Source organism: Companilactobacillus mishanensis (assembly GCF_003946505.1).
GTDB classification, from domain to species: Bacteria; Bacillota; Bacilli; order Lactobacillales; family Lactobacillaceae; genus Companilactobacillus; species Companilactobacillus mishanensis.
In genome coordinates this window covers 1-57,671 of sequence record NZ_RHON01000002.1, presented here as the reverse complement: position 1 = coordinate 57,671, position 57,671 = coordinate 1, and the positions used below count along the sequence as shown (strand labels likewise).

The 57,671-nt window shown below is 37.4% G+C and carries 55 protein-coding genes, 3 tRNA genes and 1 riboswitch (1 of these 59 running past the window's edge); of the genes, 20 read left to right on the top strand and 38 right to left on the bottom strand.

Annotated features, from left to right (window positions below; translation table 11 throughout):
* On the top strand, nucleotides 1–591 hold the 3' portion of the coding sequence (locus EKM63_RS02925; protein WP_125703563.1) for a WecB/TagA/CpsF family glycosyltransferase. It extends 135 nt beyond the left edge of the window; the window shows 591 of its 726 coding nt (coding positions 136–726); its start codon lies off the left edge, out of view; its stop codon occupies nucleotides 589–591.
* 309 nt (nucleotides 592–900) lie between these two features.
* On the opposite strand, the gene EKM63_RS02920 is transcribed toward EKM63_RS02925, so the two are convergent.
* The 13 genes from EKM63_RS02920 to EKM63_RS02860 form a co-directional block, all read right to left on the bottom strand.
* A complete protein-coding gene (locus tag EKM63_RS02920; RefSeq protein ID WP_125703561.1) occupies nucleotides 901–2,292 on the bottom strand; it encodes an O-antigen ligase family protein in 1,392 nt (463 codons plus the stop codon).
* Between the two features lie 81 nt (nucleotides 2,293–2,373).
* Nucleotides 2,374–3,075 carry a GntR family transcriptional regulator gene (locus EKM63_RS02915; protein WP_125703559.1) on the bottom strand — a complete coding sequence of 234 codons (702 nt, stop codon included), beginning with the start codon at nucleotides 3,073–3,075 and terminating at the stop codon, nucleotides 2,374–2,376.
* 108 nt (nucleotides 3,076–3,183) lie between these two features.
* Nucleotides 3,184–3,255 (bottom strand) — tRNA-Gln (locus EKM63_RS02910).
* 5 nt (nucleotides 3,256–3,260) lie between these two features.
* Nucleotides 3,261–3,343, bottom strand: a tRNA-Tyr gene (locus tag EKM63_RS02905).
* Between the two features lie 115 nt (nucleotides 3,344–3,458).
* Complete coding sequence (locus tag EKM63_RS02900; protein WP_125703557.1) at nucleotides 3,459–4,934, bottom strand: peptide MFS transporter; 1,476 nt, start codon at nucleotides 4,932–4,934, stop codon at nucleotides 3,459–3,461.
* A gap of 147 nt (nucleotides 4,935–5,081) precedes the next feature.
* Nucleotides 5,082–6,584 carry a glycerol kinase GlpK gene (gene glpK / locus EKM63_RS02895; protein WP_125703556.1) on the bottom strand — a complete coding sequence of 501 codons (1,503 nt, stop codon included), beginning with the start codon at nucleotides 6,582–6,584 and terminating at the stop codon, nucleotides 5,082–5,084.
* 65 nt (nucleotides 6,585–6,649) lie between these two features.
* On the bottom strand, nucleotides 6,650–7,369 hold the full coding sequence (locus EKM63_RS02890; RefSeq protein WP_125703554.1) for an MIP/aquaporin family protein: 720 nt from the start codon (nucleotides 7,367–7,369) through the stop codon (nucleotides 6,650–6,652).
* 15 nt (nucleotides 7,370–7,384) lie between these two features.
* Nucleotides 7,385–8,893 (bottom strand): glycerol kinase GlpK, encoded by a 1,509-nt coding sequence (glpK, locus tag EKM63_RS02885; RefSeq protein WP_125703552.1) that lies wholly within the window; start codon nucleotides 8,891–8,893, stop codon nucleotides 7,385–7,387.
* Between the two features lie 162 nt (nucleotides 8,894–9,055).
* Nucleotides 9,056–11,632: a YfhO family protein gene (locus tag EKM63_RS02880; RefSeq protein WP_125703550.1), complete on the bottom strand. Its 2,577-nt coding sequence runs from the start codon at nucleotides 11,630–11,632 to the stop codon at nucleotides 9,056–9,058.
* A gap of 433 nt (nucleotides 11,633–12,065) precedes the next feature.
* Nucleotides 12,066–13,427, bottom strand: coding sequence for an FAD-dependent oxidoreductase (locus tag EKM63_RS02875; RefSeq protein ID WP_125703547.1), 1,362 nt, complete (start codon nucleotides 13,425–13,427; stop codon nucleotides 12,066–12,068).
* Nucleotides 13,428–14,399: 972 nt separating this feature from the next.
* Nucleotides 14,400–14,472: transfer RNA gene (locus EKM63_RS02870), tRNA-Thr, on the bottom strand.
* Between the two features lie 59 nt (nucleotides 14,473–14,531).
* Nucleotides 14,532–15,821: a serine--tRNA ligase gene (gene serS, locus EKM63_RS02865; protein ID WP_125703545.1), complete on the bottom strand. Its 1,290-nt coding sequence runs from the start codon at nucleotides 15,819–15,821 to the stop codon at nucleotides 14,532–14,534.
* A 461-nt stretch (nucleotides 15,822–16,282) separates the two neighbouring features.
* The gene (locus EKM63_RS02860) at nucleotides 16,283–17,728 is read right to left on the bottom strand and encodes an amino acid permease (RefSeq protein WP_125703543.1); all 1,446 of its coding nucleotides are present in this window, start codon (nucleotides 17,726–17,728) and stop codon (nucleotides 16,283–16,285) included.
* An 84-nt stretch (nucleotides 17,729–17,812) separates the two neighbouring features.
* Nucleotides 17,813–17,986: riboswitch (Lysine riboswitch) on the bottom strand.
* A gap of 102 nt (nucleotides 17,987–18,088) precedes the next feature.
* Here EKM63_RS02860 and EKM63_RS02855 point away from each other — a divergent pair.
* On the top strand, nucleotides 18,089–18,997 hold the full coding sequence (locus EKM63_RS02855; RefSeq protein WP_125703541.1) for a helix-turn-helix domain-containing protein: 909 nt from the start codon (nucleotides 18,089–18,091) through the stop codon (nucleotides 18,995–18,997).
* A 42-nt stretch (nucleotides 18,998–19,039) separates the two neighbouring features.
* Nucleotides 19,040–19,600, top strand: a complete 561-nt coding sequence (locus tag EKM63_RS02850; RefSeq protein WP_125703539.1) for a hypothetical protein — start codon at nucleotides 19,040–19,042, stop codon at nucleotides 19,598–19,600.
* Here EKM63_RS02850 and EKM63_RS02845 read toward each other — a convergent pair.
* From EKM63_RS02845 to EKM63_RS02820, 6 genes are all read right to left on the bottom strand, one after another.
* Entirely contained in the window at nucleotides 19,592–20,626 is a 1,035-nt protein-coding gene (locus tag EKM63_RS02845; protein WP_125703537.1) for a DUF916 domain-containing protein, read from the bottom strand. The genes EKM63_RS02850 and EKM63_RS02845 overlap by 9 nt on opposite strands.
* A gap of 1 nt (nucleotide 20,627) precedes the next feature.
* Nucleotides 20,628–21,608 (bottom strand): WxL protein host-binding domain-containing protein, encoded by a 981-nt coding sequence (locus tag EKM63_RS02840; RefSeq protein ID WP_125703535.1) that lies wholly within the window; start codon nucleotides 21,606–21,608, stop codon nucleotides 20,628–20,630.
* A 1-nt stretch (nucleotide 21,609) separates the two neighbouring features.
* Complete coding sequence (locus tag EKM63_RS02835; protein WP_125703533.1) at nucleotides 21,610–22,701, bottom strand: DUF3324 domain-containing protein; 1,092 nt, start codon at nucleotides 22,699–22,701, stop codon at nucleotides 21,610–21,612.
* 119 nt (nucleotides 22,702–22,820) lie between these two features.
* Nucleotides 22,821–23,597: a WxL domain-containing protein gene (locus tag EKM63_RS02830; protein ID WP_125703531.1), complete on the bottom strand. Its 777-nt coding sequence runs from the start codon at nucleotides 23,595–23,597 to the stop codon at nucleotides 22,821–22,823.
* A gap of 115 nt (nucleotides 23,598–23,712) precedes the next feature.
* On the bottom strand, nucleotides 23,713–24,246 hold the full coding sequence (locus EKM63_RS02825) for an LPXTG cell wall anchor domain-containing protein (RefSeq protein WP_125703529.1): 534 nt from the start codon (nucleotides 24,244–24,246) through the stop codon (nucleotides 23,713–23,715).
* A gap of 73 nt (nucleotides 24,247–24,319) precedes the next feature.
* Nucleotides 24,320–24,853 carry a GNAT family N-acetyltransferase gene (locus tag EKM63_RS02820; protein ID WP_125703527.1) on the bottom strand — a complete coding sequence of 178 codons (534 nt, stop codon included), beginning with the start codon at nucleotides 24,851–24,853 and terminating at the stop codon, nucleotides 24,320–24,322.
* Nucleotides 24,854–24,977: 124 nt separating this feature from the next.
* Between EKM63_RS02820 and EKM63_RS02815 the strand changes: the two genes are divergently transcribed.
* Both EKM63_RS02815 and EKM63_RS02810 read left to right on the top strand, forming a co-directional pair.
* Nucleotides 24,978–25,301 carry a toxin-antitoxin system HicB family antitoxin gene (locus EKM63_RS02815; protein ID WP_125703525.1) on the top strand — a complete coding sequence of 108 codons (324 nt, stop codon included), beginning with the start codon at nucleotides 24,978–24,980 and terminating at the stop codon, nucleotides 25,299–25,301.
* A gap of 10 nt (nucleotides 25,302–25,311) precedes the next feature.
* Nucleotides 25,312–26,124, top strand: a complete 813-nt coding sequence (locus EKM63_RS02810) for an SPFH domain-containing protein (RefSeq protein ID WP_125703523.1) — start codon at nucleotides 25,312–25,314, stop codon at nucleotides 26,122–26,124.
* A gap of 14 nt (nucleotides 26,125–26,138) precedes the next feature.
* On the opposite strand, the gene EKM63_RS02805 is transcribed toward EKM63_RS02810, so the two are convergent.
* Complete coding sequence (locus EKM63_RS02805; protein ID WP_164504894.1) at nucleotides 26,139–26,795, bottom strand: nitroreductase; 657 nt, start codon at nucleotides 26,793–26,795, stop codon at nucleotides 26,139–26,141.
* 144 nt (nucleotides 26,796–26,939) lie between these two features.
* Between EKM63_RS02805 and EKM63_RS02800 the strand changes: the two genes are divergently transcribed.
* On the top strand, nucleotides 26,940–27,773 hold the full coding sequence (locus EKM63_RS02800; protein ID WP_125703519.1) for an aldo/keto reductase: 834 nt from the start codon (nucleotides 26,940–26,942) through the stop codon (nucleotides 27,771–27,773).
* 78 nt (nucleotides 27,774–27,851) lie between these two features.
* Nucleotides 27,852–28,346, top strand: a complete 495-nt coding sequence (gene tpx, locus EKM63_RS02795; protein WP_125703517.1) for a thiol peroxidase — start codon at nucleotides 27,852–27,854, stop codon at nucleotides 28,344–28,346.
* 49 nt (nucleotides 28,347–28,395) lie between these two features.
* On the opposite strand, the gene EKM63_RS02790 is transcribed toward tpx, so the two are convergent.
* The gene (locus EKM63_RS02790; protein ID WP_125703515.1) at nucleotides 28,396–29,391 is read right to left on the bottom strand and encodes a tRNA dihydrouridine synthase; all 996 of its coding nucleotides are present in this window, start codon (nucleotides 29,389–29,391) and stop codon (nucleotides 28,396–28,398) included.
* Nucleotides 29,392–29,621: 230 nt separating this feature from the next.
* On the opposite strand from EKM63_RS02790, the gene EKM63_RS02785 reads away from it, so the two are divergent.
* The gene (locus EKM63_RS02785) at nucleotides 29,622–30,923 is read left to right on the top strand and encodes a dicarboxylate/amino acid:cation symporter (protein ID WP_225418248.1); all 1,302 of its coding nucleotides are present in this window, start codon (nucleotides 29,622–29,624) and stop codon (nucleotides 30,921–30,923) included.
* Between the two features lie 105 nt (nucleotides 30,924–31,028).
* On the opposite strand, the gene EKM63_RS02780 is transcribed toward EKM63_RS02785, so the two are convergent.
* Complete coding sequence (locus EKM63_RS02780) at nucleotides 31,029–31,793, bottom strand: flavodoxin family protein (RefSeq protein WP_125703512.1); 765 nt, start codon at nucleotides 31,791–31,793, stop codon at nucleotides 31,029–31,031.
* Nucleotides 31,794–31,885: 92 nt separating this feature from the next.
* Here EKM63_RS02780 and EKM63_RS02775 point away from each other — a divergent pair, with 92 nt between their 5' ends.
* Nucleotides 31,886–32,527: an SDR family oxidoreductase gene (locus EKM63_RS02775; protein WP_125703510.1), complete on the top strand. Its 642-nt coding sequence runs from the start codon at nucleotides 31,886–31,888 to the stop codon at nucleotides 32,525–32,527.
* Nucleotides 32,528–32,829: 302 nt separating this feature from the next.
* Here EKM63_RS02775 and EKM63_RS02770 read toward each other — a convergent pair whose 3' ends face one another.
* Complete coding sequence (locus EKM63_RS02770; protein ID WP_225418256.1) at nucleotides 32,830–33,675, bottom strand: YitT family protein; 846 nt, start codon at nucleotides 33,673–33,675, stop codon at nucleotides 32,830–32,832.
* A gap of 214 nt (nucleotides 33,676–33,889) precedes the next feature.
* On the opposite strand from EKM63_RS02770, the gene EKM63_RS02765 reads away from it, so the two are divergent.
* The 3 genes from EKM63_RS02765 to EKM63_RS02755 all read left to right on the top strand — a co-directional run bounded on the left by EKM63_RS02765 (nucleotide 33,890) and on the right by EKM63_RS02755 (nucleotide 36,177).
* Nucleotides 33,890–34,756, top strand: coding sequence for an NAD(P)-dependent oxidoreductase (locus EKM63_RS02765; RefSeq protein WP_125703506.1), 867 nt, complete (start codon nucleotides 33,890–33,892; stop codon nucleotides 34,754–34,756).
* A gap of 45 nt (nucleotides 34,757–34,801) precedes the next feature.
* On the top strand, nucleotides 34,802–35,080 hold the full coding sequence (locus EKM63_RS02760; protein WP_125703505.1) for a type II toxin-antitoxin system HicB family antitoxin: 279 nt from the start codon (nucleotides 34,802–34,804) through the stop codon (nucleotides 35,078–35,080).
* A 101-nt stretch (nucleotides 35,081–35,181) separates the two neighbouring features.
* The gene (locus tag EKM63_RS02755) at nucleotides 35,182–36,177 is read left to right on the top strand and encodes an aldo/keto reductase (RefSeq protein ID WP_125703503.1); all 996 of its coding nucleotides are present in this window, start codon (nucleotides 35,182–35,184) and stop codon (nucleotides 36,175–36,177) included.
* Nucleotides 36,178–36,306: 129 nt separating this feature from the next.
* Here EKM63_RS02755 and EKM63_RS02750 read toward each other — a convergent pair whose 3' ends face one another.
* Together EKM63_RS02750 and EKM63_RS02745 are read right to left on the bottom strand one after the other, a co-directional pair.
* Nucleotides 36,307–36,732, bottom strand: a complete 426-nt coding sequence (locus tag EKM63_RS02750) for a DUF805 domain-containing protein (protein ID WP_125703501.1) — start codon at nucleotides 36,730–36,732, stop codon at nucleotides 36,307–36,309.
* Between the two features lie 9 nt (nucleotides 36,733–36,741).
* Nucleotides 36,742–37,083: a fluoride efflux transporter FluC gene (locus EKM63_RS02745; protein WP_125703499.1), complete on the bottom strand. Its 342-nt coding sequence runs from the start codon at nucleotides 37,081–37,083 to the stop codon at nucleotides 36,742–36,744.
* A gap of 134 nt (nucleotides 37,084–37,217) precedes the next feature.
* Between EKM63_RS02745 and EKM63_RS02740 the strand changes: the two genes are divergently transcribed.
* Together EKM63_RS02740 and EKM63_RS02735 are read left to right on the top strand one after the other, a co-directional pair.
* On the top strand, nucleotides 37,218–38,402 hold the full coding sequence (locus EKM63_RS02740) for an MFS transporter (protein ID WP_125703497.1): 1,185 nt from the start codon (nucleotides 37,218–37,220) through the stop codon (nucleotides 38,400–38,402).
* Between the two features lie 70 nt (nucleotides 38,403–38,472).
* Entirely contained in the window at nucleotides 38,473–38,859 is a 387-nt protein-coding gene (locus EKM63_RS02735; RefSeq protein WP_125703495.1) for a winged helix-turn-helix transcriptional regulator, read from the top strand.
* A gap of 15 nt (nucleotides 38,860–38,874) precedes the next feature.
* Here EKM63_RS02735 and EKM63_RS02730 read toward each other — a convergent pair whose 3' ends face one another.
* The 4 genes from EKM63_RS02730 to gnd form a co-directional block, all read right to left on the bottom strand.
* The gene (locus EKM63_RS02730) at nucleotides 38,875–39,288 is read right to left on the bottom strand and encodes a fluoride efflux transporter FluC (RefSeq protein WP_125703493.1); all 414 of its coding nucleotides are present in this window, start codon (nucleotides 39,286–39,288) and stop codon (nucleotides 38,875–38,877) included.
* 73 nt (nucleotides 39,289–39,361) lie between these two features.
* Nucleotides 39,362–40,714, bottom strand: a complete 1,353-nt coding sequence (locus tag EKM63_RS02725) for a gluconate:H+ symporter (protein WP_125703491.1) — start codon at nucleotides 40,712–40,714, stop codon at nucleotides 39,362–39,364.
* A gap of 69 nt (nucleotides 40,715–40,783) precedes the next feature.
* Nucleotides 40,784–42,334, bottom strand: coding sequence for a gluconokinase (gntK, locus tag EKM63_RS02720; protein WP_125703489.1), 1,551 nt, complete (start codon nucleotides 42,332–42,334; stop codon nucleotides 40,784–40,786).
* 12 nt (nucleotides 42,335–42,346) lie between these two features.
* Entirely contained in the window at nucleotides 42,347–43,246 is a 900-nt protein-coding gene (gene gnd, locus EKM63_RS02715; RefSeq protein WP_125703487.1) for a phosphogluconate dehydrogenase (NAD(+)-dependent, decarboxylating), read from the bottom strand.
* Between the two features lie 133 nt (nucleotides 43,247–43,379).
* Between gnd and EKM63_RS02710 the strand changes: the two genes are divergently transcribed.
* Nucleotides 43,380–44,252: a MurR/RpiR family transcriptional regulator gene (locus EKM63_RS02710; RefSeq protein WP_125703485.1), complete on the top strand. Its 873-nt coding sequence runs from the start codon at nucleotides 43,380–43,382 to the stop codon at nucleotides 44,250–44,252.
* Between the two features lie 13 nt (nucleotides 44,253–44,265).
* On the opposite strand, the gene EKM63_RS02705 is transcribed toward EKM63_RS02710, so the two are convergent.
* On the bottom strand, nucleotides 44,266–44,928 hold the full coding sequence (locus tag EKM63_RS02705) for a MerR family transcriptional regulator (RefSeq protein ID WP_125703483.1): 663 nt from the start codon (nucleotides 44,926–44,928) through the stop codon (nucleotides 44,266–44,268).
* Nucleotides 44,929–45,107: 179 nt separating this feature from the next.
* Between EKM63_RS02705 and EKM63_RS02700 the strand changes: the two genes are divergently transcribed.
* Together EKM63_RS02700 and EKM63_RS02695 are read left to right on the top strand one after the other, a co-directional pair.
* Complete coding sequence (locus EKM63_RS02700; protein WP_125703481.1) at nucleotides 45,108–46,283, top strand: CAP domain-containing protein; 1,176 nt, start codon at nucleotides 45,108–45,110, stop codon at nucleotides 46,281–46,283.
* A 69-nt stretch (nucleotides 46,284–46,352) separates the two neighbouring features.
* The gene (locus tag EKM63_RS02695) at nucleotides 46,353–47,753 is read left to right on the top strand and encodes a hemolysin family protein (RefSeq protein ID WP_125703479.1); all 1,401 of its coding nucleotides are present in this window, start codon (nucleotides 46,353–46,355) and stop codon (nucleotides 47,751–47,753) included.
* A gap of 318 nt (nucleotides 47,754–48,071) precedes the next feature.
* Here the strand turns inward: EKM63_RS02695 and EKM63_RS02690 are convergent, their stop codons facing one another.
* Nucleotides 48,072–48,593, bottom strand: coding sequence for a hypothetical protein (locus EKM63_RS02690; protein WP_125703477.1), 522 nt, complete (start codon nucleotides 48,591–48,593; stop codon nucleotides 48,072–48,074).
* A gap of 144 nt (nucleotides 48,594–48,737) precedes the next feature.
* On the opposite strand from EKM63_RS02690, the gene EKM63_RS02685 reads away from it, so the two are divergent.
* Nucleotides 48,738–49,367, top strand: a complete 630-nt coding sequence (locus tag EKM63_RS02685; RefSeq protein WP_125703475.1) for a hypothetical protein — start codon at nucleotides 48,738–48,740, stop codon at nucleotides 49,365–49,367.
* Nucleotides 49,368–49,717: 350 nt separating this feature from the next.
* Here EKM63_RS02685 and EKM63_RS02680 read toward each other — a convergent pair whose 3' ends face one another.
* The 3 genes from EKM63_RS02680 to EKM63_RS02670 are packed head-to-tail and all read right to left on the bottom strand — an operon-like array spanning nucleotide 49,718 to nucleotide 51,571.
* Nucleotides 49,718–50,071 (bottom strand): iron-sulfur cluster biosynthesis family protein, encoded by a 354-nt coding sequence (locus EKM63_RS02680; protein ID WP_125703473.1) that lies wholly within the window; start codon nucleotides 50,069–50,071, stop codon nucleotides 49,718–49,720.
* An 18-nt stretch (nucleotides 50,072–50,089) separates the two neighbouring features.
* A complete protein-coding gene (locus EKM63_RS02675; RefSeq protein WP_125703471.1) occupies nucleotides 50,090–50,905 on the bottom strand; it encodes a hypothetical protein in 816 nt (271 codons plus the stop codon).
* 3 nt (nucleotides 50,906–50,908) lie between these two features.
* Nucleotides 50,909–51,571, bottom strand: coding sequence for an HAD hydrolase-like protein (locus tag EKM63_RS02670; protein WP_125703469.1), 663 nt, complete (start codon nucleotides 51,569–51,571; stop codon nucleotides 50,909–50,911).
* Nucleotides 51,572–51,666: 95 nt separating this feature from the next.
* On the opposite strand from EKM63_RS02670, the gene EKM63_RS02665 reads away from it, so the two are divergent.
* A complete protein-coding gene (locus tag EKM63_RS02665) occupies nucleotides 51,667–54,006 on the top strand; it encodes an HAD-IC family P-type ATPase (RefSeq protein WP_125703467.1) in 2,340 nt (779 codons plus the stop codon).
* 330 nt (nucleotides 54,007–54,336) lie between these two features.
* Here EKM63_RS02665 and EKM63_RS02660 read toward each other — a convergent pair whose 3' ends face one another.
* From EKM63_RS02660 to EKM63_RS02645, 4 genes are all read right to left on the bottom strand, one after another.
* On the bottom strand, nucleotides 54,337–55,287 hold the full coding sequence (locus EKM63_RS02660) for a 3-hydroxyacyl-CoA dehydrogenase family protein (RefSeq protein WP_125703465.1): 951 nt from the start codon (nucleotides 55,285–55,287) through the stop codon (nucleotides 54,337–54,339).
* Between the two features lie 92 nt (nucleotides 55,288–55,379).
* Nucleotides 55,380–55,604, bottom strand: a complete 225-nt coding sequence (locus EKM63_RS02655) for a hypothetical protein (RefSeq protein ID WP_125703463.1) — start codon at nucleotides 55,602–55,604, stop codon at nucleotides 55,380–55,382.
* A 161-nt stretch (nucleotides 55,605–55,765) separates the two neighbouring features.
* Complete coding sequence (locus EKM63_RS02650; RefSeq protein WP_125703461.1) at nucleotides 55,766–56,746, bottom strand: ribose-phosphate diphosphokinase; 981 nt, start codon at nucleotides 56,744–56,746, stop codon at nucleotides 55,766–55,768.
* A gap of 17 nt (nucleotides 56,747–56,763) precedes the next feature.
* Nucleotides 56,764–57,144 carry a YueI family protein gene (locus EKM63_RS02645; protein ID WP_125703459.1) on the bottom strand — a complete coding sequence of 127 codons (381 nt, stop codon included), beginning with the start codon at nucleotides 57,142–57,144 and terminating at the stop codon, nucleotides 56,764–56,766.
* 115 nt (nucleotides 57,145–57,259) lie between these two features.
* Here EKM63_RS02645 and EKM63_RS02640 point away from each other — a divergent pair, with 115 nt between their 5' ends.
* Nucleotides 57,260–57,505: a hypothetical protein gene (locus EKM63_RS02640; RefSeq protein ID WP_125703457.1), complete on the top strand. Its 246-nt coding sequence runs from the start codon at nucleotides 57,260–57,262 to the stop codon at nucleotides 57,503–57,505.
* Nucleotides 57,506–57,671 lie beyond the last annotated feature (166 nt).

Sequence of the window (57,671 nt, the reverse complement as noted above, 5' to 3'; positions counted from 1 at the left end):
CTATCTGCACGGAAAAATACTCGTTTTTCCAATATTGTTAATAATGCTGACTACGTCATTCCTGACGGAATTGGAATTATTAAGGGTGCCAACAACTTGGGAACCCCTATGCATGGACGTATCACGGGTTTCGACACATTAATGTATCTTGTTAAAACCGCAAATGATAAAAAATTAAAAGTGTACCTACTTGGTGCAAAGCCTGAAGTTATTAAAGCTAGTGCTGACCGCATCAAACGTGAATTCACTGGAATTGATTTGGTCGGATATCACGATGGGTATTTCGACGACGATAAGAAAATCGCTGAAGATATCGCGGCTAAAAAGCCCAATATCGTTCTCGTTGCCTTGGGTTCACCGAAGCAAGAATACTTTATCAACCAATTCCGAGACTTGAATCCAGCTATTTGGATCGGTGTCGGCGGAAGTTTTGATGTTTTTTCAGGGACTAAGAAGCGTGCTCCGAAGATCGTTCAGAAACTTAGTCTTGAGTGGCTATATCGGTTATTGAAAGAGCCAACTCGTATTGGTCGGATGGCAGCAATTCCGCGTTATATGACTTTGATTCGAAAAGAAAAGAAGAACCGTTAGGCTGCCGATTCCGGGATGAAATCGATTTTTTGGGCCGTGACGTTGTGGCCATCACTTTGAACTAATTGCAAAAACACAATCATTTCAAAGCTGAGGCTTTCCCTAAGTGTACTTCGTACACTAATGGAAATTTCACAACTTGGCCAAAAATCGATTTCATCCCTGCATCTAGATAGTGTTTCTTCCTGCACTCGTTGGTGAGGGGTACTGTTTTTATGCAGCATACGTTTAGACACTTCTCTTCAAAATATATTTTTGATATTAAAAAAGCAGGTTTGAAAACTTTTGTTTTCTTACCTGCTTATTTTTTTACCCTACGTCTATTTCTTCTGGGTCTTTTTTATTTTTATGGAATAATACTGCGTTATACATTGCGAATGCTAATGATGTTACGAAGTAAATACTTACTGATGGGGCTTCTATTACGTGACCAGTTAATAATGCCATTCCGAAGCCTAGTAGCACGCTGGCTACTAACATTGCCCATTTGTAGGACCACATTGAGCCGAAGTGTTTGAAAAAGGTTATTAATAAGAAAATGAAACTTATTATTAGTGGCAACATGTAGATAATTCCGCCTAAGTAGCCGAATTGGAAAATTATATCTACGTAATCCATTTCTACTAGCTTAGCCTTTTTAACTTTCTTGAAGCTTGTTGCGTATCCCATTCCAAATACTTTTTGTGCTGGTGTTGCTTTGTGGAAATTATGTTGTGCATTTTCGAAGTAGATTGTACGTCCACTGAATAAGTATGAAACGTACTTATTTGTTTTGACGTATTTTTCTTGATCTTTGTTTAGACCTTTTTTAGTCTTGGCACGATGTTTTTTATCTTGGATCATTTCTTCATGAAGTTGACTTGTTTTGGCTACGGCCATGGTTGGATATGCCACGCCAATTCCTACTAAAGTCAAAATCATTAACAAAATCATACCGTTTAGTCGTTTGATGCTTCCATTACGTTGAACTCGTTGAATGATTGCTGCAATTAAGCCCATCAATGTACCAAAGATGATGGCAATGAATGCCCCTTTTGTACCGATCAATAGTGCTGAATAGATTGCTAGTACTACGGTCAACCAGTAATACCACCTCTTCCAACCTTGAAGTTTATCGACTGCAAACCAAATCAAAATTGGGAATGAGATTGAGACAATGGCACTTAACTCGTTAGCTGCGAAGAACCAGCCACTTTCACCCAACTTATAATACGAATATGAGCTGAATGATGTGTTAGTAAAGTGTGCAACGATCATCACGATACTGATGATATTAACTGCGTAGAAAACAACTTTCGGGAAGTACTTGTTGAGTAATCCGTCCCGATGTAATTCTTCAAAAGCATAATAGTACGAGAATAGCATGATTGGGTAATACAAGCTTTTTGCCAAAGCTGTAAATTCTAATCCTGGAACAAATAATATCTTTTGTTTGTAGTTAATATACATACTTATGGCTGACATCAAAGCCAGCAGGACAAAATATCCTATTACGGTGAAACCTTTTTTTGTGTTTCGGTTCATCATCAAATACAGAAGAATAAATACTGCAGAAATGGCCATTACTAATAAACGAATGAATACCCCAAAAGTAACACTCATGTGTGCCTTTTCCATTGTTCCTGTAATTGCATCCAAAACCGGTTGAAACACAATATACAGCATCAGAAAAATGCTGTATTTTTTAATAAAACTTTGCATATAATACTCCCAGCTAAATATTTGGAAAATAATAGTTAATAATATAGTAACCTAATTAGAACTCGAAAAAAATAACAATAACTATCTTTCTAAGTAAAATTCAAATCTGTCTCCCACATACTGTGAACGGACATATTCGAATGGTAACCCGTCATCCAACATGGTTACCTGACGCAACCTCAATATAGCGGAGCCACGCTTAACATTCAACAAATTAGCAATCTTTTCAGATGCTAACATGGCTGAGACAGTCTGCTCGGCCCTACCGAGTTTGAGACCAGCCTTTTCTTCCAGCGCATTGTAGAGTGATGAAGTGATATCTTGACGATCAAGATTTTTAACAATATCAATTGGAATTGTTGCCACTTCAAAACAGATGGGCTGATTATCCGCAAAACGAATACGCTCCATTCTAAGCACTTGGGCACCATCTTGCAAATGCAATTTCTCCATTTCACTCAAAGAAGGATCAGCCAAGTGATAAGAAACTGTTCTGCTTGAGGGCTTTTTACCTTGTCCCTCAGTGATTTCAGTAAAACTAGTTGTTCCAGACATTTTTTCTTGGACTTTACTACTTGCTACATAAGTCCCCGAACCCACTTGTCGTTGTAATATTCCTTCGTCAACAAGTGTTTGAATTGCTTGTCGAAGTGTCATTCGGCTCACACTAAAATCATCCGCCAGTTTACGTTCTGAAGGGATTCTCTCCCCTACAGTCCACTTACCGTCTTCAATTTCTTTTTTGATTCGATTATGTATTTGAATGTAAACTGGTACTTTCATCTTATTTCTCCCTCTCAGATTTAAGAGATGAACTCCAATTAATTATACAGTAAATATCCTTATTAGAAAAAAAAAGAACCGATATACATCGATTCTTTTTTATAAGTATTGGGTTAGCTGGATTCGAACCAGCGCATGACAGGATCAAAACCTGTTGCCTTACCGCTTGGCTATAACCCAATAAATGGAGGGGAGTGGATTCGAACCACCGAACCCGAAGGAGCGGATTTACAGTCCGCCGCGTTTAGCCAGACTTCGCTACCCCTCCAAAATCATCATCTTTCGACTTAAAATATATTACCGAAACTTGCGGGAAATTTCAAGTCTATTTATGATGAAAATTTTAAATTGGCTAAACTTTTGTTAAAAATTATATTTAATTGTTAGTTAACACCTTTCATCAAAGGCTTGATCTTAGGTACGAATAAAGCAAGAATGATACCAATTATAAGAACTACTATGGCAGTTATTCCGAAAAATGCCATTTCATTACTTGGAACTCCTGGTTTAAATAGTTTAACAAGTTGAGCGTTTATTGACTGTCCAGCTGAATCAGCCAAGAACCACATACTCATCATTTGAGAAGAGAAGGCCTTTGGGGCCAATTTAGTTGTTGCTGAAAGTCCAACTGGTGAAATTAACATTTCACCGACCTCAATTAATGCCCATTGTCCAACTAACCACCATGGACTGATCTTATCGCCAACTGAAATACTCATCAATGGAAGTACTAGTAAGAAATATGATGCAGCTGTAAAGACCAAACCTAACCAAAACTTACTTGGTGATGAAGGTTGTCTCTTACCTAGCTTAATCCACAACCAAGCGAAGAATGGTGTATAAATGATGATGAAGAATGGATTCAACATCTGGAAGGTACCAGCTTGTAGATTCCAACCACCAATATGTAATTGAGTTTGCTCAGCTACCAACAAAGCCATGATAACTGAACCTTGTTCCTCAATTGCCCAGAAAACAACGGCAGCAATGAACAACGGAATATAAGCTAAAACTCTTGATCTTTCAATCTTTGTAACCTTTTTACTTCTAAGCATTACTACAAAGTATATAATAGGCAAAATTATACCCAATGCACTAATTATATTAATGGCATTATCAACTGTTAGAGTATGTGTAAAGAACATAACAGCAACGATTACTGCCACAGCAATCAAACCATAAACTAAACGAGAAATGGCTTTTGAACGTTCATCAATGTTAATTGGATCTGGAGCATGTAATCCACTTTCAGGAAGATACTTTCTTCCGTCAAGCCAATAAACAACTAAACCAATAAACATACCAATTGCAGCAAACGAGAATCCAACGTGGAAATTCCATTGATTTGCTGCCCATGGGACCAAAATAGGAGCTATCAAAGATCCCAAATTAATACCCATGACATAAATACTAAATCCAGAATCACGTCTTGGATCCTTCTCAGTGTACAAACTACCAACCATATCAGATACATTTGGTTTCAACAAACCGGTACCAATCGTGATTAATATGATGGATCCAAATAATCCACCCTCAGCAATTGGTAGAGATAAAACGATGTGTCCGAACATGATAAGAACTCCACCCCAGAATACAGTTCTTCTAGGTCCCAGAATTCTATCACTGATCCAACCACCAACAACACCTGTCATATAAACCATGGCACCATAGATGGCCATGATTGAGGCGGCGGTAGTTTGGTCCATGCCCAATCCACCTTTTTCTATAGCATAATACATATAGAAAAGTAAGATGGCACGCATGCCGTAGTAACTGAATCTTTCCCAAAATTCAGTTAGAAATAACGTTCTTAAACCTGCAGGTTGCCCTAAGAAACCTCGGTCTTTTTTCGCATCCATTTAAAATTCTCCTAACTTATCACAACGATGAATTAATATTAAACTGTATCATTCTTTCTGTCAAAGAATTTTTAATAATATCGTTAAAAATCCATATATAACAAGGAATAAAAATAAGAGCCCTTTAATAAGGACTCTTAATATTAATTATTTTGTATGCTTAAATGCCATCGTTGCTGAAACGGCTTCTTTCCAGCCTGAATACAGATTATCACGGACTTCTTTATCCATTTTTGGAGTAAAGGCATTACCTGTCTGATAATTTGTCTTGATATCGTCGATATCTTTCCAATAACCAGAACCTAATCCGGCTAAGAAGGCTGTACCTAATGATGTTGTTTCAAGTTCTTTTGAACGTTCCAATGGAATATCCAAAATATCTGCTTGGAATTGCATCAAATAATCGTTGGCGGAAGCTCCACCATCGACTTTTAGAACATCAATCGGAATATCTGAGTCTGAACTCATTGTTTCGATAACATCTTTTGTTTGATAGGCAATTGATTGAAGTGTGGCCTTAATGAAGTCATCTTGTGTAGTTCCTCGAGTCAACCCGAAAACAGTACCACGGGCCTCGTCATCCCAATATGGAGCACCTAATCCTGAGAAGGCTGGAACAACATAAACTTCATCATGATCAGTTGATTTATTTGCGGCGGCTTCTGAGTCAGGGGTTTCCTTGACCATACGCATGCCATCACGTAACCATTGCAAAGCTGCTCCGGCAACGAAAATACTACCTTCTAGAGCGTAATTGATTTTACCATCTAGTCCATAGGCAATTGTCGTCAACAAATTATTATCTGAAAGTGCAGGTTCTTCACCAGTATTCATAACCGCGAAGGCACCTGTACCATAAGTATTTTTAACTTCACCTTTGTTGAAAGCCATTTGGCCAAACAATGAGGCTTGTTGAGAACCAGTCATCCCTGTGATCTTAACTTTTGATCCATAGAAGTGATAGTTCTTAGTTGTACCAAAGTCTCCAGCGTTTGAAGTAACTTCTGGCAACATCTTTCTTGGGATATTCAATTCTTTAAGTAAATCGTCATCCCAATCAAGTGTGTTGATATTGAAAATCATGGTACGACTAGCATTAGCATAGTCAGTCATGAAACTTTCGCCACCTGTTAGCTTCCAAAGTAACCAAGTATTGATAGTTCCGAATAACAGATCACCATTTTCAGCACGTTCTTGTGATCCCGGAACGTGATCCAAAATCCAACGAATCTTTGTAGCTGAGAAATATGGACTGATAATCAATCCTGTTTTCTTATGGATATCCTCTTTAAGACCTTTTTGAATCAATTCGTTAGCTAATTCGGCAGTTTGACGTGATTGCCAAACGATTGCGTTGTAAATTGGTAGTCCAGTTTTCTTATCCCAGATAACTGACGTTTCACGCTGATTATCGATACCGATAGCTTCGATTTGTTCTGGTTTAACACCAGATTCAATAAACGCTGTGGCAATCGTTGATTGAACGGCGTTCCAAATTTCGTTGGCATCATGCTCGACCCAGCCTGGGTTTGGTAATATTTGTCGGATCGGATGACGTGCAGTAACAATCTTTCTACCACTGTGATCAAAGATGATAGCTCTTGCAGAAGTAGTACCCTCATCGATTGCTAGAATATATTTCTTCTCCATTATTTAACACTCCTGAAATAAAAAGAAAGGCGTTCCCGCCCTTCAATTTTAAAAAATTACGTAGTTTATGGAATCAAAGTGTAAAGCCATGCGCCCAAAGCTCCACCGATCATAGGTCCTGCAATAGGAACCCAGCTATAAGCCCAGTCTGATTTTCCTTTATTTGGAACTGGCATAAGTTGATGTGCCAATCTTGGTCCCAAATCTCTGGCAGGGTTGATAGCGTAACCTGTAGTACCACCAAGTGAGAATCCGATTGATGTGATAAGAATACCAACAGCGATAGGATTCAATCCTTCTGTGAAGTTACCTCTTGTAAATGCAAGAAGAGCAAACATAAGAACAGTAGTACCGATAAATTCTGACAAGAAGTTCATCTTGTAATTACGAATTGCAGGTTCTGTTGAGAATACACTCAAAATTGCGAATTGGTCTTTTGTTTCTTTAAAGTGATCGTAGTAATGTGCAAATACTATAATACCACCAAGTAATCCACCAAGGATCTGAGCGATACTATAAGGAATTACGTAAGCCCATGGAAACTTACCTGCAACAGCCATACCTAGTGATACGGCAGGGTTCAAGTGAGCTGGACTTAAGAAAGCGGAACAGTATACAGCTAAGGTGATGGCAAGACCCCAGCCAAGGGCTATAGCAACCCAGCCGGCACCTTCACCTTTTGATTTTTTCAAACTAACTGTGGCAACGACACCGTCACCAAGGATTATAAGAATACAAGTACCGATGAATTCCCCTAGTAATTGTAGAGTTAAACTGTCATGCATAATTTAATACCCCCGTTATTTGATTGCCTTGTGTTTGAATTGTCTTGTAGCACTAACTGCTTCTGTCCAGCCTTCGTATAGATAGTCTGAACGTTTCTTATCCATCTTAGGTTTGATGATCTCACCTTCAGAATAATCTTTCTTGATTTCATCGACATCTTTCCAATAACCAACAGCTAATCCAGCTAAGAAGGCAGCACCTAAAGCAGTTGTTTCCAAATCTTTAGCAGGCTGTACTGGTGTATCTAGGATATCTGCTTGGAATTGTAGCAAGAATTTGTTCTTAGCAGCACCACCATCGACTTTAAGTGTTGGAATATCAATACCAGTATCTTTCTTCATAGTATCGATAACATCACGTGATTGATAAGCCAATGATTGTAGAGTTGCTTTGATGAAATCTTCACGAGTTGTACCACGTGTTAATCCAAATACGGCACCACGGGCATCTGAATCCCAGTATGGAGCACCTAATCCTGTGAAGGCTGGTACGACATAAACTTCATCATCGTTTGTTGAAGCAAGAGCAGCTGCTTCTGAGTCAGGAGCTGAATCGACCAACTTCATAGCATCACGTAACCATTGGATAGCTGAACCAGCAACGAAGATACTACCTTCAAGAGCATAGTAAACTTTGCCGTTGATACCATATCCAATAGTTGTTAACAAATTATTTTCTGATAACTGAGGCTTTTCACCAGTATTCATAACGATGAAGGCACCAGTACCATAAGTATTCTTGACCATTCCTGGTTCGAAGGCCATCTGTCCGAATAAGGCAGCTTGTTGATCACCGACCATACCTGAGATAGGAACTTCTGAGCCGTAGAAATGATAGTCCTTAGTCTTACCATAAACTTCAGAATTTGGACGAACTTCTGGAAGCATTGATTCTGGAATATTCAAAATCTTGAGGATATCTTTATCCCATTTAAGATCATGAATGTTGAACAACATTGTACGACTAGCATTTGAGTAGTCAGTTACATGTGTGTCACCACCAGTTAACTTCCATAATAACCATGTATCAATTGTTCCGAAAAGTAGTTCCCCATTTTCGGCACGTTTTTGTGCGCCATCAACATGATCAAGGATCCAACGAATCTTAGTAGCTGAAAAATATGAATCAATCAAAAGTCCAGTTTTTTCATGAATCATGTCATTATAGCCATCTGATCTTAACTTATCAGCGATGTCACTAGTTTGACGTGATTGCCAAACAATAGCGTTATAAATTGGTAGACCAGTTACTTTATCCCAAACAACTGTAGTTTCACGTTGGTTAGTAATACCAATACCAAGGATTTGATCTGGTTTGATACCTGACTCGATGAAAACATTCGCAATTGTTGATTGTACGGCGTTCCAAATTTCGTTGGCATCATGTTCTACCCAACCTGGCTCTGGAAAATGTTGAGTAAACTCACGTTGTGCGTCAGCAATTTTATGTCCTTTCTTGTCAAAAATGATTGCACGAGTGGAAGTTGTTCCCTCATCAATCGACATAATATAATTTTCTGTCATTACATACACCCCCAGTTCGTTTAATGTAAGCGCTTTTTCAAATATAAGATTACAGCATTGAGGCGATTTTGTAAACAGCTTGCCCAATTGTTTTCACAAAATGATTTTTACAATTATTTCTGAAAGTACTATAAATACACGGTATATAAGCATAATTATAAGTTATAGGCTTTGCTTGTGAATTTTTGAGCGCTTTTTCGTACTGGTTTTTTCAAAGAATTTTACATAAATCTGGAATAATCCGAAGAGTACAAGTGAAACTAACGTTACGATCCAACCTGTTTTCAGACCAGGAACCTCATATTTGAAGACAATATGATGATGTCCTTTATCTAAATCGACTGCCATAAGGTTACCAACTACCTTGTTGATTTTAACTTTTTTTCCGTTATCGTAGGCTTTCCAACCCTTATCATAAGGAACACTAACAAATAGTGGTGAGGCCTTCTTGGCATTGATCGAGCCCTTAATAGTATCGTGTTTCAAATCGGATGTAATTTTCAGAGAATTTGCTTTGAAAACTTTTTTGGAAGCCAAAAATGGTTCAACATCTAAGGTCTTAAAGTAACCAGGACTCACGTCCATCGGTTGTTTAGTGACAACTTGAACATTAACGGCTTGACCATCTTCAAATTTACCAAGCTCCATTACAGCCTGATTTTCAATCAAAACTTGAGATGGATCGATTCTTTTGCCATTTACATAAATTTTAGAACTATTGTAATTGATTGGTGAAACATAGAAATATAGCACTCCATTAGCAGTTGTCGTTAATTGGTAATTGTAACGAGTCTTCTTATTGATGCGTTGCTGTTTCATACTGTCAACTTGGGCGTTACGCATAAATTGAGTATTGGTCCCTGTCAGTGCTTGCCACAACCTGTTTTGATTGTCCAAGGCGCGCATTGGCATCATTTGAAAATCATAAACAGCTGGATCGACCATGAATGCCATTGTTGGAGCATCATAATTGTCGATAATTTTATATTTCTTATTATCCTGACGAATATTGTAATTTATCCCAAATAAAGCATTTGTTAATTCAGTACCGCCGGAGCTACTGATACGTCTGACATTTTTACTGAAGTAGCCCAAATTATTGAGTGTCATCATAGTCTCTTGGTTCAAAGTGGAACTGTACAAGCTCAAACCATTGATATCAAATAGCATTGGGTCATTGTAATTGTTGTACTGTTCAGGGAATGCCTTATTGATACCAGACTTCGAAACGATTATTCGATGACCTGGTTTACTATCATGCTTGGCATCAGACAATGCTTCCGACTCTAATTTGTACTGGCGACTATAAATATGTTGACTACCAAAATCAGCAGTAGCAATAACAGAATCAAAGTTGGCTACCACTTCGAAAATCACTAGCAGTAAGACCAAAAATTGATACTTTTTATCCTTACTAAATAGATACAACGCAAAGCCCGAGGCAACGATACAAATAATCGATACCCAGAAATAATAGCCATTTGTCGTATTATCAGGAGTCTCAAAATTCATTTTCTCGATTAGTTTAGGAATCAACCACAACGTCGTGTAACCAATACAAATCAAAATACCCGCGGTTGAAGTCGATTTAATTAACGCATTCTTATCCTTAAAGGCTCCATCATCAAAGGCTTTGTATGCAATGAAAATACAGATAAATGTGAATATGAAACTATTTCTGAATGGGAATCCCGCCGGATTCTGGAACATATGCCAGATAGTATTGAATGTCGTGATCAGCATACTGACGACTAAAATACCCATGAAAACAGCAGAATTTATTTTCTCTTTTCTGCTGACACGATCACTGAAGAAGTAACTTAGCAGCAAAATCAAAACTGTTGAAGTCATGAACACTGAAGGTCCATGATGTAATCTTTGAATAAAAGTATTTCCACCAATTCCAAGCTGAGTAAAAGCTTCAAATCCAAATCTGAACGATGGCAAATAATTAGTTAAATCAAAATTGCTTTTACCAGTATTGAGCATCCCTGCGAACGTCGGTAGTAAAACGACTGCAGAACTCAATCCCGCTAAAACAGACGTGATTATATAATTTCGAATAATCTGAACTCGATTATCCATCTTTAAAATATCTCGTTCCATAATCAGATAAATGAAGAAAGCTACCGAGAAGAAGCAAAGCATATAGCCGAGGTAATAGTTAAAGATTATTGCAAATAGTAACGCAAAATAATAACCAGCTAGTTTATTACTTTCAACGATTCTCATAATTCCAATAGCGACAAGCGGCAACATGATCAGAGCATCCAACCACATCAGGTCATAGAAATAAGAAGCTACGAAGCCACAGAAACTGTATGCAATCGTAAAAATATAATTGTAGCTGCCAATTTTTTTGAAATACTTACTCAAAAATAATGCCATGGTTACGCCCATGGTCGAAATTTTCAGCATGATCAAAATATCTGCGGCAACAGGTATTTGATAGTTTTTGAATAAAACTAATAATAAATTGAATGGCGATAATAAATAATAACTTACTATAGGAAAGAAGTTATCACCAAGTGACTGGCTGAAGAGATACAAATGAAGATTATTATTGACAAGCTGGCGGCGTAATTCCGTCAAAAAATCAATATACTGTGTACCTAGATCACTACTCAAAAAGTTATTATCTCCGAATGGAACTAACCCCACGCTCCAAAAGATAATCGATATAATAGCTAAATTGATGAAGAAAGCACCTAAATAATACAAACTCTTGTGTTTGCGCATGCGTACAGATCCTCCGATAAGACAATGTAATATTATTGTAAACTAAAACATGTAAAAAGGCCCAGACCATTTTTGGTCTGAGCCTTTTGTTGCTGTCTTGGAGAAATTTGGTTGTGGGTTGGATGTTGGAACACCGAACCTTTTTATCCGTTTAAAGCTTAAAAGCTCTAAAGTAAAAAGCTTCTTTTGCTTATGGTCTAAACGGCAACTCAACTGCAAAGCCCTCCGCTTAGCTACGGTAGTGAAATTGCCGACTTCGTCGTCGATTCCTCTACCTAGGCTATGCTCAGGCTTTTAACGCAGTTGTTTATGCCTCTGCTTTATAAACGGCAACTCAAGCACAAAGCCCTCCGCTTAACCTGATTAGCTGGCTCGCCAACTTCGTTGTCAATCCTGCTAATCCTGTTAATGCTCAGGCTTTTAACGTGCTTGCTTATGCCTCTGCTTTTTCGGCAGAATCGGCTTTCTCCACGGCTGCCCCTGCTAAGGCACTTACATAATTTACTGGTTTATCGAAGTTTGGTTGGAACAAGAAATCTACCATTGATAATTCGTCTATTGTCATTTTCTTTTGGATTGCTACTGACAAAAGATTGGCTGATTGTGCTATATCATATTTGCTTGTTAATGCTCCACCTAATACTTCTCTTGTTTCTGGATCCCATACTAAGTTCATTAGTACTGGTGTTGTTGTCAACATGAACTCTGGACGGTAGTTATCTTCTAATGTTACTGAATCTACTTTTTTACCTAATACTTTGGCATGTCCAGCTGTCAATCCACTTGCTGCATATGATCTGCCAAATAGTTCTACGGCAGAACTTGATTGTGTTCCCATATATTCCATTGTATCTTTTTCAATATTTTTTGCTACTAAAATTCCTTGTCTTACGGCATTTGTTGCTAATGGAATGTATTGGTTATCTTGAGTTGGATTGTAGAATACTGATGCTGCATCTCCGGCTGAGAATACATCTTTCATACTTGTGTGCATATATTTGTCGACGATCAATGCGCCATTTGGTAATGTTTCAAACTTATCTTTGTACAAGTCTGTGTTAGGACGGAATCCGATACATGCAACGGCGATGTCTGCTGTGTATGAGTTCTTGTCAGTATTAACTGTAACTGTTCCATCAGCATTGTCTTCAAATGATTGAACTGTTTCGCCCATTCCAAGTGTTACACCATTATCGAGGTAATCCTTTTCGGCAACTTTTGACATATTTTCGTCAAAATTCTTTGAGAGTACATCTGGTAACGCATCGATCAATGTAGTCTTTTTGCCAAGATGTGCATATCCTTCGGCTAATTCTGCACCGATATATCCGGCACCGATAACGATGGCACTCTTGATACCGTCAGAGTTTTGTCTTAATTCATTAGCATTTGTCCAGTTTTTGCACAATGCAACTTTACTTGAGTGAATTCCGGGAATGTTAGGTACGATAGGTGCTGAGCCGGTAGTTAGAACTAGTTTGTCATAACTTTGTGAAAAACTTTCGCCAGATTCTAGATTCTTTGCTGTGATTTCTTTGTTATCAAAATCAATGTTTGTGACATCGTGTTTCATGTACATGTGTGCGCCCAATTTTGCTAAATCATCGGGACTTGAGTAAAACATTTTATTTGGATCTGATACTCTATCACTTACCCAGAGTGCGATTCCGCATGATAGGAATGACAAATTATCATTACGTTCAAAGACAGATACTTCCCAATCAGGATGTGCCTGTAAAATGTTCATTGCCGCGAATGTTCCTGCGTGTGTACAACCAATAATAGCTACTTTCATATGTAAGCCTTCCAATCTTTGTGATTAATTTAACTAATTTATGAATATATAATATACCAAATGTAAACGTTTTACAATATATTAATGGTATATTTTTTAATATATTATATGTATATAAAAATTCTTATCAAAATTGAACAAAAAATTGAGTATTCCGGTCATATACTGTAATCGTGATAAAGATAAACGGAATGAATTTTGAAGACTCCCCCCATTATTTAACCTATAAAATTTACGTGGTATCCATCCTCTTTGCCACTAATATGAGTAATGTCCCCCCTCAAACACTAACTGACGTTGCCAGTCTCATTCCTAAAAATCCTAATATCTTGTTCGACACCATTGGGTCCCTCAAACAAGATCTAAAAAAATAAAATCCCTCTTTTTGACAAGCTATGGCTCTTCAAAATCCGTTATCTTATCACAAACTGGTTCTAAAATTAGTGTATGACATTATTCTCAGTAAAAATGAGTTTGCTTTCCTCGGGCAAGCTTATTTTTTTGCGCAAAATTTCGAATATATCTTGCATAATGTTGTTTATGGACAAATATAGCATATATGGTAATTATCCTCGATTAACATGTCATAAATATATTAAAATCGTCATATTTGATAGCGTTTTCACAATATATATATTATTATGAATGTATAGATAACTAGAGGTGAATACTATGAAGAAAAATACTAACTTACACAAAATAGGATTGATCTTTAACATTGCTGGATTCTTTTTACAATTAGTAATCTTGGGCAAACTTGTTAAACGCGAGCACATGCATCATAAGCATCACTGCCAACATGGTTGTGGCAAAAAATGTTGCTGTCACCATGGTTTACATCAACACGAGGAAGCATAAGAATATTTAATTATAGAATGAGTCTAAATAGCATTGCGCTGTATGGGCTCATTTTTGCTATACATAATTTTCAGGCGAACAAAAAAAGACCACATCTCTGTGATCTTCATTTAGTGCCAGTTGCAGGATTTGAACCTGTGACCGCCGGTTTACGATACCGATGCTCTACCAACTGAGCTAAACTGGCATATTAATAGTCCCAAGCGGAACTATTAAATTTTATCAATGTAATGGTGTTAATTCAAGTTAGATGGCATTCTCTTTAGTAATCTTTGTAACACCGCCCATGTATGGTACCAAAACATCAGGAATTGTAACTGAACCATCTTCATTTTGATAGTTTTCAAGGATGGCAGCAACGATTCTACCACAAGCCAAACCTGAACCGTTCAATGTATGAGCAAGTTGTGTCTTACCGTTTTCGTCACGGTAACGAATGTGCGCACGACGAGCTTGGAAGTCAAGACAGTTTGAACAACTTGAAACTTCACGATATTTTTCTTGTCCTGGAAGCCAAACTTCAAGGTCATAAGTCTTAGTTGATGAGAAACTTGCATCCCCACTTGATAGAACGATAACGTGATAAGCCAAGTTTAACTTCTTCAAAATGTTTTCAGCGTTTGCTGTTAACTTTTCCAATTCATCAAATGAATTTTCTGGCTTTGTAACTTTGACCATTTCGACTTTGTTGAATTGGTGCATACGAATCAATCCACGAGTATCACGACCAGCACTACCTGCTTCAGAACGGAAACATGGTGTCAAAGCAGTAACGTACTTAGGTAGATCTTTTTCGTCAAGAATTTTTCCAGCAAAGTAGTTTGTTAAAGGAACTTCGGCAGTTGGGATCAATGTTAAGGGGTTTTCATCGACCATAACTGTATAAACATCCTCAGTAAACTTAGGAAATTGGCTAGTTCCGAACATAGCTTCGTTGTTCACCAAGTATGGAGGAATAACTTCTGTATAGCCATCTTTTTGATGTTCATCAAGCATGAAGTTATAAACGGCACGTTCAAGACGGGCACCCATACCTAAGTAATAAACGAAACGACTACCGGCAACTTTAGTAGCTTGGTCAAAATCAAGGATTCCTAATTCTTCACCGATATCCCAGTGATGCTTTGGTTTGAAGCCTTCAGTAGGAATATCTCCCCACTTACGGATTTCTTTATTTGTATTTTCGTCAGGACCAACAGGAACTGAATCGTCTGGCCAGTTTGGTAAACGAACTAAGATATAGTTCATCTTTTCGTCAGTATCAGCAAGTTTAGTATCAAGATCTTTGATGTCCGTACCAACTTTTTTCATGTCAGCAATTTCTTGATCAGCATTTTCTTTGTTACGTTTCTTAGTAGAAATCTCTTGGGAAACCTTGTTTCTCTTTTCCTTAAGAGTTTCAGTTTGAACTAACAACTCACGACGAGTCTTATCATAATCTAATAATTCGTCGATTTGTTCAGCTTTAATTCCTCTGGCAGCTAATTTTGTCTTAGCCCAGTCAGGATCTTTTCTGATCAATTTGATATCTAACATATTTTTTCTCCCTTTTTTAATTGGCAACTCAGGTGCGATGACGCACTTATTCTGCCTCTGATTTAAACGGCAACTCAAGAGCAATGTCCTCCGCTTAACAGGATTAACTAGCTCGCCAACTTCGTTGTCAATCCAGTTAATCCTGTTAATGCTCAGACATTACCGCTCTTGTTTATGCCTCTAATAAAAATTCCAATAAAAAAGACCGAATCATCCCTATAAAGGGACGAATCAGTCATTCGCGGTACCACCCAGTTTCAATGCACAGTCATAGACTTATACATTGCACTTTAAGAATTTATCGGATCAACCCGAACGGAATTACCCGTTAGCCAAGATACTGGAATAGGAATTATAACGATTCACACCAGCCATCGTCTCTCTGATCAATTCACAGTAGGTACCTTATCAGCTTTTTATGTATATTTACATTTTAATTTATTCTATCAAATAATTCAATCTTAATACTTATGTTTCTTAGCAGCTTCGATATCGATTTCATCAAGCTTCAAGAACTTAGTCTTATGTCTCAACTTGTAATAGATCCAGCAAGCAAATAGTAAAATCAATCCACTATAACTGAATAGTAATCTTCCGATATTAAAGTTGACCAATGAACGGATATCTTGACCAATGATAATGATGATACCCAAGACGATTGCCAAAAGCGGACCAAATGGGAACCATTTTGCTTGATACTTCAAGTCATCGAGACTATAACCGTTAAACAAGTATGCTTTTCTGAAACGATAATGTGAGAAAGCTATACCTAACCAAGCAATAAATCCGGTCAATCCACTGGCAGCAACAAGCAATTCATAGAATGAATCACCGTACAAACTAGTGAACAATGCGATACCACCGACTACAGCAGTCAATGTAAGTGAGAACAATGGAACACCACGGTTATTGGTACGTTCGAATGCCTTAGGTGCCATACCTTGTTTACTCATTGACCAAAGCATACGACTAGCAGCATATAAACCAGAGTTGGCAGCTGAGATAACTGATGTCAAAATAACTGCATTCATGATACCTGCAGCTAACGGGATACCAACTTTTTGAAAGACGATCGTGAAAGGACTGATAGCAATGTCACTTGCACCGGATCCCAATAAATTAGGACTTGTATAAGGGATCAAGGCACCAATAACAGCAATCGACAAGATATAGAATAATAGAATTCTCCAAAATACTTGTTTGATTGCCTTAGGAATACTCTTTTCAGGAGTGGCTGATTCACCGGCGGTAATACCGATAAGCTCAGTCCCCTGGAACGAGAATCCTGCAACAACGAATACACTCAGAATTGCCGGTACCCCACCAACAAAGGGAGCCTTCTTATATGTGAAGTTTGTCAAACCAACAAAGTGTTGATTTCCCAAAACTCCTAAGATACTACAGATACCGACGATCAAGAAGACGATAACGGCAGTAACTTTAATTGAAGCAAGCCAGTATTCAGTTTCGCCGAAGGAACCGACTGAGATAAGATTGATGATAAACAGTACTAATAGGAAAGTTAAACTAATTTTCCATGAGTCCCAACCTGGGAACCAGTACTTGATAACTAACGCAATGGTGGATAAATCGACCGCCAGTGTGATAGCCCAGTTGAACCAATAGTTCCAACCGAGCGCAAAACCGAATGCAGGATCAATAAATTTTGTTGCGTAAGTAGCGAATGATCCTGACACTGGCATATATGTTGCCATTTCTCCTAGACTGGTCATTAAGAAATAGACCATGATACCAATTGCAACATAGGCAATTAATGCACCACCAGGTCCAGCCGTTGAAATTGACGAACCACTAGCAACAAATAATCCAGTCCCGATTGAACCACCAAGTGCAATCATGGACAGATGTCTTGTCTTCAGCGACCGGTTTACATCTGTATTTTCCATTATATTGTTTCCCCTATTCTTGGATATAAAAAAATCCCTATTGTCAGATGTACCACTGACAATAAGGATGAAGTTGTTATCCAAATGATCAATAGCTCAACGCACGGAGTGCGACAGTCCGTGACTTATTGAGTCACGACCCAATCAAAATGCCATTAGGGGCAATTTGATTTCGGCATCTTTTCCTTTCATGATCCATCTTTGCAACCTAGCTTGCTCAGAATCACTAATGATAAAAAATGCACCTCTATCTGCATGTAAAGTATTATAAAGAAAAGTTAGGTATGTAGCAAGTACTGATGGTAATAAAATGGTACAATATTTTTTATAAGCGAACAACGCATCCGGGGGTGATTGTTTATGCTCGAAACGGTTTTTCTTGGCAAACAGGATGTGGAAAAATATCGAATGTTAACAGTAATCAAAACCTTGCCCGAATCTCAATTGAACCTCAGCACCATTGGGAATAGGCTCGACTTTACTTACCAGAAGACATATAACATTTTTCAAGCTTTACTTGACGATATTTTTGATATCAATCCACAATTGCGTAAGAAATCCTCAAAAATTGAATCGATCGAATTTGATCAGATTTCAGTAGATGAGTACCGTTTATTCTTGTTTAAAAATTCTATTGTTTTCCAAGCTTTTGATTATGGATTCACCAATTCGAACCCTACATTTGAGAATTTTAGTAATTCTCATTTCACTAGTAAATCGACATTGAATCGTAGAATGTCAAACTTTAGAAAATTGCTCAAGAATTTCGGTCTTAAAATATCTAATACAACATTAGAACTTAAAGGTGACGAGAAAAACATTCGTTACCTGGCATACTATGTCTATTGGTATACTTTCCACGGTTTAGAATGGCCATTTAAATTGGTCCAAGAGGATACTGTGAGAAGTATTGTAAGTAGAGATGATAATCCAACGTACAGTCCTGTAACAGCTCTCCAACTTGAAATTATAGTGGCAATTTCAAGAATTCGATTGATCAAACATCGTTATCTAGACAACATGGTAGGATTCGATGAAGCTTTCGAAAATAATAAACTGGGCAAGGAAATTATTACTAGAGAAGACTACTCGATCGTACCTATGGATAAACTAGATAGTGAAAATAAATATTTGAACTTGTTCAAAGACTTTATTTTCCTACCATCACCATATACATATGAAAATAGGATTGATTTGACAGATGAAATAAATCCTAAATTTTACGATTTGACGAATAAATTCTTTGATGAACTCCGTGATAAATATTGAGCAAACTTTAGAATTGCATCTGATAGCGGTTCGGTAAAATCGTTGGCTTACAGTATATTACGAGTAATCGTAAAATATTATGTCATTGCGCATGAAGCTCCAATTAGAATGGGCCAGTATACGCGATCTCCACAAGACTTCAAGACGTTGACCTCCATATATCAAAATATATACGACTTTTATTCAAATATTAGTCTTGAAGAATTCGGCGGTATCAAAACCTCATCAGAGAGTATCGCTCACGACTTATACAAAATAATGATCAACCATATTATGGCTGTCCGTGAGAGTGATATGCTCCATATCAAGGTATTGGTAGATTCTGGTAATCCTGTAGCGGGACTTATATACCACAATCTTTCAGCCTTGGAATTCATCAAGGTGGTTCCAAACACTGAATATGAAAATGTTGATATCCTAATAACTACACTTGACGTCTTCCCTGATTATGAAGGACGAGAAAAATACCCTGACGACATGATCGTGATTCCTTGGAATTCGACGGCTGTTAGGTCAGAGTATATTTACTTGTTAGTTAGACTTTATCGGATATATACAGAAAAGTTACAAAAGAATTTTGACGAGAACGGTAAATTACATTAGTGATTTATCGTTTTTTTGTTTCTTAAAACCATTTTTCTTACCTGTGAAATATAGGAAGAACCACAACCCTACAACTAGGATTACTAATAGAGAACCAATGATAACGATCCATCTGATCGGGCTCACCGACTCATTAGTCGATTCATTCAAGGCCTCAATTTTTCCTTGAGTAATTTTCAACTTATTGGTAAAAGTTTTTTTATACCCAGCATCAGAAGTAATGGTCAATTCAGTACTATAAACTCCCGGTCTCAATGGTTTTATCGGAATAAAATATTCAAACTGAGAGTTTGGAGCAAATTGTAAGTTTTCAGCATGATACTTAATTGGTTTTGATCCACGATGCTTAATTACCGCATCCATTTTGACACCATTAACATTGATTGGTGCCGTATTATTGAACGCAAATGAGATACCTTTAGTATCGTTAAACCCTTTTGGCGCACCACGAAGAAGATTCATCTCCGGAATTACTTCTGCATCATTATCCGAATGCAAGACTACCCCTTTGACATATCGAACTTGATTTTCAATATCCATCTTGCTCGAGCGTGAGGCACTGACATCTGCAGTTGTCGTGATACCTCCAAGGATAATTCCTGAGAAAGATTCTTCCGGCGCCTTTATTTTGAAAGAAACTTCTTTAGCTTCACCGGATTTAACTTCAGATTTTATTTTGCGTTTGCCTTCTACCAACGAAGACAAGGGCTTATTCTGGCTCTTATACAGTTTGGCATTATATTTATCATAGCCAATCGTTCCGGAATTTGTTGTATAAGCATTATTGATTTCAGTTGTTATCGTAAGATCTTTTTTACCAGTATTGGCAATCAACAGCTTCAAGGTTTCTTCTTTACCTGGTTCAACATGCAGATCAAAGTAAGAGACGCCTTTGTTTTGCTGCGTATCTGGCAAAATTGCTTGAATTGAATATGACTTATTTTCAGCGGCGTTTGCAATATTACCGACTGAAAAAATTGTCACCAATCCTAAAAGTAATGAAAGTACGAATACAAATTTTCTCATATTATCTCCTCTGATACCAAATACCCCAAAAAATCAATATTATTAATGAGGTCAAAACCCCAATAATCAATAAATAGACGACCGTTTTGTCATAAATCAAATCTTTGGCTTTGGTATTGACGCTGTTTGCTTGTTCAGCAGTTATCGTCAGGTTTTTCTTGAAATTCCACGTGCCAGAAGCACTACGAGCTTTACCTTCTACCCAATAATTGCCAGCTTGGATCGGTGATTGTTTTTGATTGAATTCTAAAGGAATTTTAGAATTGGGAGCAATCTTAGCAAAAGTCACATCAGTAATATCCTCTTTGGAGTCAATTCCCAGTTTGTTATACCAGTTATTTTTCTTTAATCTGATTTGGACAGTCTCATTTTTCAATACGACGGCCTTATCATTGACTAAATTGACCACAATATGAGGTTGCTCGTTAATAATTTTTGGCGTGACATCATTGATTTTAAAATCACCTTTTGTTGATGGCTCACCTTCATTCAAGTAAACGCCCACACCAGTACTTCCGTCATTTGGATTATCAACATCAAAAACGTTGAATCCCCCAATGACAGTCCCTTCGAGAGTGTCATCTGGAAGACGGACTGCGAAAGTTAAATCTTTTGTTTGATTGATTTTTAGTTTTACAGTTTGACCCTCGGTCATGTCCGCAAAAGCAACTTTCAATCCGTAGTTACCTTTTTCCACGTTTTGGCTAAAATCTATTTTTCCATCCATCGATGTTGTTGCATTAGTTGGCTCAACTCGAAGCTTGATCGGCATATCACCGAAGTTCGTGACCGACAATTTTAATTTTGTAACTGATCCTGGATTACCTTTGACCACGAATCGGTCGGGCATCTCGGCGTTATCGATCAATGGCGTGACCGAAACGCTCCTAATATCAGCTTTGACTGGATCAACATTCATCAAAATTGCCAGGATAAACGCCACAATGGCAACCAAAATAAAAAGTGCTTTTCTACTTTTCATTTTAGCGACGACGACGTCTTCTGTTACGTGAGTTATTTGATCTTGATGGAGCTGACTTTCCTTTGTTTCCTTTTTTACCAAGATACACACCAAGTCCCATAATTAATGCCAATACTAAGACTGCAAGCAAAATATACAACCATAAGTAATTAGGCTTATGACCTGCAAGTTTATTGAATTGGTTAGCTTGCGCATTGGTGATAGTAAAGTCTTTATCGAGTACCCAAGTCCGCACACCATTTCCTGAATACACCATCTTGATATGATATTTACCAGCTTTTAGAGGTTCCTTACCCCAACCAACTGTGTAGTTATAGTTAGAAGTTGGAACGATGGATTGATCATCTTTAGTCTCAGTTTTCTTGAAACCCTTGTCGCCATATTTGGTAATAGTAGCTTTTGAGCTCAGTCCTGAAACGAAAGCATTTGAAGTATTAGCAACATTTGCTGCAACACCAATTTCTTTTCCATCCATAGTGTTAACAATTCTAGGTTTCACAAGATTTATTTTGTAGTTAACATCATCACGTTTTGTTCCAGCTTGAGTAAGTTCGATCGGCAATGAATAGCTGAACTTGTTCTTGATCAAAGTTCCATCTTGAGCAACAGTTCCCTTAGCAGATTCGTGATAAGGCTGAATATTGATACCACCCATTAAGAAACCACCAATAGTTTGAGTAGGAATAGTCAAATTCATAGTTACGACAACGTCCTTACCCGCTGGAACCGTCACAATTTGCTTATTATTTTGGAACAAATCATGCATAGAAATCTTTAAATTAGGATCCTTTACCTTTAACTTGTCGTAACCAGGTTGACCCTCATCAGTTGTGAAAGCAGTATTTCCGTAAACGATGAATTGTCTGCTTTCCTTACTAGTGTTGTATACGCCGACCTTCAAGTCGACAGTTTCGCCAGGGTCACCATCAATATAGTAAAAGCCACCATCAATGTTGACCTTGGAACTTGAACTAGCTTCCGGCTTCAAGGTAAAGTCTCCAGAAGTAGCGTTAACAGTATTTGTGTTCATAGCAAAGCCGATACCGACCAAAGCAAAAACAGCAAATACAATTTTTAAGAGGTTTTGTTTCATAAATAAACTCCTATCTCAATTTATAAAAACGTTTTTCAGACAAAAACCACTACCGAGTGGTAGTGGTTTCTGGATAGATATTTTGAATCTTTGCATTAACTTTGGAATCGTTAATAGGATTAAGCGTGTGAACCTGCATCTGGTGTTGATGTAGCTGTTGTTGACAACTTCCATGTAATTACAGAACTGTATGCAGTTTGTTTTCCTGCAGCACCAATTTTGTCACTAACTTTTAATTTAGCAGCATCATTTGTATTGAAAATTGCTTTCAATTGACCATTACTATATGAACCCTTTGCAAGATCAATAATAGGTGTTGCACCATCTGCTCCTGCTTTAATTTCAGCATCTTTAGTAAATGCTCCAGCAATTGTCTTACCGTTAGCATCAACTAATGATTGCTTTCTCAAGTTCATTGTAAAGTTATTATTTTCAGTACCTGAACCGTTTTCTTTAAAGCCTGCTAATTGAGCTGTAACTGTAAAACCAAGGCCTTTTCCTTTTTCTACTTCAACTTTGCTATCACGTGAATCTGAGACTTGTAGGATACCTTCTGAGTTACCATCATCTTTGATGGTAGATACACCCTTGGCTCTCAATCCTGTTGTTCCGTTTGCAATAACTGAACCAAAACTAAAATCTGGAACCATATCCAATGTTAGAAAACCAGAAATGATTTGAACGTTTGCTTCTGAATAAGCCTTTGCATCTGTACCCTCGTCAGCAATAACGAGGTCATTGTTGTTCAAGTCCAAGTTAGTTCCTTTTTCTGTTGTATCTGAACCATTTGGAATAGTTAAACCTGTTGCTGCTTGAACTGTTGTAGGTGCAACTGCTCCTAAAACGATTCCTGCTAATGCTAATGATCCTGCCAATTTTGTTTTTGAAATCTTCATGTTAAAAATTCCTCCCTAGAATTTTTTATATTCTTAACACGCTAAGAAGTTTAGCAAATGGTATCACTAATAGATACCATAAGTTTCGAATAAATTTTTATAATTTTGAACCTGATTAGTCATTAATCTTTTGATAAATGAGATTGTAGGACAAATATAAACTTAGTAATGCTACCAATGAGACACCAAATAATACTGAAAGTGAATCATTTGCTTGCCCGGTCTGTGGAAAATATCTCTGATTATCGATAATAACTGACGGCGTTTCTCCCTGTGTTGCTTTGTCGTTATTATCGGAGACATTATCTGGATCTGGCGAAGGATTCGGACTTGGCTTTGTTCCTGGGTTGCTAGGACTTGGCTTCTTACCAGGATTAGGCTTGGGGTTTGGTGTTGGTACGGGTTTTGGTTTTGTACCTGTTCCACCACCGTCCTTTTCGCCGACAACGACCACGTTCACATCTGAAGTCACTTTAGATTTCCCATAAATCTGTTGTTTAGAATCTTCGCTTGTTTGAGAATGTACTAAATTACTACTCAATCCAACAACGATTCCTATGACTATTGCCATACAAATAAAAAGTAGCTTGTAAGGCCTTAGATTCCGATGCTCTGATAGCTTCCGTCTTCTTCCTCGTTTCCGAAACATGATGTACCTCCTTTTTAGCATTAATTTATTTATCAGTCGATAAATAAATTGATAAAAAAAACGAATGCTTTAATTACTCATCCGCATTCTGCTCATTTTTCAACAAGTAGTACTTCAAGATTTCATCGTCATCATCCGATAAGAATGGATCTTGGTTGGCTTGATAGATGTACTTGAATCCGAGTTGGGTAAGCAAAGTTTGCGGTATTAAGTTGTGAAGCTTTACTGATGCCCAGACTTCTGTGAGGTGCAAGGTATTGAATCCATAATCAAGAAGCAAACTTATTGCCTCTTGGGCGTATCCTAAATGACGATATTCTTCGGAAATTATAAATCCTATTTCACGTGTCTTATCTAAACCATTAGAGATTCCTCGTTCGTTGAGTTCAATTATGCCCACCATCTGGCTGTTTGATTTTAAAGCAATAGCATACGTGTTGGCAAGTGCTAAATATTGAGAAAAAACTTTTTTAACAAAATTTTGATCTGTAGAATACTCCAAACCAGCGGTATCATGGTTCTTTTTACTACTCATCAATTTATAGAATTCTTTCTCATCAGCCTCAGTGAAGTTTCTAATGACTAACTTTTCCCCTTGCAAATCCATGAATGATCCTCTTTTTATATAGAAATTTATTTATAGTTATTATTAGTAATCGAGATTATTTTGCTTATATTTATCCTATTATCTGCTTATATACAAAGTGATATCATTTTGATATCATAAAGATATGGCAGAAAAGAAATTTTTATTACGCCTTGACCAAGATCTCTATGATCGAGTCGTTGCCAAGGCTGACGCAGAAAACCGTAGTGTCAACAAATATATTGTCCATCTTCTCCAAGAAAAAACCAAAGATTCAACTCTTGAAAATCGTCAATTCGTCGGTCAAACAGTCAAAGGAGTTGATATATTGCCTGATAGCGGACTAGTATCTGTAAGTGGGATCTACTACCGTTATATTTTATCAAATACTAAAGACGTTGACGAAAAGAAGATGTACACAATTATTGAGGCTACCGGAAATATTCTTACTTTGAAAGAATTAAAATAAGGGGAAAAACATGTTAGGTATAAAAATTGTGCACCAAAACCATAAGGGTCTAGTCGAATTACTAGGAAAATATCATCACAGTGTGGATGCTGGATTACATTTCTACATTCCATTGATCCAACAAATTCATGCTGTTAGCTTGGCTATGAGTCCGTTGAAGCTTCCTGACTATTCAATAATCACCAAAGATAACGCCGATATTAGCGCTAGTGTTACTCTAAACTATCACGTTACTGATGCTGTCAAATATCGTTACGAGAATACCGATTCAGTTGAATCAATGTCACAGTTAGTTCGTGGACACCTTCGTGACATCATCGGACGTATGGATTTGAATGAGGCACTTGGCTCAACTTCGAAAATTAACCAAGAGCTTGCCGCTGCCATTGGTGACCTAACTAATACTTACGGTATCAATGTTGACCGTATCAACATCGATCAATTGAAACCTTCTGTTTCTATTCAAGATTCAATGGATAAACAATTAAAGGCTGATCGTGAACGTATCGCTGCTATCGCTAAAGCCGAGGGTGAAGCTAAAAGTATTGAGCTAACAACTAAAGCTAAGAACGATGCTTTGATTGCAACTGCTGAAGCTCAAGCCAAAGCAACTCGTACTCGTGCCGATGCAGAAAGTTATCGTATCGAACAAATGAACGAGAGTCTTGATAAAGCTAAAGATGGTTACTTCAAAAACCAAACTATCCAAGCTTTCTCACAACTTGCTACTTCAAATACCAACACTGTTGTCATCTCGGGTGATAACCCTGGCGAACTTGGTAACATCCCTGTGATCCAAAAAATGCTAGAAAATAATAAATAACAGCCCTGGGGCTGTTATTTTTTTATGTGCAAAATTTGATCGATTGGCGCTCTACGAGTCAGAATATTATTCAATCTGGAATTATCCGCATAACCCAAACCTATTCCAACAACGATTTTTTGATTATCTGGTATTTCTAAAACATTCTTGATTATGTCTGGATACTTCACGAATTGAAATGCCGGTATCGAATCGACACCTTTACTTTTGGCTGCTAACATTAATGTTTGGCCAAAGGCACCGATATCATAAATTGAATATTCGCTGGCATTTATATTCGCAGTAATATAAACAATTGCTGGTGCATAAAATAAATTATGATCGGCGTTCTGCATTTCTGGGTCAGATGTTCCCTTTTCACCAACAGCCTCTTTTACGGATTCTCCCCAAACTTCGACATTACTGATCGATGTCTTTGACCATTCACCTAGGCCAGGTATTGTTAGGTCGCTCTTGGGTGCTTTTCCCATAGTCTCGGAATCCATATACTGCTTACGAATATTTTCCAAACTATTGCCAGTAGCGACATATACTTCCCATGGTTGAGCATTTTCCCAGGAAGGCGCACGTGTACCATCGAGAACTATTTCTTCTATTATATTGTCGCTCAATTTTTTACTACTGAACGAACGGATAGATTTGCGTTGATAAATAATATTTTCAGAATCCATATTTTCCTCCAAGTTGTCGATATCATTTATGTAGAGCGTTTTTATAAAATACTGAATATTGTATATAAATGTAAGCGTCAACATAATGCTATACTGAGTTTAAACTAAATTATTAAATCTGAACAGAGAGGGGTTCAAATAATAATGTCAGAAACTTATCAACTTCGCGATGGACTAGTTGTGCCAAAGGTTGCTTTCGGTACTTGGCTAGTCAACGGAGCACAAGGAGTAAATAGTATAGTGTCTGCCTTGAACGTTGGCTACCGTTTGATCGACAGTGCATTTAACTATGAAAACGAAGGAGCAGTCGGTGCAGCAATTCGCAAGAGTCCTGTGCCACGAGAGGATATCATCGTATCTTCCAAGCTCCCTGGTCGTCATCATCACTATCAAGAGGCTATCGATACTATTCAGGAATCGTTATATAGAGCTGGCTTAAACTACTATGACCTGTATCTTATTCACTGGCCAAATCCTAAAGAGGATAATTACGTTGAGGCTTGGCAAGCTTTGATCGATGCACAACGATTTGGTCTGATACATTCGATCGGTGTTTCCAACTTCCTACCAGAACATTTGGACCGTTTGGAAAAAGAAACTGGTGTCATGCCTGTTCTCAACCAAATTGAATTGCATCCCTACTTTAACCAGGAGAAACAGCGTGAATATGATCAAGCTCATGGAATTCTAGATCAAGCCTGGAGTCCCCTAGGCAGAGCAAGCAACGAATTAAAGGACCCATTTATTTTAAAATTGGCAGAAAAGTATCATAAGAATGCTGGTCAAATCATCCTCCGTTGGGAAACTCAGCTTGGCGTGCTACCTATAGCCAAGTCAAGTCACAGCGACCATCAACGTGAAAACTTAAATATCTTTGACTTCGAATTAACAGCTGATGAATTAGTTGGTATGAGCAAATTGACCAAAGCGGACGGCCGTTTGAAGAATCAAGACCCAGCAGTCTATGAAGAGTTTTAATTTACATAATCATTAATTTAGGTTTTTGGACCTAATTCATTTATAATTTAATATGTAAAAAAGAAAGGTGTGAGTTAAATGGATTTAACATTTAAAGGCGAGGCAGTTTCAACAGTGGGAGAACCAGTTATTGTCGGAGATCAATTCCCAGATTTTGTCGTAAAAAACAAAGATGGTAAGAATGTAAAACTTAAAGAATTACTCGACAAACCATTACTTATCAGTGTCGTACCTGATATCAACACTAGTGTCTGCAGTCTTCAAACAAAGAGATTCAATACTGAAGTTGATGGACATTCAGAAATCAATTTCGTAACTATTTCAACCAACACGATTGAGCAACAAAGTAAGTGGTGTGCTGCTGAAGATGTTGAAAATATGCAAATGTTATCTGATGTCGACAAGGATTTCGGTAGAAACTCTAACCTACTTATCCCAACAATGGGAATCTTAGCACGTTCAGTTTGGGTCGTTGACGTAAACAAACAAGTTATTTATTCAGAAATCATGGATGAACAAACTGACGAACCAACATATGACAAGGTTTTAGATCAATTAGACCAAATGAGCTAAATTTCATAATCAAACAAATAAAGACCAGACGAAATTGTCTGGTCTTTTTCTATAGATATTTTTCTTTTTCATCCAAAATCTTACGAACATCACCAGTAGATTTGGTATCATACATTGCATTTCGCAAATCAGTCGCACCAAGTTCAGGCCGCGCATAAATTTTGAAGAATCGCTTTAGCGCTTGGAAACGTGGAACGTCATATTTTTGTGAGAACTCATCGAACAAGTCTAATTGCATATTCAATAACTCTAACAATTGATCAAGTGAGTGTTCAGCAGGCTTACTTTCAAACACATATGGATTTGCGAATACTCCACGGCCAATCATAATTCCGTCTAGTCCAGGGTGTTCTTGTGCCAATTTCAAACCAGTTTGATAATCAGGAATGTCCCCATTGATCTGAATCAGAGTACCGGGAGCAATTTCATCACGCATTTTGATAATATCGTCAATAACTTCAAAATGGGCAGGAACCTTGCTCATTTCCATCTTAGTGCGCAGATGAACCGTTAAAACTTCAACATCTTGTTCCAACAAAAATTTCAGCCAGTCATGATACTCTTCGACTTTGCTATAACCCAATCTGGTCTTGGCACTGACTGCCAATCCTGAAGTTTTAGCTGCAGCAATCGCACCAGCTGCCCATTCAGGATTACGGATCAAATCTGTTCCACCATGATTCTTGATGACAGTTCCATCAGGACAGCCCATATTTATGTCTATCGCTTGAAATCCTTGGTGTTTCAAGGACGAAGCCGCTGCTTTGAAATCTTCAGCTTCGTTTCCCCAAAGTTGCACAACTGGTGTCATTTTATCCCCTGGTTGCATATATAAGCGACCGTTAACGGGAAATTTAGTTGTCGGATCCGTTATCGCTTTTGCATAAACGAACTCACTGAAAAACATATCAGGTGGACAAGCATGAGTTATAACTTGGCGAAATACTGTATTACTAACAGCTTCCATGGGAGCCATCGTAAAGAAAGGTCTGTTCTCTTGCTTAGCCTTTTCCGATATTTTTGACCAAAATTCTGATTCTGCCAAACTTATTTGCTCCCTTTCAACGTGATATTTTATACCAATAGTATATTACTAGTTTGTTGAGAAAGAATCTAATATTTAATTTGTAAATCATCTCTCATGGCAATATTAATTTTTTGTTTATTTGTTAATTAATGCACAAAATTCCTATGAAAACGTTCTCTTATCTGATAAGCTTTTTCATGTGGGGAAGAAATGATAAAAATTACCACATACCACACGGGAGGGGAATTATGAATATTTGGATGAACATTAGCACCTTACTAGTCTGTTTAGTAGCGTGTTATTTCATATACTGGTTGAATAAAAAGACTAACTTCACATTTACATCAGTTGTCGCTTTATTGATCGGTATCGTTATAGGTATTTTCTTCAAAGGATATACGGAATATGCGGCTGTCCTGGGAACAATCTTTATTAGAGTTATTTCCATGATGGTTATTCCACTGTTGATGGTTTCGTTGATCAAGAGTATCTATTCAATGAAGTCACTACATGAACTAAAAAGTATTGGGGGTAAATCCATCTTCTGGCTACTTTTCCAAACATTGCTGGCTGCAATTGTTGGTGCCGCTCTGGCAATCATGTCAGGTATCGGTACAGGTAGTCACCTAAGTATCGTAGATGGCTTTAAAGTTACAAAAATTCCACATTTCACAGAAGTAATCACAAATCTATTCTCAGCTAATTTATTTACTTCAATGGCTGAGGGACAAATTATTCCGGTCGTATTTTTCTCAATTATCGTCGGAATAGCAGTCGTTGCACTATCAAGTCGCAAGAAAGGTTCAATGGACACTTTCAAAAGCTTTATAGATGAATGCCACGACATCGTTTATCAAATAATTCGTGTAATCATTAAATTATTACCATACTCAATTATTTTCTTGATGGCAGATACAATCGGTGCTAGTGATCCTAAGGCTTTGATGCCTCTTGTTCAGATCATCGTTCTAGCATTTGTTGGTTGTTTCTTCCATATCTACTTTACTGACAGTCTATTATTGAAATTTGTTGGTAAAATATCACCTATTAGATTTTTCAAGAATATTATGCCTGCTCAATTGATGGCATTCTCAACAAGAAGTTCTTCAGGTACGTTACCTGTATACATTGATTGCTTAACTAAGAAAGAACATGTTTCGGAAAACATTGCTAACTTCGTTGGTCCATTAGGAACAACAGTTGGAATGTCAGGATGTGCCGGAGTTTGGCCTCCTCTTCTAGCAATTTATGCTATGAACTCACTCGGTATGAATGTTACATTCACACAAGTTCTAGTTATCATTTTACTTTGCCCAGTCGTTTCACTTGGTACTGCCGGAGTTCCCGGTGGTGGAATCATGTTAGCAACCGCTTTATTCGTTACCTTAGGATTACCAGTAGAAATTGTTGGTATCTTTGCCGGTATCGATGCCTTCGCTGATATGGCTCGTACAACAACAAACGTAACAAGCTCAATGGTTGCCGCAAGTTTAGTTGATGCTTCAGAAAACAAAAAAGTTAAAGCATCTTCTGCTGTAGCTACCGCATAATTTAAGCAAAATAAAATTGGACTTTCATTTATCGAAAGTCCAATTTTTTATTGTTTATCGAATTTACATTTGTAAACACTGTAAAGTTAAATAAAATTTATTCTATTATCTACGTCTATGTTTCATAAATGTCATGTAGTGCAAAATCAATCCTAATAGTACGAAGAATATCACAACGAATGATGCATAGTTTACCCAAAAATTACCAACTGGCATGATAGCTTTCAATGGTATTTGGATTCCCATCGTAATCAAGGCCATGACTGCGATCATCAAGAATAACTGAATATATCTTTTCACGGTTAAATCATCCTTTTCTACTTTTTTAGAAATCTTGTGTCCAAACTTGGCTGCTAATTTCTTTTTATTTTCGGGAATTTCTTTCATTCCAAATGTGTTTGGCAATACGAGTTCCCCAACTTTAATGACTCCAGCAGCAGACATTGTACGATCTATAGTCTTGAAACTTTCGTCTGTAACTCCAGTAACAAAGTTTTCGACCGGTCCAGCAAAACAAGAAGTAATACTCATGTAATGCTTATCTTTGAAATCTCCAGGGATAGTGTCCCCATTTTCTTTGATGTAAACCAATTTTGGACGCATACAGTCAAAGAAGTTTTTCAAAACCCCAGATAATTCTCGCCAATATGTCGGTGCAGCGAAAACCCAAACATCTGCCTCAGCTAACTTCGCAGAAAATTCATCAAGAACTGGATTGTCTTCATGAAATTTGTGAGGAGTTATGTCGTAGTTTTCCAAAAATATAGTTTCTGTTTCTACACCCTCGTCCACATTGTCCAAAACACTCTCGAGCATTTGTGCATTCAGACCGTGTTCCTTATGAGATGCTAAAATACCTAATATTTTCATAGTGCCCTCCTACCTATAATTATAACTATATTCTTTATACTAGCAAAAACAAATTTTTGTTGGTACAGTTAAGATATTGAGGAGGTTTACTTATGAAAGTACTTATTATTGGTGCACATGGTAAAGTAGGACGTTTGTTGATTGGTGAATTACAATCGAAGAATATTGATTTTGTTGCTGGCTTACGTAGTGAAGAACAAATAAAGGCATATAAAGAAAATAATATTCCCACGCAATTTATTGATTTAACTGGTTCCTTAGATGATCTGAAAAATTCAATTGAGGCTTCTGGTGCCGACACAATTGTATTTTCAGCAGGTGCCGGTGGTGCCGGATATGATCTCACAATTCAAATAGACCTAGACGGTGCTATTAAAACAATGATGGTGGCTGAAGGTATTGGAATCAGACGTTATATTATGGTCAGCTCAATTTTCAGTGATGACAGAAGTAAATGGGATGCTTCAGGCATCAAGCCATATATGATTGCCAAACATTACGCCGATGTTCATCTTCGTGGAACAGAACTTGATTACACGATCATTCATCCAGGTGGGTTAACTGACGATGAAAGTATTGGCAAAATCAAGCTTGTTTCTGGTGACGAGAGTGGAACTGTTCCTCGTATTGATGTTGCTAAAGCTATTGTTCAAATTTTGCAAACACCATCAACAGGCAAGAAGGAGTTTTCTTTCGTCTCGGGCGATTCGTCGTTTGCAGATGTACTTAAATAGTGGTTCACTGCCGCACTTCGGTTAGGTTCGGCGGTGGTTGGAACGCTACGGGATTCTTTAAAGCCTAAGTGCGGTCTTTAAAGGAATCCTTTATGTAATCGTGGCTTCGCCCCGATAACATAAATCTCGCAGCTGAACCACCGGCGAACCTGCCCTACGTGCTAAATTGTCTAATATTTTAAATCAACGTCTCATCTTTCCTTTTGTGGAGGGGTGAGATTTTTTTATTTTCTATGAACATCTCGGTGAATTTCGGCTAAAAAAAAGAAGCTCCATCTTTCGATGTTGCTTCTGTTTTATTTTTAGTTGTCGTTGAATTTCCCCATTATGCCTATTGTTGGTTGGATATTTATGAAGGCATTTGGATCTATTTTTTGTACTGTTTGTTTTACAAAGAATAGTTGGAATTTTGTTAATACCATTGTCATTGAACCTATTTGTTCACCTGAATATGCTCCTTTTAGGTTGTAATCCATGGTGATTCCTCGGTTCAAGGATTTCAGTAATGCTTTGGAAATGTCATCTATTGAGTGCGAATATATTGTTACTGTGATTTTCTGTTGCTGGATGTACATTCTGTCGATAACGATGTTAGTTACGAAGATTGAGACGATACTGTAAAGCGCTAACTCCCAACCGAATACCATTCCGGCTATTAGGATTATCACTGTGTTTACTCCAAAACTTACTTGGCCTACTGTGCCGCCTTTGCTCTTTTGAATTATCAATGCGATGATATCGGTTCCTCCGGTTGAAAAGCCGTATCTGAAACAGATTCCGGTACCGATTCCGACCATGGCACCACCAAAAATTGAGGCTAACATTGGATCATTTGTTATTGGATGTAGAGGTATGAATAGAATAAATATCGAGGCTGAAGCTATCGATATCAATGTTAATACGGTGAATCTTTTTCCTAACTTTCTCCATGATAATATTAATAATGGAATATTCATTAGGAAGTACCAAAGATAAACTTCGGTTCCCATGTGAGCAAATTTTTCTATCAAGTTAACGATCAGTTGGGCAGCACCCATGACTCCACTTGTATATAACTTTGCTGGCTGTAAAAGTAGCTGAATTCCCATGGCGGAGGTAATTCCATAAAAGATCGCTGCTAATATTTTTTTCGTATATTCTTTAAACATGGCCAATATTGCCACCCCCTACTTGTTCTGTTTCACAAATTATATAACAATCATAAATAAATTCCCACGAAATTAATACTAATAATTATTGTCAGTCCAATCTTATTCGGGACTTATGTGAAAGTTCATAATACAACTAAGCAATCAATTAAAATGTTAAACTGACTTTGAAGTTATCAAAAAAGCAGCATTCACACACTCGGAGGTACTAAATATGGTGAAAATTGGATTCATTGGAACTGGTGTCATGGGTAGTGGAATTATAAATAATTTGTTGAAAGCAAACTATGATGTTTCTGTTTACACTCGGACTGAATCAAAGGCTGAACCACTTTTGAACAAAGGTGCAGCTTGGTTCCACAGTCCAAAGGAATTAACAGAAAATACTGATATTATCTTTACTATGGTCGGTTTTCCCCAAGATGTCAAAGATGTATATCTCGACGAAACGACTGGTGTTTTCGCAGCACTGAAATCTGGTCAAACTATCGTCGATATGACAACAAGTACCCCTACTTTAGCCAAAGAACTGGGTGAAAAAGCTGAAAAAATTGGTGTTAATTGTATTGATGCTCCTGTTTCTGGTGGCGATGTTGGCGCTCGTGACGGTAAATTGACCATCATGGTCGGTGGCAGTAAGGAAACCTACAATCAGCTACAACCAATTTTCGAAATTATCGGTCAAACTACTCATTATTTTGGGCCATACGGATCAGGACAACATGCGAAAATGGCCAATCAAATTATGATTGCCGGAACAATGACCGGACTGACTGAAATGTTCGTCTATGCAAAAGCCGCCGGATTAGACTTGGATTCTGTTTTAGCCACACTACTAGGTGGAGGAGCTCAAAACTGGAGTCTGGCAAATTATGGGCCACGAATCTTAAAAGGCGATTATGCCCCAGGATTTTATTCAAAACACTTCTTGAAAGATTTGAGAATAGCTTTGGATGAAAGTGAAAAAATGGGACTAGATTTACCCGCTACAAAACAAGCCAAAGCCTTATATGAAAAGTTAGTAGATGAAAAGCATCTAGGTGATGATGGAACACAAGCCTTGGTCAAGCTTTGGTGGTAAAAGCTGAAAAATATTAGCAGCCTCAATAGCTAAATAGTCAATACGATGACAGACGCAATTCTGATGGCGATCGATGCAATTGGAATAATGTTGGAAGATAAATCCGAATATCCAATAGCAAGTAAGTTAGAAGACTTAATCGTTAAAAATGAAGTTATAAAAACTGTTGTGTCTATTAATCTTGATGAATATCGACGCAACAACCCAAAGACTGTGCGGAAAAGTGTCACGGTACCTGAATATTTAGTAAAACTTGGAAAAGAAAAGAATCTGAATTTCTCAGCCATTTTGACGAACGCGTTGAAAGAAAGATTAGAAAGCTAAAACTTCAACTGTATATTGTAGATTCTCTAAATTGAATATCCTTGAGTAACCGTTCACATTGTTTTAATATTAATTGGTATGAATAATTGGAGGTTGTATCTATGTATACTGCATCAAATAGTCGTTATGAAAACAATTCTGTGCGTCACGCTGGAAAAACTGGTCTAATGTTACCACCAATTTCATTGGGACTATGGCAACACTTTGGTAGCGCGGATCCATTAAGTGATCGACGCGACGTAATTTTACATGCTTTTGATAAGGGAATTTTTAACTTTGATGTTGCTAATCATTACGGAAATGGCGAAGTTGGATTTGGAAGTTCTGAAGAATTATTAGGACAAATTTTAAAAGATGATTTAAAACCCTATCGGGATGAATTAGTAATTTCAACTAAAGCGGGTTATGAAATTCACGATGGTCCTTATGGTATCGGAACTTCTCGTAAATCTTTACTTCAAGGGATCAACGACTCCTTGACTAGATTAAATTTAGACTACGTGGATATTTATTATGCACACCGTTATGATGACAAAACTCCAATTGAAGAAACCGTTCGTGCCTTGGATGACATCGCCCGTTCAGGTAAAGCAATGTACGTTGGCGTTTCAAATTATGAAGTGCCTGAATTGAAGAAAGCAATCGCATTATTCCAACAATTAGGAACACCATTTGTTTTGAATCAAATGAGCATGAATTTATTGAACAACCACGTAGAAACCAGTGGTGTGGCTCAAGTAATGAGAGATAGTGGTACAGGATTGATAGCCTATGGCCCACTCTGTGAAGGACTATTGTCAGAACGCTATCTAGCTGGTATTCCCAATGACTTCAAGATTCACCACACAAATAACAGTTTGCTTGCCAATGGACCCGAAGCCTTGGTAACAAAACTAAATAGTTTGGATGACATTGCAAAAAATCGTAACCAAACACTTAGCCAAATGTCATTAGCTTGGTTACTACGAGACCCAGTAGTTGCAAGTGTAATCATCGGCACAACCAACAATGATCACTTAGACGAAAATCTAAAAGCACTCGATAATCTCGAATTTTCTGCAGATGAAACAGAACAAATTAATAAATTGATCAAATAAATAAGAGTTCGGAGCAAATATGCCTCCGAACTCTTTTTTGTAAACTAACATATTATTTGATTCAGCAAAAAAATTTAAATCCCAATTTAGACGAAGAAAGCCAATCGATTTGCTTTCGTAGTCGGATACCTAATCCGACTCTATATCATAATCAAACCGATTAGAAGAATTACGTTGGCCTAAACACATCAAAACAACCCAAACAATAAAACCAATTCCGGGAATCAAATAAAACAACAGCCACCAAGCACGCAAGTTGACATCATGCAATCGACGAATCGAAGCAGTAAAAATTGCAATAATATAATAAGCAAAACTCATAGCAATTGCCACACCGACCACGGCACTCCAGTAATAATCCATTACTGGCAATTTAGTTTCCAATAAGGCTAACAGTCCCAACAAAACTGTAAAGAATATTGTTGTTCCAAGATAACCCCACCAAAAATCAGCTCGACTCATTCGTTTTGCCCCGACAAATAAATCATTAAAATATAATTTTGTTGAAGTGATGATACCTGGTTTGTTACTTTCGTTCCAAATTGTATTTTCCATAATTACCTCTTAAAGTGTTACTCCAATTATAAATCCTAATATACCAAAAATATATGACGAACAGAAATAAACAAAACATCTAAGATACTTTTTTTGAAACCACAACTGGCTGAGCTCAAAATTAAACGTACCAAATGTTGTAAATCCCCCGCAAAGTCCTGTCCCTAGCAATAGCAATAATCGTTTATCTGCTATTCGGGCACTAACTAATCCGAGAATAAAAGACCCCAAGATATTTATACATAGTGTCATCCAAGGAAAATCAATTTTGGCTTTCTTTGAGACAGCGGTCAATTCATTTCTAAAATAAGCTCCGAATGTCGCCCCAACTGCCACTAATAATACATTCATCACCAAAACCTCCTTCCTTGGTTACTTTTAAGTACCTATCCCACTTTAAAGTGCGTAATTGTTTTAAAATTTTTTGCCCCTATAATTAATTTTTGTCGTTAAGAAACTATTAATTGATTAAAGGAGTGAATACTTTGCAAAATAAAAAATTATCACCAGCTTGGACTTTAGCTGCCCTCGCTATCAGTGCTTTCGCAATTGGTAGTGCTGAATTTATCAGTGTCGGAATCATGCCATTGATCATCAAATCGTTTAATGTCACGATTGCTCAGGCCGGATTAACGGTCTCACTATATGCGATGGGAGTCATGTTAGGTGCACCAATTCTGACATCCCTAACAACTCGCTTCAATAGAAAAACTTTATTGATTGCCATTATGATCAGCTTCATCCTTGGAAATACGATTGCTGCTTTGGCACCTACCTTCGTCATGCTTCTTATAGGTAGAATTATCTCAGCTTTAGCACACGGATTATTTATGACTATTGCTTCCGTAGTTGCTGCCGACGTTGTTGCTCCAAACAAACGTGCTTCAGCAATTTCGGTAATGTTCACTGGCTTAACAGTCGCAACCGTTACTGGTGTTCCTTTAGGAACATATATCGGACAAATTTTAAATTGGCGTAGCTCATTCATTTTCTTGATTTTACTTGGTTTGATAGGAATGATCGGTAGTTTGATTTTAGTTCCAAATAATCTTCCAAAAGCTCAACCAAGCAACGCTAAAGGTTTCTTGAGAATTTTGAATCAACCTAAATTATTGTTGATCATCTTGATAACTGCCCTTGGTTATGGTGCAACTTACCCAGTTTATACATACATTTCATCAATTTTAAAAAATCAAATGGGCTGGTCAGACGGAGCTATTGTTATTATTTTGGTCGTCTATGGACTTGCTGTCGCCATCGGAAATACGCTCGGTGGTCGATTAGCTAACGTAAAACCTTTGAACGCTCTTTTAAAAATGTTTATCGGCCTTGGTGCAGCGTTGTTCCTAGTTTGGATCAGTCTAAACACTCACTACTTCGGATTGATTGCCGTTTTACTTATGGGATTATTTGCCTTCATGAACGTCCCTGGTTTACAGCTCTATATGTTGCAATTAGCAGAAGAATTAACACCTTCTGAAGTCAATCTAGCATCTTCCCTTAATATTTCTGCCTTTAATATTGGTATCATCATCGGATCAACCGTCGGCGGCTTTGCGGCTTCCAACGATATGATTGCGATGACACCATGGATGGGAATCGCTATGTTAGTAATTGGAATTTTGTTGATTTTCTATCTAATGCGTAGCGTCGCTGCTGAAAAACAATAATTCTGTAATTTCTTTTATTTACATGTTAATATGAAATTCAATCATACCAATATGTAAAGGGGAAATTCACTTGAAGCAATGTGTTTATAACATTGGAGTTGAAGCTACGATCGATGTCATTGGCGGAAAATGGAAGCCTCTGATTCTCTGTCATCTTAAACGTGGAACTATGCGTACTGGTGAATTGCGTCGTGTAATTCCCGAAATAACTCAAAAAGTTCTGACAGAACAACTTCGTGAATTGGAAAATAGTGGAATAGTTAATCGTAAAGTCTATGAACAGGTTCCACCTAAGGTCGAATATTCATTGACTGATTACGGTAAAACTTTAAATGATCTACTGTTCCAACTATGCAAATGGGGCGAAGAAGATATTTGTCGTCGTCGTGAACAAGGTGAATCAATAATTCTACTTGATGACGATCCAGAAACTGACATCGAAGAAAAAGCTAATTAGAAAGCTAGGATAATCCTAGCTTTCTTTTTTTCTACTCAAATATTCTCTCGTTGCTAAATTAGCTGCCAAATAATTACCAGCAATCGCACAGAGAAAGCCCCCCACCATGGTTGCCAACAAATATATTGATAACATCACATAATTTCCATTTTGAAATAGTTTGTACGAATCTGCAGTAAAAGTAGAAAAAGTTGTGTAAGCTCCCAGTAATCCAGTCGTCAGGGACAGAACCGTATTGGCTTTCAGATGAAATTTATCATGCAAATAATGGATCAATAATGGTAATAAGAAAGCTCCAGTCAGATTGACAAATAATGTTCCCCAAGGGAAACCAGAACTAACAGTGAACAGTAAACCTATCAAATATCGTAAACTTCCACCGATTGAAGCGCCGACAAAGATAATCAAAAACGTATAAAACTTTTTCATAAGGCATCCCTCTGAATTTAATATCAATTAAGCATACCAAAAAAGAGGCCATCTTTCGACGACCTCTTGGCGATTACAATACGAGACTTAATAGGAGAACCCCGATAATTCCTACTACGGAAATAACGGTTTCCAAAACTGTCCAAGTAAGTAATGTTTCTTTAATTGTTAAGTCAAAATATTCTCTGAACATCCAGAATCCGGCATCATTAACGTGTGATGCAGCTAGTGAACCGGCTCCGACTGCTAATACCATCAAGGCTGGATTTACTCCGGCTGACTGCATTAGTGGAAGAACTAATCCGGCTGCTGTTAGTGAAGCAACTGTGGCTGATCCCAAGGCGATTCTTAGAACTACAGCAATCAACCATCCAAGGATAAGTGGTGACATATTTGTACCTGAGAACAAGTTCATTACGGCATCTCCAACTCCACCGTCAATTAAAACTTGTTTGAAGGCACCACCACCACCGATAACTAGTAGCAACATTGCAATTGATTTAACTGCTTCTTCAACTGTATGCATGATCTGTGGTGTCTTGAAACGACGTGCCCAACCCATTGTGTACATTGCGATCAATAACGAAATTGTCATTGAAATTGCTGGTGTACCAATAAAGGCGATGATTGAATCTAACGTTGTTGGGTTCTTTGGTAAATGGCCACCGTTGAATAACAATTGATAAATTGTTGTGATTGCCATCAAGAGAACTGGGAACAATGATGTAAGTACTGAAATTCCAAATCCAGGTGTTTCTTCAAGTTTAAATTCTTTTTGAGGACCAAGTGCTGACAGGTTTCCAGTTCTATCAAAAGCATCTGGAACAATTTTTTTAGCAACTTTGGTATACAAAGGTCCAGCGATAATAACGGCTGGAATCGCAACGATGATTCCGTATAGCAACACGTGACCAGCACTTGCACCAAGAACGGCACTGATGGCTGTTGGTGCTGGATGTGGTGGTAGGAATCCATGTGTTACTGAAAGTGCAGCTGCCATTGGAATTCCAAGATACATAATTGAAACTCCAGCTTCAATAGCAATTGCGAATACGATTGGAACTAACAGAACCATACCAACTTCGAAGAACAAAGCGATACCAATAATAAATGATGCTAAAACTATTGCTAATTGTAATCTCTTTTTACCGAATTTTTGGATCAGAGTGTGGGCAATTCGATATGCACCACCGGCATCAGCAACCAGCCTCCCGAGCATGGCACCGAAACCAAAGACAATCGATAATTCACCTAATTGACTACCGATACCGTCTTGAATACTAGTGGCAATTTTGGTCATTGGAATTCCAAGACCAACACCAACAGCAATCGACGTAACAACCAAGGATACAAAAGTATTTAACTTTACCTTGATAATTAAGAATAGTAACAAAGCAATTCCTAATACTAAGACAAGAAATGGCATAAGAAAATCCTCCCTAATTTAAGTAACCGTTTACATTTCGATTATTATTAAAACTCGTCCTGAGACGAGTTATTTTTCTTGGTGCTCTTTCATATGTTTCTTTTGGAACTCAGCGATACTCTTGTATTCTGGTGCCAAAACTTTTGATAAACGAATCCAAATTGGCAACAATTCACGATAAACTTCAAAATTGTTTTCATCTGGATGATGAACATTTGTAACGCCGACCATGTTTTTAACTTCAGATAAATCGTCGATATATCCCAATGAATACATCCCTAACACAGCTGCACCAAGACATGAACTTTCAAAACTTTCTGGAATAGTTACGTCTTGTTCAAAAATATCAGCTAACATTTGTCTCCAAAGTGATGAGCGGGCGAACCCACCAGTTGCCTGAATACTCTTAGGTTTTCCAGCAACACCTTCGATCATCAACATGACCATGTACAAGTTGTAGACGATACCTTCAAGCGCTGAACGAACCATGTGTGCACGGGTATGTTGACGAGTTAATCCGAAGAATGACCCACGAGCATATGCGTTCCAAATTGGTGCACGTTCTCCACCTAGATATGGATGGAACAATAATCCATCTGAACCGGCAGGAATCTTTTCTGCAATCTGTGTCAAAATATCATACGATGAAACTTGCATCTGTTCAGCAGTGATTTTTTCTGGACCGAATAATTGGTCACGGACCCAACGGAAGACGATACCACCATTATTTACTGGTCCACCGACGACCCATTTATCCTTGGTCAATGCATAACAGAACAATCTTCCATTTGGATCAACCACTGGTTTGTCGACAACAACACGTACAGCTCCTGATGTACCAATAGTTACCGCAACGACACCAGGGTCAATTGCGTTAACACCCAGGTTAGAAAGTACTCCATCACTAGCTCCAAAAACGAATGGAACATCTTGTTGGATGCCTAGTAATTCACCATAATTAGCATTGATACCCTTGATTGAATCAGTAGGTTCAACTAATTTTGGCAAACGACTTTCATCGATTTCGAGTAAATCCAAAGCTTGTTTTTCCCACTTCAAATCGAAGATATTGAACATTCCAGTAGCTGAAGCGATTGAATATTCCATCTGATAAACTCCGAATAAACGGAAGAATACATATGTTTTTAAATCAATAAATTTTTTAGCTTTGTTATAAAGATCTGGCTTTTCATTTTTTAACCACAACATTTTTGAAAGTGGTGCCATTGGATGGATAGGTGTACCTGTCTTAAGGTAAATCTCTTGTCCGAGTCCATTTTCTTTTAACTCTTCACTATATTTTGCTGCACGGTTATCTGCCCATGTGATTGCACGAGTCATTGGTTTATCGTTTTCGTCCATCAAAATCAAACTATGCATAGCTGATGAGAAAGAAACTCCCTTTAATTCACCAGGTTTAACATTACCTTTACGCATAACTTGACCAAGAACTTCAACGACGGCGTCAAAAATATCTTCGGGATCTTCTTCAGCCATATCAGGTGTATCTTGATACAATTGATAACCTTTATTAGCGTATGCAATTACTTTTCCATTCATGTCGTACAAAACACTCTTTGTACTAGTTGTACCAATATCTGCACCGATCATATAATCCATAAGAAGTTCCTCCTACTTCTTTTCGACGTCATGTCCGCCGAACTCATTTCTTAGAGCTGCAACAACTTTTCCTGTGAAAGTGTCATCTTCCATTGAGCGATATCTCATCATAAGCGATAAAGCAATAACTGGAGTTGGAACTTGGAGCTTGAGCGCTTCATCAAGTGTCCATTTACCTTCACCTGAAGAATGCATAACACCCTTGATTGCTTCTAAATCTGGATCCTTTGAGAAAGCTGATTGTGCCAGTTCCATCAACCATCCGCGAATAACTGATCCGTTTGACCAAACTTTAGCGACAGCTTCGTTATCATAGTCGAATTCACTATGTTCCAAAACATCGAATCCTTCAGCAATTGACTGCATCATTCCGTATTCGATACCGTTGTGGACCATCTTTAGATAATGACCACTTCCGGCTTTACCAGTGTATAAATAGCCATCTTTTTGGGCGATATCTTCAAAAATGGGTTCGATAATTTTGAATGTGTCAGCGTCATCTCCACCGATCATGAAATTACCATCTTTGTTGGCACCACTCATACCACCTGAAGTTCCAGCATCGAAGAATTTGATTCCTTTTTCAGTCAAAATCTTATTGTGGCGAAGTGTATCTTCATAGAAAGTATTTCCACCGTCAATGACGATATCGTTCTCATCTAATAAGTTGCTCAAACTATCAATTGTCATGTTTGTAGGTTTACCAGCTGGCAACATTACCCAAACAATTTTTTGTGACTCAAGTTTGCTGACTGCTCCTTCAAGTGTGTCGGCAACTTCTGCACCTAGTCCTTTGGCTTCAGACTTTGCGTCTTCATTTAAGTCAAATGCGACGACCTCGTTGTTATTTCTAATTAGGTTCTCTGTAAGGTTAATTCCCATCTTACCTAAACCAATCATGGCTAATTTCATATTTTCCATCTCCTGTAATTGCTTTCAACATCTTTGATTATACGAAAATATTTTTCAACAATCAACTAATAATGTGAAAAAAGTTTTCCTAATATTAATTATGTGTTATTTTATAATTACGAGGAATAGAATTATGGCAAAGAATATAAACTATGTTATACAAAGCTATTATGAAAATTTAAAAGGTACATATAAGGATATTGCTGATTACTTATTAGACAACAGTTCCTTCAACTCTGGATTGACAATAAATGACCTTGCAAAAGATGCTGGAGTTTCAATTTCTTCTATATCTAGATTTGCAAAAATGTTGGGATTCAAGAATTTCCAGGACTTTAAACTTAGTCTGCTAACTTCAGACGAGACTGATCAAGGACTATTCCAAGACATAAAATCAACCGATAGTTATATGGAAATGACTCATAAAATTTTTAATGCAAATATTTCCACATTGAATGCTACCCAGCAGATCCTGACTGAGTCACAATTACGACAGGCGACTGACATTATCAACAATAGCAACTCAGTGGCGTTCTTTGGATTAGGTGCCTCATCCGTTGTAGCTCAAGATGGATTCCACAAATTTCTACGTTCAGACAAAAAGCCTTACTACACGACCGATTATCATATGCAGCTGATGCTGGCGACCAAAATGACCGATGACGATTGTGCTATCGTTATTTCCCATAGTGGAGAAAATAAAGATACTCTTGCGATAGTTAATGAGTTACGCAAAAATAATGTCAAAATCATTGGTATCACTAGTTACGGAAACTCCACTCTAACGAGTTTAGTAAATGTAGCGTTACTATCGATTTCTGAAGAAACTAATTATCAGAATGAAGCGTTGCATGCAATCATCGCCCAGATCAGTTTAGTTGATACATTGTTTATGATCACTGCAATCAAGGATGAAGCTCAGACTAGCACTGTATTCAAAGAAATTCGTAATACTATCAACATGACTAGAAAATCTAAGACAAACAAAAAGACCGAAACGTTATAGTTTCGATCTTTTTTTATTTCATAAATTTATTCCACCAATGAGGTTTCTTTTCATTGTTAACTTGCATATTAACTAATGTCTTCAAACTAGAATCCTTTTCAGACGATTGTTTAGCAGTTTCATCAGTGTTTGTTTCTTTTTCCTTTTTAGCTTTCGCAGCCCTAACTTGTTTCAAGTAAGCTTGATACTTCTCATCACTATCAGTACTACTTGATTTAGTCGTTGCAGCAGCCTTCTCGGTCGTAGACTTGGTAGCTTCCCCTGCTTCCAAAGTCTTGATTTTCTTATTCAGATTCTTAATGATTTTTTCCTGTTGATCAACATTGGCACGTAATTCTTTGATTGTGTTTTCCAAGTTAGCAACTTGTGCGTTATGTGTGCCGTTACTCTTACTTGAAACTTGTGTCTCCGTTGCTGCTGAAACAGGATAAATCTGTTTAGCTGCAGATTCCAAAGTCATTTTAGGACCATGGCCAAGTTCAACCATTTTGTTGAAGTCATCCAAATTTTTCTGTGTATATAAGCGATTATTTTGTTTGTTACGTTCAAAGTAACCACTATTCTTTGTTGAATGTTCAACAATCAATGAATATTTACGAAGTGTTGCTACACTAATACCTAACATTTCGGCAGCTTGTGCCGGAGTTAAAAATTTATTAGTTTTTTTGTTAGTCAAGACCATTCCCCCAAGCTGTTTCGTCAACTCAATTATAAAAATAATAACTGAGTATATCAATAAATAAAAGTTTTAATGGAAAATTATTGAAAATTATTATATTGTAAATCCACTCGTTATACAATTTTGAGTAAAAATTCGTTATAATAGGTGTAAATACATCCATAGGGGTCAGAGTCATGAAGAGGAATAAACAGCTATTTAAATCTGCACTGTTAATCGCATTACTAGCACTCGCCGTACCGACGACCGTAGTAAATGCTGCAACTGCGCCCACTAACATTAGTGAGTCAAGCGTTGCTCAACCAACGGCCGACACTAATGCAACGACTAGTTACACTACTTCAGAACTGAATGCTGCCAAGGCATATCAAGCAACCTACCAAAAGTTAGTTGCCTCCGACTCACCTACAAACATTTACGATACCACACCAGTATTGACCGGGTCATTCGAACCTGGCGTTATGAATAAAAGTGCGATTTCTCAAATTGTATCATGGATAAACTATTATCGCTCACTTTCTAGTTTACCAGCTGTGACAGAAAATGCCACCACTGACCGACCAGCTCAAATTTCTGCCTCCGTTATGGCGGCAGCACAATCAACTCCATATTTACCACAACATGGTTTGAAAAATACTACGAAACCAGATAACGTTTCTGATTTAACTTGGAATCAAGCTGTATACGGCTCGACATACAGCAATCTATACTTCGGTTTTCCAACATCATTAGGTTCACCGATACGTGAATTGATGCTCGATAACACTAACACCGAAGGATTGAATGCTGGACACAGAGGCTGGTTCCTTTCTCCATTTCTAACTAGTGTTGGCGTCGGATCAGCCACTTCATCAACTGGTCGTTTATACGAAAACATTTTCGTAGTCAATCCAATGGATGGTTACCGCGTTGCTACTAATCACGTTGTAACTTATCCGGGTAGTGGAATGTTCCCTGTCGAGGAATTGCAAGCCGACAATGGTACAACTCAAATTCCATGGTCAATTGCATTCGCAACTCAAAAGGACATTGTTAACGGTACAACTAGCATAACGGTCGAAAACTTGAGTGATGGTACTAAGGGAACTGTTGAACCAAGTTACAATGGTAACGGTGGCTATTGCAATACATTAGTAACTTTCCTTCCACCGGCTACGCTTACAGTTAACAGTCACTCGCAATATCGTGTTACAATTAGTGGTCTAAGCTCAGAAACAACACCAAGTTTCACGTATACTTTTAAAACCTTCTCAGAAAAGGGATCAGGAGTGGATGGAACAGTGATCGATAACGCTTCAACAGCAACAGATGCAACAACTGAAACAGCTCAAAACGTAATTAATACAAAATAATTTATAAAGCCGACTCAGTCGGCTTTTCTTTGGTGTATAATCCTTCTTAACAGAAAAGAGGTACAAGTATTGTCAAGTTCAACCATATTGAGTAATTTTGTCATCATACTCATTACTTTTATATTCGCATTCTTCTGTGTCGCAGCCGAGTTCGCCCTCGTACAGACACGTAGTAGCCAATTGGAAGATGCAATCGAAAAAGGCGAAGGCAACATTAAGAAATTAAAACGTGCATTGAAAATGGTCAACAATCTAAACGAATACTTATCGACTACACAGGTTGGTACTAGTATTGCGGGTATTGTTTTAGGGTGGATCGGTGAAGGAACCATCGAATATCTATTAGTAGACTTCTTTGGGATCATTCACCTTTCAAATGGCGGTAATGGCCTACATATTTTAGGCTCAGTTATCGGTGTTCTTCTACTAACATACTTCGAAGTTGTCCTAACAGAAATCGTTCCAAAGAACATTTCTATCGATATGCCACTCCAAATGTTGATGCTAGTAGTTACGCCATTGCGTGCGTTCCACATTGCAGTATACCCATTCGTTTGGTTACTGAATGTTTCATCATCTGGAATAATCCGCTTAGTTGGATTAAAACCAGCTGATTCTGAGAATGAAGTATTCTCACAGTCAGAAATCCTCAACCTTTCAAAATCGTCAGTAAATGGTGGCGATATGGATCAAAACGATGTCTTGTTCATGCAACGTGCCTTCGAATTGAATGATAAAGTTGCTAAAGATATCATGGTCGACAGAACAAGTTTGTATGTTGTCGACATTACCGATAAGGTCAATGATGTCATCAAAGATTACCTACAACAAGGTTTCTCCAGATTCCCAGTTGTAGCAGATAATGATAAAGATAAAATTTTAGGATACGTATATGCCTACGATATCGTTCGTCAAAATCAAGTAGACGGCGACATCGGAATATCTCGTATTTTAAGATCAGTTAATACAGTTCCAGAAACAATGCCAATTCAAGATATACTTTCCAAAATGATCAAGAAACAGACACCAATCGTCATCGTAGTCGATGAATACGGTGGGACAAGTGGTATCGTTACCGATAAAGATATTTACGAGGAATTATTTGGTACCGTTAAAGATGAGATCGACGTTGTTTCCGATGAATACATCATCAAAAACGAAGACAAATCGTATAACGTTTCAGGTAAAACAACTTTGTATGATTTTGAAAGATACTTCAAGACTGATATCAAAGCATTCCAAGAATCAGATATCATTACCATTGGTGGTTATATACTTGAGAAATTCCCTAATATCAAACAAGATTCAGAGTTTGATTTAGATAATTTCCACTTCAGAGTTGCCGAATTCGATCATGGATTCGCTAACTGGTTCAAGGTTACTGTTGATAATGAAGAAGTCGCTCGACAAGATAATTTGGCTTCTTTGACTACTATTGATGATTTGAAAGATGATGATTCTGATAAGTAGTCTTCATTCCGGTTCCGATTCCAGTATTTAATCGATTATTTTAAGGAACGTATGTCGCCTTTGGCGCATACGCAACCGTTGAAATGTTGGCTACGCCAACAAACAACTGAGGAAGGGAACGCCCTGGGCATAATTTCGAGCCAGACTTCGTCTGTCTTGAAACTTAGCCTTGTTGTAACTGTGCTTCGCACACTAACAACAACGTCAGGGCTGAGCCCAAATCGTTTTTCTTCCTCCATCTCGATAGTAAATGTATTAATTTGAATAGAAAATACGAAGGATAGGAACATTTTTATATGTTCCTATCCTTTTTTTGTACTATTTTTCTTCTTTCGTATGATCAATATAATTCAGTAGGTTCTTTTCTACTTCTCTATCTTCGAAATATAGATCATCATATATCCTATCTTTATCGATCCCTAATTTTTCAATTATGATTTCCCAAATAATTTCTTTCTGTTGCTGGGCAATTGATTCACCATAATCAAATGTATCCATGCCTGATTTATAACTCGACAGTGAGAACTGAGCTATCAAATCTTGAAAGTGTGGTGATTCGTCAAATTCATTTATCTGATCGTGTAATTCATCATAATTAAAACTTTTCTTTTGTATTTCTTCGATATGTTCATCAAACATTGCCATGAACCACTTTTGAGGGTATTCTGTTGGCTTTCTTTTTTGATTTCCAAAAATACGTTTTCTTGGTCTTCCATATGTCCTTGCGTTTTGTTCAGTATTAAAGTCCCGCACCCAGTTCGATATTGTCTTTGGGGTGAAAATTGCCTTATTGTAGGCTAAAGATTTCTGCATATCGTTCACTGTATAGTAAGAATCCATAATCAAAATCCCCGATTCATTTAAAAATTCCATCACATATGAACATATTGTATTACAAAATCCCCTTTGATATTATCGATTTGTTTCAAAAAACAAATTTATTTATTTTGATATTTTGAGAAAAATACGTGGGGAGATTTAGTTATGGAAAAAATAAAATCAATTTTTAAATATGGAATTTCTTTAAGTTTCAAACAATACATCTCAATAGTCTCAATACTAGGAACATGGGTGATTTTACAGGTCACAATTCCAAATCTAATTAATATCTTTAAAACCATCGCATTGTCTGGTTTTGCTTACATGTCGATTGGTGAATTTCTAAAATTGTTTATTCGCGATATCCTGTGGATTTTAGCGCTAATCGTGAATGACATCTTTTATCCATGGACAAAAGATTGGTTCTGCAACTTGCCACTAGTAGAAAGACTTTACCGCGGACATCAACGTTGGTTGCAATCATTCAAAACATCAGTAGGAAACTCAGTTTCAACTTATAAAAATACAAATTACGATGTGAAAAGTTTTTATAACGTTAAACAAGGAACCAGCGGATCATTAACAGCAGACTATGCTTATTCTACGAAATCGAGAGATTCAAAAATCAACAATACGTTATTCAGAATCTTCAGAGAAGCAGCACTGTGGATGGTAAGATTTTTCCTACTATTTGGAATCTGGTTCATTTCCTTTGTTCTAGGTTTTATAGCAGTCCCAGTAATATTAGGACGTACAGAAAATATTGGAAATACTGGTAATGCACAAAATAATTAAACAACAAATCCCACATCTACTAACAAGATGTGGGATTTTTGGATAACAAAAAACCTCATTCAAATCTATTGAATGAGGTAGAGTTTATATTTTATAGTGTGAAAGCTGCAAATTGTTTGCGACGAATAGTAAAAGAAAATGTGCAAAACACGAATACCTAGAAAGCAGCCTAATCTTAATCCAGGTAAAAACTAATTCGTAGGGCAGGCTTTCCGGGGGCCAAGCCGCGAAATTATTGTTAGCTCGCCAAAGGGCGAGATTACAATAAGGTTGATTCTGCAGACCGCCCTTTGGCTGCAGAACAACCCGCAGCGTCCACGCCCCCGGAAAGCCTAACTGCAGAATGGCAGTTAAGCACTAGCCTTGTCAAAATCCACAATAACTACACTGCTATCGATCGTCTCAAAATCATTTTTAAACACGATCAATTGTGTCTTAGGATTTACGGCCAACTTAATACCTGGCTTCAAAAAGTCATCAGCACTTTGTTTGAAGTAAATAGTACCAAGGTCACTATCAAGCTTGATAGCATAATCGGATACATCAGCATCCTTATCAACGGCAATAATACGGAATTTTGTAACCAAAGCACAGTTACCTTCATCTGAGTATTGTCCCAAGCCATCGTCCAAATCTAGTAGTAAAGTTTTGTCAGCATAAGCTTGTAATTTTTCTTTAGCTTCTGGAGTTATTTCAATTTTCATATCTATCTCTCCTCTTCATCAATTATATTTGTATTTCCCGGTACTTCCCCAATCAATAATGCTCAAGACGAACATCATAATCAGAATAGAAATATAGTTTGTGAAAATACCGTTGAGTATATTATACAAAACATCCTTGACTCCGTACTCTACGTTGCTTGTGATGTATGTAGCAACCGGATAGTAGATAAATACTAATACGATGGCCAGAAGTATTGATGCACAGATACCGACGGTTCCAATATGGTGAAGAAAGAGCATATTAGAGCCGACTTTCAACCTTAGCCTAAACGCTAATAAGATAAATAATATTGCGGCAACAAGAATTATTGTTTTCACAATCCCTCTTATTTGCTTGATATTTTGTAAAGCTGAATTGATGGGGCCAATATTATCATTAACTATTTGATCCATAATTCCTTTATTACTGGATAACGTTTCGTCGATTTCTGGACCAATATTCAATCCTTGAGCTTTTGATTCACTCTTGAGATTGTCGCCAATCGTACCCAAAATGGCATCCCCTGTAGTCAATTTAGGGTTCCCATCGTACAATTCATCAACTGAAGTATTAATGATTTTTTTAACTTCGCTCTTGCTCAATGTTGTTGCGGAAAGATTATTGATTGGTGAGTAGCTATTTACTAAACTTCCTAATTTTTGATTAGTATAGTTTCGAATCAAGGCTACGTTGTTATCGTTTGTCAAAACTCTTTTTACGTATGATCCATCAAGTACAGTCGATAAAGTTATCCCCATAAAAACCATTACCATCAGGCATCCTGACAGCAAAAATATGGTAAATCCATGTCGCTTGTATCCTGTTTTGCTCATTTTTTAATTCTCCAAAGCTAATTTAGCGATTTCTAAAGGTTTATTGACGATCCAATCTGACTTAGCATTGCTTAATTCGTCATATTCCCCGAAACCGTACGTAACTCCAATTGCCTTTAGATTATTCTTGTGAGCCCCCACGATATCACTGCTACGGTCCCCTACCATAACAAGATTATCTGAATTCAAATTAACTGATGTTTTGTTGATACCATAAGAAATAACGTCTTCTTTAAGTGATCTGGAAACATCGTCGTCACTGGCACCAAACACGTGTCGGACGTATTGTTTCATATCTAACATATCGATAATTTTTTTTGCATGAACTTCTGGCTTAGATGTTGCAACGAAAATTTCTTTATCTTCGTGCTTCAATTCTTCCAACATTTCATAAACGCCATCAATAACGGTCAGTTCTTTCCAGCCTTCGACGTCATAATATTCACGGAATTTTTTAACTCGTTTCATGCCTTCAGGAGTATTCACATCAATATTGTCAAATTTCTTAAAGGTTGTACTAAAAGTTGGTCCGATGAATTTTCTTAGAGTGTTGTCGTCGTGAGGTACATAGCCTAAAGTATTGTTATACATATACTTGAGACCTTTCATAATACCTTTTTCGGAATTCACTAGAGTTCCATCTAAATCGAAAAATAAATTATTCAAAAATAAGTCATCCTTTTATGTTAGATTTGAAGTAGTAGTTAGAGTATAAGACATTTGAACTAAAAATGCCTAGACAATTTACTGTAGGTTAACAAATGATAAAAATTAAAAAGCCAGAAAATTATACTGACCTTGAAACTGGGCTTACTTCACAGCAGGTCCAAGATAAAACTAAACAAGGTCTCACAAACATTCAAATTAAAAAGTTATCTCGTTCGATACCACAGATTTTAGCTGATAATATCCTGACACTTTTCAACTTTCTTAACTTGGTCATCGCCCTTTTGATTGCCTGGACGGGTTCTTACCGGAATCTATTTTTCCTCGGACCCGTGCTAGCCAACATTATTATTGGTAGTTATCAGCAGATTCGTTCCAAACTGACTATCGATAAAATAAACTTGGTCAATGAACAAGACTTTACCACGATTCGTGATGGAAAAGAAAGTAAGGTGCATATTGAAGATTTAGTTCAAGACGATATTGTCTTACTTAAGCGTGGAAACACCATCCCTGCTGACGGAATTATTCGGTCAACAAATGGTCTCCAAACTAATGAATCCAGTATCACAGGTGAATCTGACACGATTGAAAAGCAAATTGACGATCCGGTTTATTCCGGAAGTTTTGCAGTTGCTGGTTTAGCTAAAGTTCAGCTGACACAAGTTGGTATGAACAGCTTCGTATCCAAATTGTCTAATGCTGTTAGTCGTGAAAAAGGTTCAGATAGTGTCTTGATGAAAATCATCAATAACATTATTAAGATTTTAACATATACCATCGTACCAATTGGATTATTGCTGTTTTTCCGTTCATTCTTAAAAAATGGAAATATCAGTGCCTCAATTTTGGGTACATCAGCGTCTGTCATCGGTATGATTCCCGAAGGACTAGTGGTGCTGACTTCCGTTGCCCTCGCTACAGGTGCGTACAATCTTAGTAGAAAACGTATCTTAGTACGTTCTTTGAATGCCATCGAGACATTAGCTCGAGTTGATACCCTCTGCTTGGATAAAACTGGTACTATCACCACTGGTAAATTAACAGTTAAAAAAGTTTTGACGCAGAATGGTGCTTCAGAAAACTTTGTCAAACAGATAGCATCAAAAATCGTTGAAGTAACGCAAGAGACAAACGCGACGGCACAAGCGATCAATAATTTAAAGATTGAGCCTCTTGCTGATAAAGTCCACGAAATATTACCGTTTTCTTCTGAAACAAAATATTCAGGATACATTTCAGAATCAGGCATCAGATACACTATGGGAGCTCCAGAATTCATTATCGATTCCCCCACAGCTGAAGTTAAGCAAGCAGTTGAGCAAGCGGCTGAAAAAGGATTCCGTGTGATTGCTGTTTTGAAACAAGAGAATTCTAAACAAAGTCTTCAAGGATTAATTTTGATTTCAGACCAGGTCCGTCGCCAGGCTAAAAACACTTTTGAATATCTAAAAATTCAAGGTATCGACTTGAAAATCATCTCCGGTGATAATCCTGTCACAGTCGCAAACGTTGCCACACAAGCGGGTATCGATACCACTGATAGCTATGTCGACATGAGTACTATCGACGACGACACAGATTTCAAAGAACTGGTCAAAAAATATAAAGTCTTCGGCCGAGTTCGTCCCAGTCAAAAGTCTGACTTGATCAAAGCCATGCAGGATAATGGATTGACCGTCGGTATGACTGGTGATGGTGTCAACGATGTTTTGGCAATGCGCCAATCAGATTGTAGTATCGCAATCGCTGGTGAAAGTGACGCTGCAGAAGCCAGTGCCGACTTCGTTTTATTGAATAGAAATTTCGACTCAATGATCTACATGCTCAACGAAGGACGTCGAGTTATAAATAATGTTGAAAGAGTCGCATCTTTATACTTGATAAAAACTATCTATTCAGTAGTACTTTCGATATTCTTTATCTTCATCGGTACAGGATACCCATTTGAGCCTTCACAGCTCACTCCGGTAAATGCACTAACAGTTGGTATCCCTACCTTCATTCTTGCCTTAGAGCCAAATTACAGGCCACCAGCAGGAAGATTTATGCGAAACGTAATGGAAATTGCTCTGCCAGCTGCGATTTGCAACATCATTTTGATCATGACCATCAATTTGATCAGTGGTTGGGCACATCTCAATTACGCAACAACTTCAACAATGTCCGTTTTTGGAATCGGAATTATCGGCTACTGTGCGTTGCTTTCGATCAGCAAGCCTTTGATAATCCGTAAGAGGGTTATGATTGGTACGTCTTTTGTATTGTTCTTGGTCGCTTTTATATTCTCTGAAAAGTTGTTTGGATTGCAGAGTATTTTGAATCTTAATTATACTTTCGTTTACATTTCGATTTTCTTGGTTGCTTGGCCTTTGTTTATGTTTATGCGTGAGGTTTTTGGCCGACGGGTATTTTCTAAGATTAATTGGAAGTAGGTTGGTGTACTGCCGATTACGGAAGAAAATAAATTTTTCGGGCTGTGACGTGGTGGACGTCACTTGGAGCTAATTGCAGAGTACGCAATCATCTTCAAGCTGAGTCTTATTCTAAGCGTGCTTCGCACACTAAGAATAATGTCACCACTTAGCCCAAAATTTATTTTCTTCCTCCATCTAGTTGGGTGGATAACGCTAATCTTCATTTTTTTTGGAGTTCTATGGTAAAAACGAGTCTGAAAACTTTCTGTTTTCAGACTCGTTTTATTTTTGGGCATCATCTGGGATCGATGCCCTTTTCATCTTTATAAAATCATCTATATTTGTTGTTTAATTATCTTTTTGATCATCCAAAAAGTCTTCTAGTAATGCTTTATCACGTTCTGAAACTATGTAATTGGTCTTCTCTTTATCCCAGTCGTAATATCCTTTTCCTGTTTTCATTCCCAGATTGCCATTCTTAGCATTTTCACTCAGTGTCTTATTGGCCTCGGTGTCATTGTCTAGATCTTTCAACAAGTATGAGCTGATATTATTGAAAACATCTAATCCTCCCAAGTCTGCACTCATGATTGGTCCTAAAATGCTCCAGCGTCTTCCCAAACTGTATTTGACTATATCGTCTACTGTTTGCGGATCTGCGATTCCTTCTTCGACAATATGCAGTGCTTCTCGTATCACGGCTAATTGGATTCTATTTCCAACAAACCCTAAGGACTCTTTTTTCAGCGCTGCTGGGTGTTTGCCGATTTTTTTCATTAACTGATATGTTAATTTTATAGTGCTGTCTGAAGTTTCCTTGCCGGGAACTATTTCTACTAACGGCATTAAATGGGCAGGGTTCCAGAAATGTGCTACTAAAAATCTGTCCTTATTTTTCAAAACTGATTGAATTTCTGTTGGACTCAGGCCTGATGTATTGGTAGCTAAAATTGTTTCGTCTGAAACATATACTTCAACTTCTGTCCAAACTGTCTGCTTTATTTTTAAATTTTCGACAATTGATTCGATGATGAAATCTGCGTCTTTTAAGCCTTCTTTATAGCTAGTAAACGTTGAAATGCGTTCCAACACTTGTTTGACTTCTTCGTCTGTTAAATAGTTTGCTTCGTGGAGTGTTTTTAAATCTGCTTTGATCAAGTCTAATCCATGCTGCAATGCGGCATCATTTTGGTCGATCATATGTACTGGATATCCGGCAATGGCAAACTGCATGGCTGTTGCGTGTCCCATTGTTCCAGCTCCGATATTTCCAATGATTTTTACGTCTTCAAATTTCATAATTTCCACTTCCTAAACGATTTAGCCTCATCATATCATCAAAAGAGCTAATGATTCTTTCATAAAATTCCTGAAAAATCATTAGCTCTATTTTATTTGTTCAAATGTTCATGCCTTGCTTTTATCAATTTTTGATGGTGAATAGCTATTAAATCTTCAATTTTGAAATAACTATAAATCAATCCCACTGCTAACGTTGAGAACCCCGCTATGAAGGCATCTATACGGCCTTTTTTATTAAAGATCAATATGAACGTTACTATTAATAAAACAGTAAAGGCAATCTTAAAGGACATATATTTTTTATTATCATCCATATTCGTGCCTCGAATTTGCATTTCTCCGACACTCACTCGTTATCCCCTACATCATTGAGGCTATTATGGTAGCTTATACTTGATTTTTCAAACAAAACGCTGTTTTATGCAATAAAAAAAGTGATAATAATCTTTTTTGATCATCATCACTAAAATTGATTTTATAATTTGGTATATTTCTTTCTGATTTCAAACAAGGGACTGATTGATTCATCACTTTCAATCATTTCTATAGCGTCACCAACTAGGCCTGTAACTGATAAAATTGTTAACTTATCAAATTTACATTCGTCTGGCACAACGATTGAATCTGTAACAACGATTTCTTCCAAATCAGAGTTTTGTAATTTTTCAGCTGCTCCGTCTGAAAAAATTGGATGTGTAGCTGCAGCACGAATACTTGTTGCACCAGCAACTTTCAACGCGTGGGCACTATTGATCATTCTAGTACCAGTATCGATCAAGTCATCAACAATGACACAGACTTTACCGTCAACATCCCCAATAATATCAGGAACATTACTACTATCTTCTGATGAACGTTGGTCAACAATGGCAATTTGTGTACCAAAGACTTCAGCCAAGGCACGAGCACGTTTTGTTGAATTATGGTCAGGAGCAACAAAGACAACATCTTCTTTTGGAGCATCGATAGTATCTTTGAAGTAGCCAGCAAAAATAGGCATTGCACGAAGGTGATCAACAGGAATATCAAAGAATCCTTGAATTTGATCAGCATGCATATCAAGAGCAATCACACGGTCGACTTTACCCATTTCTAGCATATTTGCGAATAGCTTAGCTGAGATAGGTTCACGAGAACGTGACTTTCTATCTGAACGAGTATAAGCAAAGTATGGAAGTACACAAGTAATTTGACGAGTGCTGGCACGACGCAAAGCATCGACTGCAATCATTAATTCCATAAAGTTATCATTAACTGGATCTGAAACAGAGTGAATGATGTAAACATCCTTACCACGAATACTTTCGTTAATTTGGATATTGATTTCACCATCACTAAAATGGGATACAGATGAGTCAAGCAAAGGTATTCCCATATACTTTGAGATTCTTTCGGCAACAGGCTTGTTTCCGTTTAAAGCAAGTAAAGCAATTTTATCTAATGATCTATTAGACATAGTTTCCTCCAATTGATTTATAAAATAACAGGTGAGTTGATTGGCTTACTTTCGTCAGCAATCACTAACCCCATATCGTTATCTTCGAGATCTTTTCGACCATTACGAACAGGTGCTTGCATGACAATCGTAAACTTATAGTTCAATTTTACACTTAATTTGAGATATTCGTCCATTAAATAACCATCAATTTTACCATTTATATATAAATGATAATCTGGATAGCGTTTCATAACTTTTTCAACAACAGACAGATTATCTTGATTCTTAATTTGTGCAACCGTCAAAGCAACGCCAACACGTTCAGCAAAGTTTCCTAAAAACTTGTTTTTTTCGTCAGGTTTAACTTGCGGCTTACCAAAAATATTCTTTTTGATATAGTCTTCTACACTAGTCATTTGGTACCCCTTTCAAAATTAATGGAATAACTTCCCTTATTAGCCAATAAAATTGTATAATATTACTAAGGTTACGGACAGATAGTACGTCCAACAAAGAAAGGATGTGTTGATTATGGATGAAATGGTATTCTTTAACCCGGGTGACGCAATCGCCAACTCAAGAGACTTTGGAGAGGCAGTACGTGGCGCCCAAATTTATAAAGCAAAAGATCCTTATGAATCATCCTTAATTATCGCCGAAGATGCAACAAATAAAAAGAGCTTTGCAGTTTATTTCGCCTCAGACGAAAAAACCGAAGGCAAAGGCCCCAACGACGATAAAAGCGTTATTCCATATCATGTAAAGAAACGTATCTAATAATTTAGATATCTAAGTCTTTAAAAACAGTCTACAGGAAAAGGCATTTGTTGCAAATCAGACGATTTGCGCAAATGCCTTTTTTTAGTCTTGAATTTACAAGTCAACTGGAACACTTTTCTTTAAAAACCTCGAAAGTAGATTTCCAACCGAATATCTTTTTTGG

Bases quoted from the DNA above. Each gene is read 5' to 3' on its own strand.
- EKM63_RS02920 (WP_125703561.1), bottom strand. From the start codon at position 2,292: ATGCAAAGTTTTATTAAAAAATACAGCATTTTTCTGATGCTGTATATT.
- EKM63_RS02915 (WP_125703559.1), bottom strand. From the start codon at position 3,075: ATGAAAGTACCAGTTTACATTCAAATACATAATCGAATCAAAAAAGAA.
- EKM63_RS02900 (WP_125703557.1), bottom strand. From the start codon at position 4,934: ATGGATGCGAAAAAAGACCGAGGTTTCTTAGGGCAACCTGCAGGTTTA.
- glpK (WP_125703556.1), bottom strand. From the start codon at position 6,584: ATGGAGAAGAAATATATTCTAGCAATCGATGAGGGTACTACTTCTGCA.
- EKM63_RS02890 (WP_125703554.1), bottom strand. From the start codon at position 7,369: ATGCATGACAGTTTAACTCTACAATTACTAGGGGAATTCATCGGTACT.
- glpK (WP_125703552.1), bottom strand. From the start codon at position 8,893: ATGACAGAAAATTATATTATGTCGATTGATGAGGGAACAACTTCCACT.
- EKM63_RS02880 (WP_125703550.1), bottom strand. From the start codon at position 11,632: ATGCGCAAACACAAGAGTTTGTATTATTTAGGTGCTTTCTTCATCAAT.
- EKM63_RS02875 (WP_125703547.1), bottom strand. From the start codon at position 13,427: ATGAAAGTAGCTATTATTGGTTGTACACACGCAGGAACATTCGCGGCA.
- serS (WP_125703545.1), bottom strand. From the start codon at position 15,821: ATGTTAGATATCAAATTGATCAGAAAAGATCCTGACTGGGCTAAGACA.
- EKM63_RS02860 (WP_125703543.1), bottom strand. From the start codon at position 17,728: ATGGAAAATACAGATGTAAACCGGTCGCTGAAGACAAGACATCTGTCC.
- EKM63_RS02855 (WP_125703541.1), top strand. From the start codon at position 18,089: ATGCTCGAAACGGTTTTTCTTGGCAAACAGGATGTGGAAAAATATCGA.
- EKM63_RS02845 (WP_125703537.1), bottom strand. From the start codon at position 20,626: ATGAGAAAATTTGTATTCGTACTTTCATTACTTTTAGGATTGGTGACA.
- EKM63_RS02840 (WP_125703535.1), bottom strand. From the start codon at position 21,608: ATGAAAAGTAGAAAAGCACTTTTTATTTTGGTTGCCATTGTGGCGTTT.
- EKM63_RS02835 (WP_125703533.1), bottom strand. From the start codon at position 22,701: ATGAAACAAAACCTCTTAAAAATTGTATTTGCTGTTTTTGCTTTGGTC.
- EKM63_RS02830 (WP_125703531.1), bottom strand. From the start codon at position 23,597: ATGAAGATTTCAAAAACAAAATTGGCAGGATCATTAGCATTAGCAGGA.
- EKM63_RS02825 (WP_125703529.1), bottom strand. From the start codon at position 24,246: ATGTTTCGGAAACGAGGAAGAAGACGGAAGCTATCAGAGCATCGGAAT.
- EKM63_RS02820 (WP_125703527.1), bottom strand. From the start codon at position 24,853: ATGGATTTGCAAGGGGAAAAGTTAGTCATTAGAAACTTCACTGAGGCT.
- EKM63_RS02815 (WP_125703525.1), top strand. From the start codon at position 24,978: ATGGCAGAAAAGAAATTTTTATTACGCCTTGACCAAGATCTCTATGAT.
- EKM63_RS02810 (WP_125703523.1), top strand. From the start codon at position 25,312: ATGTTAGGTATAAAAATTGTGCACCAAAACCATAAGGGTCTAGTCGAA.
- EKM63_RS02805 (WP_164504894.1), bottom strand. From the start codon at position 26,795: ATGGATTCTGAAAATATTATTTATCAACGCAAATCTATCCGTTCGTTC.
- EKM63_RS02800 (WP_125703519.1), top strand. From the start codon at position 26,940: ATGTCAGAAACTTATCAACTTCGCGATGGACTAGTTGTGCCAAAGGTT.
- tpx (WP_125703517.1), top strand. From the start codon at position 27,852: ATGGATTTAACATTTAAAGGCGAGGCAGTTTCAACAGTGGGAGAACCA.
- EKM63_RS02785 (WP_225418248.1), top strand. From the start codon at position 29,622: ATGAATATTTGGATGAACATTAGCACCTTACTAGTCTGTTTAGTAGCG.
- EKM63_RS02780 (WP_125703512.1), bottom strand. From the start codon at position 31,793: ATGAAAATATTAGGTATTTTAGCATCTCATAAGGAACACGGTCTGAAT.
- EKM63_RS02775 (WP_125703510.1), top strand. From the start codon at position 31,886: ATGAAAGTACTTATTATTGGTGCACATGGTAAAGTAGGACGTTTGTTG.
- EKM63_RS02770 (WP_225418256.1), bottom strand. From the start codon at position 33,675: ATGTTTAAAGAATATACGAAAAAAATATTAGCAGCGATCTTTTATGGA.
- EKM63_RS02765 (WP_125703506.1), top strand. From the start codon at position 33,890: ATGGTGAAAATTGGATTCATTGGAACTGGTGTCATGGGTAGTGGAATT.
- EKM63_RS02760 (WP_125703505.1), top strand. From the start codon at position 34,802: ATGACAGACGCAATTCTGATGGCGATCGATGCAATTGGAATAATGTTG.
- EKM63_RS02755 (WP_125703503.1), top strand. From the start codon at position 35,182: ATGTATACTGCATCAAATAGTCGTTATGAAAACAATTCTGTGCGTCAC.
- EKM63_RS02750 (WP_125703501.1), bottom strand. From the start codon at position 36,732: ATGGAAAATACAATTTGGAACGAAAGTAACAAACCAGGTATCATCACT.
- EKM63_RS02745 (WP_125703499.1), bottom strand. From the start codon at position 37,083: ATGAATGTATTATTAGTGGCAGTTGGGGCGACATTCGGAGCTTATTTT.
- EKM63_RS02730 (WP_125703493.1), bottom strand. From the start codon at position 39,288: ATGAAAAAGTTTTATACGTTTTTGATTATCTTTGTCGGCGCTTCAATC.
- EKM63_RS02725 (WP_125703491.1), bottom strand. From the start codon at position 40,714: ATGCCATTTCTTGTCTTAGTATTAGGAATTGCTTTGTTACTATTCTTA.
- gntK (WP_125703489.1), bottom strand. From the start codon at position 42,334: ATGGATTATATGATCGGTGCAGATATTGGTACAACTAGTACAAAGAGT.
- gnd (WP_125703487.1), bottom strand. From the start codon at position 43,246: ATGAAATTAGCCATGATTGGTTTAGGTAAGATGGGAATTAACCTTACA.
- EKM63_RS02710 (WP_125703485.1), top strand. From the start codon at position 43,380: ATGGCAAAGAATATAAACTATGTTATACAAAGCTATTATGAAAATTTA.
- EKM63_RS02700 (WP_125703481.1), top strand. From the start codon at position 45,108: ATGAAGAGGAATAAACAGCTATTTAAATCTGCACTGTTAATCGCATTA.
- EKM63_RS02690 (WP_125703477.1), bottom strand. From the start codon at position 48,593: ATGGATTCTTACTATACAGTGAACGATATGCAGAAATCTTTAGCCTAC.
- EKM63_RS02685 (WP_125703475.1), top strand. From the start codon at position 48,738: ATGGAAAAAATAAAATCAATTTTTAAATATGGAATTTCTTTAAGTTTC.
- EKM63_RS02680 (WP_125703473.1), bottom strand. From the start codon at position 50,071: ATGAAAATTGAAATAACTCCAGAAGCTAAAGAAAAATTACAAGCTTAT.
- EKM63_RS02675 (WP_125703471.1), bottom strand. From the start codon at position 50,905: ATGAGCAAAACAGGATACAAGCGACATGGATTTACCATATTTTTGCTG.
- EKM63_RS02665 (WP_125703467.1), top strand. From the start codon at position 51,667: ATGATAAAAATTAAAAAGCCAGAAAATTATACTGACCTTGAAACTGGG.
- EKM63_RS02660 (WP_125703465.1), bottom strand. From the start codon at position 55,287: ATGAAATTTGAAGACGTAAAAATCATTGGAAATATCGGAGCTGGAACA.
- EKM63_RS02655 (WP_125703463.1), bottom strand. From the start codon at position 55,604: ATGGATGATAATAAAAAATATATGTCCTTTAAGATTGCCTTTACTGTT.
- EKM63_RS02650 (WP_125703461.1), bottom strand. From the start codon at position 56,746: ATGTCTAATAGATCATTAGATAAAATTGCTTTACTTGCTTTAAACGGA.
- EKM63_RS02645 (WP_125703459.1), bottom strand. From the start codon at position 57,144: ATGACTAGTGTAGAAGACTATATCAAAAAGAATATTTTTGGTAAGCCG.
- EKM63_RS02640 (WP_125703457.1), top strand. From the start codon at position 57,260: ATGGATGAAATGGTATTCTTTAACCCGGGTGACGCAATCGCCAACTCA.